This window comes from Halovulum sp. GXIMD14794 (genome assembly GCF_054457455.1).
Map to the genome: position 1 here is coordinate 449,379 of NZ_JBTLNF010000003.1, position 55,891 is coordinate 505,269.

Annotated in this window: 50 protein-coding genes (2 of these 50 only partly in view); 17 read left to right on the forward strand and 33 right to left on the reverse strand. The window is 68.0% G+C overall.

All coding sequences use genetic code 11. From position 1 onward, the window contains the following. Positions 1-1,202: the 3' portion of a hypothetical protein gene (locus ACW9UR_RS04495; protein ID WP_458915715.1), read on the forward strand. 268 nt of this gene lie to the left of the window's left edge; only the last 1,202 of its 1,470 coding nucleotides appear in the window; its start codon lies beyond the left edge, outside the window; the stop codon is at positions 1,200-1,202. Between the two features lie 4 nt (positions 1,203-1,206). Here the strand turns inward: ACW9UR_RS04495 and metH are convergent, their stop codons facing one another. The 5 genes from metH to ACW9UR_RS04520 all read right to left on the reverse strand — a co-directional run bounded on the left by metH (position 1,207) and on the right by ACW9UR_RS04520 (position 10,610). Beyond that, positions 1,207-3,867, reverse strand: a complete 2,661-nt coding sequence (metH, locus tag ACW9UR_RS04500) for a methionine synthase (RefSeq protein ID WP_458915716.1) — start codon at positions 3,865-3,867, stop codon at positions 1,207-1,209. Beyond that, the gene (locus tag ACW9UR_RS04505; protein ID WP_458915718.1) at positions 3,864-4,910 is read right to left on the reverse strand and encodes a homocysteine S-methyltransferase family protein; all 1,047 of its coding nucleotides are present in this window, start codon (positions 4,908-4,910) and stop codon (positions 3,864-3,866) included. The genes metH and ACW9UR_RS04505 overlap by 4 nt, the downstream gene beginning before the upstream one ends. 119 nt (positions 4,911-5,029) lie before the next feature. Further along, a complete protein-coding gene (locus tag ACW9UR_RS04510; RefSeq protein ID WP_458915719.1) occupies positions 5,030-7,612 on the reverse strand; it encodes an AAA family ATPase in 2,583 nt (860 codons plus the stop codon). After that, positions 7,609-8,742: a metallophosphoesterase family protein gene (locus ACW9UR_RS04515; RefSeq protein ID WP_458915720.1), complete on the reverse strand. Its 1,134-nt coding sequence runs from the start codon at positions 8,740-8,742 to the stop codon at positions 7,609-7,611. Before ACW9UR_RS04515 ends, ACW9UR_RS04510 begins: the two co-directional genes overlap by 4 nt. 92 nt (positions 8,743-8,834) lie before the next feature. Next, complete coding sequence (locus tag ACW9UR_RS04520; protein ID WP_458915721.1) at positions 8,835-10,610, reverse strand: SLC13 family permease; 1,776 nt, start codon at positions 10,608-10,610, stop codon at positions 8,835-8,837. A 148-nt stretch (positions 10,611-10,758) separates the two neighbouring features. Here ACW9UR_RS04520 and ACW9UR_RS04525 point away from each other — a divergent pair, with 148 nt between their 5' ends. Continuing rightward, positions 10,759-11,379 (forward strand): imm11 family protein, encoded by a 621-nt coding sequence (locus ACW9UR_RS04525; RefSeq protein WP_458915722.1) that lies wholly within the window; start codon positions 10,759-10,761, stop codon positions 11,377-11,379. Between the two features lie 68 nt (positions 11,380-11,447). Continuing rightward, positions 11,448-12,071 (forward strand): imm11 family protein, encoded by a 624-nt coding sequence (locus tag ACW9UR_RS04530; RefSeq protein ID WP_458915723.1) that lies wholly within the window; start codon positions 11,448-11,450, stop codon positions 12,069-12,071. 8 nt (positions 12,072-12,079) lie between these two features. Here the strand turns inward: ACW9UR_RS04530 and ACW9UR_RS04535 are convergent, their stop codons facing one another. Genes ACW9UR_RS04535 through ACW9UR_RS04600 form a run of 14 tightly spaced genes read right to left on the reverse strand, consistent with a single transcriptional unit; the run spans position 12,080 to position 28,152 of the window. Then, complete coding sequence (locus ACW9UR_RS04535) at positions 12,080-14,266, reverse strand: putative bifunctional diguanylate cyclase/phosphodiesterase (protein WP_458915724.1); 2,187 nt, start codon at positions 14,264-14,266, stop codon at positions 12,080-12,082. A 35-nt stretch (positions 14,267-14,301) separates the two neighbouring features. After that, positions 14,302-15,729 carry a hypothetical protein gene (locus tag ACW9UR_RS04540; RefSeq protein ID WP_458915725.1) on the reverse strand — a complete coding sequence of 476 codons (1,428 nt, stop codon included), beginning with the start codon at positions 15,727-15,729 and terminating at the stop codon, positions 14,302-14,304. Between the two features lie 22 nt (positions 15,730-15,751). Then, the gene (larB, locus tag ACW9UR_RS04545) at positions 15,752-16,396 is read right to left on the reverse strand and encodes a nickel pincer cofactor biosynthesis protein LarB (protein ID WP_458915726.1); all 645 of its coding nucleotides are present in this window, start codon (positions 16,394-16,396) and stop codon (positions 15,752-15,754) included. Continuing rightward, complete coding sequence (gene larE / locus ACW9UR_RS04550) at positions 16,393-17,184, reverse strand: ATP-dependent sacrificial sulfur transferase LarE (RefSeq protein WP_458915727.1); 792 nt, start codon at positions 17,182-17,184, stop codon at positions 16,393-16,395. The genes larB and larE overlap by 4 nt, the downstream gene beginning before the upstream one ends. Further along, entirely contained in the window at positions 17,181-18,329 is a 1,149-nt protein-coding gene (gene larC / locus ACW9UR_RS04555) for a nickel pincer cofactor biosynthesis protein LarC (protein ID WP_458915728.1), read from the reverse strand. The genes larE and larC overlap by 4 nt, the downstream gene beginning before the upstream one ends. Next, positions 18,326-19,492: a UxaA family hydrolase gene (locus ACW9UR_RS04560; RefSeq protein WP_458915729.1), complete on the reverse strand. Its 1,167-nt coding sequence runs from the start codon at positions 19,490-19,492 to the stop codon at positions 18,326-18,328. Before ACW9UR_RS04560 ends, larC begins: the two co-directional genes overlap by 4 nt. After that, complete coding sequence (locus tag ACW9UR_RS04565; protein WP_458915730.1) at positions 19,489-19,755, reverse strand: UxaA family hydrolase; 267 nt, start codon at positions 19,753-19,755, stop codon at positions 19,489-19,491. Before ACW9UR_RS04565 ends, ACW9UR_RS04560 begins: the two co-directional genes overlap by 4 nt. Continuing rightward, positions 19,746-20,885, reverse strand: a complete 1,140-nt coding sequence (locus tag ACW9UR_RS04570) for a mandelate racemase/muconate lactonizing enzyme family protein (RefSeq protein WP_458915731.1) — start codon at positions 20,883-20,885, stop codon at positions 19,746-19,748. The genes ACW9UR_RS04565 and ACW9UR_RS04570 overlap by 10 nt, the downstream gene beginning before the upstream one ends. Continuing rightward, positions 20,885-22,348, reverse strand: a complete 1,464-nt coding sequence (locus ACW9UR_RS04575) for a sulfatase-like hydrolase/transferase (protein WP_458915732.1) — start codon at positions 22,346-22,348, stop codon at positions 20,885-20,887. The genes ACW9UR_RS04570 and ACW9UR_RS04575 overlap by 1 nt, the downstream gene beginning before the upstream one ends. Then, positions 22,345-23,649 carry a nickel pincer cofactor-dependent isomerase, group 22 gene (locus tag ACW9UR_RS04580; protein ID WP_458915733.1) on the reverse strand — a complete coding sequence of 435 codons (1,305 nt, stop codon included), beginning with the start codon at positions 23,647-23,649 and terminating at the stop codon, positions 22,345-22,347. Before ACW9UR_RS04580 ends, ACW9UR_RS04575 begins: the two co-directional genes overlap by 4 nt. Then, positions 23,649-25,148, reverse strand: coding sequence for a sulfatase (locus ACW9UR_RS04585; protein ID WP_458915734.1), 1,500 nt, complete (start codon positions 25,146-25,148; stop codon positions 23,649-23,651). Before ACW9UR_RS04585 ends, ACW9UR_RS04580 begins: the two co-directional genes overlap by 1 nt. Next, a complete protein-coding gene (locus ACW9UR_RS04590; RefSeq protein ID WP_458915735.1) occupies positions 25,145-26,635 on the reverse strand; it encodes a tripartite tricarboxylate transporter permease in 1,491 nt (496 codons plus the stop codon). Before ACW9UR_RS04590 ends, ACW9UR_RS04585 begins: the two co-directional genes overlap by 4 nt. An 11-nt stretch (positions 26,636-26,646) precedes the next feature. After that, on the reverse strand, positions 26,647-27,126 hold the full coding sequence (locus ACW9UR_RS04595) for a tripartite tricarboxylate transporter TctB family protein (protein ID WP_458915736.1): 480 nt from the start codon (positions 27,124-27,126) through the stop codon (positions 26,647-26,649). A gap of 54 nt (positions 27,127-27,180) precedes the next feature. Then, positions 27,181-28,152, reverse strand: a complete 972-nt coding sequence (locus ACW9UR_RS04600; protein ID WP_458915737.1) for a tripartite tricarboxylate transporter substrate binding protein — start codon at positions 28,150-28,152, stop codon at positions 27,181-27,183. Between the two features lie 117 nt (positions 28,153-28,269). Between ACW9UR_RS04600 and ACW9UR_RS04605 the strand changes: the two genes are divergently transcribed. After that, complete coding sequence (locus tag ACW9UR_RS04605; RefSeq protein WP_458915738.1) at positions 28,270-29,730, forward strand: sulfatase-like hydrolase/transferase; 1,461 nt, start codon at positions 28,270-28,272, stop codon at positions 29,728-29,730. Positions 29,731-29,733: 3 nt separating this feature from the next. On the opposite strand, the gene ACW9UR_RS04610 is transcribed toward ACW9UR_RS04605, so the two are convergent. From ACW9UR_RS04610 to ACW9UR_RS04620, 3 genes are all read right to left on the reverse strand, one after another. Further along, a complete protein-coding gene (locus ACW9UR_RS04610) occupies positions 29,734-30,636 on the reverse strand; it encodes a LysR family transcriptional regulator (RefSeq protein WP_458915739.1) in 903 nt (300 codons plus the stop codon). Between the two features lie 160 nt (positions 30,637-30,796). Next, on the reverse strand, positions 30,797-32,554 hold the full coding sequence (locus ACW9UR_RS04615) for a hydantoinase B/oxoprolinase family protein (RefSeq protein WP_458915740.1): 1,758 nt from the start codon (positions 32,552-32,554) through the stop codon (positions 30,797-30,799). Next, positions 32,551-34,596, reverse strand: a complete 2,046-nt coding sequence (locus ACW9UR_RS04620; protein ID WP_458915741.1) for a hydantoinase/oxoprolinase family protein — start codon at positions 34,594-34,596, stop codon at positions 32,551-32,553. The genes ACW9UR_RS04615 and ACW9UR_RS04620 overlap by 4 nt, the downstream gene beginning before the upstream one ends. Before the next feature lie 121 nt (positions 34,597-34,717). Here ACW9UR_RS04620 and ACW9UR_RS04625 point away from each other — a divergent pair, with 121 nt between their 5' ends. From ACW9UR_RS04625 to ACW9UR_RS04655, 7 genes are all read left to right on the forward strand, one after another. Next, positions 34,718-36,100: a hypothetical protein gene (locus ACW9UR_RS04625; RefSeq protein WP_458915742.1), complete on the forward strand. Its 1,383-nt coding sequence runs from the start codon at positions 34,718-34,720 to the stop codon at positions 36,098-36,100. A 95-nt stretch (positions 36,101-36,195) separates the two neighbouring features. After that, positions 36,196-37,479, forward strand: coding sequence for an ABC transporter substrate-binding protein (locus ACW9UR_RS04630; protein ID WP_458915743.1), 1,284 nt, complete (start codon positions 36,196-36,198; stop codon positions 37,477-37,479). 4 nt (positions 37,480-37,483) lie between these two features. Further along, positions 37,484-38,284 (forward strand): class I SAM-dependent methyltransferase, encoded by an 801-nt coding sequence (locus tag ACW9UR_RS04635; protein WP_458915744.1) that lies wholly within the window; start codon positions 37,484-37,486, stop codon positions 38,282-38,284. A gap of 17 nt (positions 38,285-38,301) precedes the next feature. Next, positions 38,302-39,228, forward strand: coding sequence for a branched-chain amino acid ABC transporter permease (locus tag ACW9UR_RS04640; RefSeq protein ID WP_458915746.1), 927 nt, complete (start codon positions 38,302-38,304; stop codon positions 39,226-39,228). Next, positions 39,225-40,172 carry a branched-chain amino acid ABC transporter permease gene (locus ACW9UR_RS04645; RefSeq protein WP_458915747.1) on the forward strand — a complete coding sequence of 316 codons (948 nt, stop codon included), beginning with the start codon at positions 39,225-39,227 and terminating at the stop codon, positions 40,170-40,172. The genes ACW9UR_RS04640 and ACW9UR_RS04645 overlap by 4 nt, the downstream gene beginning before the upstream one ends. Beyond that, entirely contained in the window at positions 40,169-40,876 is a 708-nt protein-coding gene (locus ACW9UR_RS04650) for an ABC transporter ATP-binding protein (protein ID WP_458915748.1), read from the forward strand. The genes ACW9UR_RS04645 and ACW9UR_RS04650 overlap by 4 nt, the downstream gene beginning before the upstream one ends. Continuing rightward, positions 40,876-41,571 carry an ABC transporter ATP-binding protein gene (locus tag ACW9UR_RS04655; protein ID WP_458915749.1) on the forward strand — a complete coding sequence of 232 codons (696 nt, stop codon included), beginning with the start codon at positions 40,876-40,878 and terminating at the stop codon, positions 41,569-41,571. The genes ACW9UR_RS04650 and ACW9UR_RS04655 overlap by 1 nt, the downstream gene beginning before the upstream one ends. On the opposite strand, the gene ACW9UR_RS04660 is transcribed toward ACW9UR_RS04655, so the two are convergent. Further along, positions 41,568-41,996 (reverse strand): MarR family winged helix-turn-helix transcriptional regulator, encoded by a 429-nt coding sequence (locus ACW9UR_RS04660; protein WP_458915750.1) that lies wholly within the window; start codon positions 41,994-41,996, stop codon positions 41,568-41,570. The genes ACW9UR_RS04655 and ACW9UR_RS04660 overlap by 4 nt on opposite strands. A gap of 100 nt (positions 41,997-42,096) precedes the next feature. Between ACW9UR_RS04660 and ACW9UR_RS04665 the strand changes: the two genes are divergently transcribed. The 6 genes from ACW9UR_RS04665 to ACW9UR_RS04690 all read left to right on the forward strand — a co-directional run bounded on the left by ACW9UR_RS04665 (position 42,097) and on the right by ACW9UR_RS04690 (position 48,919). Then, the gene (locus ACW9UR_RS04665) at positions 42,097-42,945 is read left to right on the forward strand and encodes an FAD binding domain-containing protein (RefSeq protein ID WP_458915752.1); all 849 of its coding nucleotides are present in this window, start codon (positions 42,097-42,099) and stop codon (positions 42,943-42,945) included. Next, on the forward strand, positions 42,942-45,638 hold the full coding sequence (locus tag ACW9UR_RS04670; RefSeq protein WP_458915753.1) for a molybdopterin-dependent oxidoreductase: 2,697 nt from the start codon (positions 42,942-42,944) through the stop codon (positions 45,636-45,638). The genes ACW9UR_RS04665 and ACW9UR_RS04670 overlap by 4 nt, the downstream gene beginning before the upstream one ends. Further along, entirely contained in the window at positions 45,635-47,089 is a 1,455-nt protein-coding gene (locus ACW9UR_RS04675) for a 6-hydroxynicotinate reductase (RefSeq protein WP_458915754.1), read from the forward strand. Before ACW9UR_RS04670 ends, ACW9UR_RS04675 begins: the two co-directional genes overlap by 4 nt. Before the next feature lie 2 nt (positions 47,090-47,091). Beyond that, complete coding sequence (locus ACW9UR_RS04680; RefSeq protein WP_458915755.1) at positions 47,092-47,925, forward strand: UPF0280 family protein; 834 nt, start codon at positions 47,092-47,094, stop codon at positions 47,923-47,925. Positions 47,926-48,048: 123 nt separating this feature from the next. After that, positions 48,049-48,480 (forward strand): YeeE/YedE family protein, encoded by a 432-nt coding sequence (locus ACW9UR_RS04685; RefSeq protein ID WP_458915756.1) that lies wholly within the window; start codon positions 48,049-48,051, stop codon positions 48,478-48,480. Position 48,481: 1 nt separating this feature from the next. Then, a complete protein-coding gene (locus ACW9UR_RS04690) occupies positions 48,482-48,919 on the forward strand; it encodes a DUF6691 family protein (protein WP_458915757.1) in 438 nt (145 codons plus the stop codon). A 36-nt stretch (positions 48,920-48,955) separates the two neighbouring features. Here the strand turns inward: ACW9UR_RS04690 and ACW9UR_RS04695 are convergent, their stop codons facing one another. The 10 genes in view from ACW9UR_RS04695 to ACW9UR_RS04740 are tightly spaced (at most 9 nt apart) and all read right to left on the reverse strand, a layout consistent with a single transcriptional unit that may run on beyond the window. Continuing rightward, the gene (locus tag ACW9UR_RS04695; RefSeq protein ID WP_458915758.1) at positions 48,956-50,149 is read right to left on the reverse strand and encodes a cation:proton antiporter; all 1,194 of its coding nucleotides are present in this window, start codon (positions 50,147-50,149) and stop codon (positions 48,956-48,958) included. A 4-nt stretch (positions 50,150-50,153) separates the two neighbouring features. Beyond that, positions 50,154-50,579, reverse strand: coding sequence for a CBS domain-containing protein (locus ACW9UR_RS04700; protein ID WP_458915759.1), 426 nt, complete (start codon positions 50,577-50,579; stop codon positions 50,154-50,156). Next, positions 50,576-50,734: a hypothetical protein gene (locus tag ACW9UR_RS04705; protein WP_458915760.1), complete on the reverse strand. Its 159-nt coding sequence runs from the start codon at positions 50,732-50,734 to the stop codon at positions 50,576-50,578. The genes ACW9UR_RS04700 and ACW9UR_RS04705 overlap by 4 nt, the downstream gene beginning before the upstream one ends. Positions 50,735-50,743: 9 nt before the next feature. Continuing rightward, complete coding sequence (locus tag ACW9UR_RS04710; RefSeq protein ID WP_458915761.1) at positions 50,744-51,688, reverse strand: FAD:protein FMN transferase; 945 nt, start codon at positions 51,686-51,688, stop codon at positions 50,744-50,746. Position 51,689: 1 nt separating this feature from the next. Then, positions 51,690-52,913: an NADH:ubiquinone reductase (Na(+)-transporting) subunit F gene (gene nqrF / locus ACW9UR_RS04715; RefSeq protein WP_458915762.1), complete on the reverse strand. Its 1,224-nt coding sequence runs from the start codon at positions 52,911-52,913 to the stop codon at positions 51,690-51,692. Then, complete coding sequence (gene nqrE, locus ACW9UR_RS04720; RefSeq protein ID WP_458915763.1) at positions 52,910-53,512, reverse strand: NADH:ubiquinone reductase (Na(+)-transporting) subunit E; 603 nt, start codon at positions 53,510-53,512, stop codon at positions 52,910-52,912. The genes nqrF and nqrE overlap by 4 nt, the downstream gene beginning before the upstream one ends. Next, entirely contained in the window at positions 53,509-54,141 is a 633-nt protein-coding gene (locus tag ACW9UR_RS04725) for an NADH:ubiquinone reductase (Na(+)-transporting) subunit D (protein ID WP_458915764.1), read from the reverse strand. The genes nqrE and ACW9UR_RS04725 overlap by 4 nt, the downstream gene beginning before the upstream one ends. Then, a complete protein-coding gene (gene nqrC / locus ACW9UR_RS04730) occupies positions 54,141-54,938 on the reverse strand; it encodes an NADH:ubiquinone reductase (Na(+)-transporting) subunit C (protein ID WP_458915765.1) in 798 nt (265 codons plus the stop codon). Before nqrC ends, ACW9UR_RS04725 begins: the two co-directional genes overlap by 1 nt. Beyond that, entirely contained in the window at positions 54,931-55,704 is a 774-nt protein-coding gene (locus tag ACW9UR_RS04735) for an RnfABCDGE type electron transport complex subunit D (protein ID WP_458915766.1), read from the reverse strand. Before ACW9UR_RS04735 ends, nqrC begins: the two co-directional genes overlap by 8 nt. Beyond that, on the reverse strand, positions 55,701-55,891 hold the end of the coding sequence (locus tag ACW9UR_RS04740) for a Na(+)-translocating NADH-quinone reductase subunit A (RefSeq protein ID WP_458915767.1). The gene runs 1,060 nt beyond the window's last position; only the last 191 of its 1,251 coding nucleotides appear in the window; its start codon lies beyond the right edge, outside the window — the gene reads right to left on this strand; the stop codon is at positions 55,701-55,703. Before ACW9UR_RS04740 ends, ACW9UR_RS04735 begins: the two co-directional genes overlap by 4 nt.

The following is a 55,891-nucleotide window of genomic DNA, read 5'->3' on the forward strand; positions in this document are numbered from 1 at the left end:
TCACACGGATCCTGGCGGCGCCGTTCGTGGACCTGCGCGAGGTCTCGCTTGCCGGAGTGTCGGTGCTCCTGTTCGCGGCCATCGGCTCGGCGGCGGTGCAGGTAACCGCGGTGAACATCCTGACCCGGTTCGGTCCCGAGGCGCAGGAAATGCGGCGCCCGCTGCTGCTGCTTGCCGGTCTCGCAGCCTGGTTTGCAAGTCCGGGGCCGACGCTTGCCAGCAACGATTCGCTTTACCACGAACCAATTGCGGCGGCTTACGCGGCAGGAGCGCTATGGATGGCCTTCGCGGCGCGGGTGGTCGTCTTCGGTGACCGGCCGGGAAAGTGGCTCTTGCCGATGGCGCTGGCCGCAGGGATCATGGTCCACGCGCGCGAGCATGTCGCGGTGGGGCTTTACGCCGGAACCGTGTTGTTCGCGCTATGGGACCTGAAGGCCGGCGGATGGTCCCGATTGCCACACGTCGCCTTGGTGATGGCGGTACTGTTCGCCTTTGGCGCGGCGCTCCTTGGGATGAACCACGCGCGGTTCGGCAGCCTTATGCGCTCCTCCGGCGTGGAGTGGGGGTTCAGCTATTGGAACCTCTACACCGAGGAGCATGCGCGGATTGCGTATAACGACAACGCCGCAGGGGCGTTCAATCCCGCCCGCATTCCGGGCAATGCGCTGCTCTATTTCCTGGATCTGCCGAAGGAACTTGGGATCTACGATCTCGGCCCGCTGAACCGGAGGCTGACCATGGCCTGGGGCTGGGTCGGGATCGAGTCTCCGCGCTTCGGGGTCGTGTTCGCATGGGCACCGTGGTTCCTTGTGATCCTGCGGGGATTGTTTTCCCGGCCCGCTACGGCGCGGGCCGGCTGGCTAATGATTGGGGCAGGCAGTGTCGGCGCTTTGGTGGTGATGTCCTTTGCGACCCTGACCCTGCGCTATCGCGTCGACCTCTGGCCGCTGGTGATGGCCGGGGCGGTTCTGATGCTGCCACGCATTGCCGCCGCGATCCACGACGGGCGGATCGCGCTGCGGTCTGCCGTGCGGGCGGGAGGTCTGGCGCTGCTCCTCGCCTGCGGTGTCCAGTTCCCCGTGTTGCCCTACGGCATTCTGGAGTGGGACGAGCGCGGCGTCTGGAGCGAGGCGCAGTGCGCAGAGTATGCCCGGGCCAAGGGGTTCGACGCCGACGCCATCGCGCGAATCTGCGCGCTCTGACCAGTCAGGCCGGGATTTGCTCCCGCTTGCGCTCCGGCGTGTAGCCGAGGTTCGGGGCGAGCCAGCGTTCGGCCTCTTCCAGCGACCAGCCCTTGCGGGCGGCGTAGTCCTCGACCTGGTCGCGGCCCAGGCGGCCGATGCCGAAATATTGCGAATCCGGATGCGCGAAGTAGAGGCCCGAAACCGCCGATGCGGGCCACATCGCGCAGCTTTCGGTCAGCGTCAGGCCAGTGTGCCGCTCGGCGTCCAACAGCTGGAACAGCGTGCGCTTTTCGGTGTGGTCGGGGCAGGCGGGATAGCCGGGGGCCGGGCGGATGCCGCGATAGGTCTCGGCGATCAGCGCTTCGTTGTCCAGATCCTCGCCGGCGGCATAGCCCCAAAGGCTGCGGCGGACGCGGGCGTGCAGCGCCTCGGCGGCCGCTTCGGCCAGGCGGTCGGCGAGAGACTGGACAAGGATGGCGTCGTAGTCGTTGCCCTCGGCCTTCCAGCGGTCGGCCAGCGCGTGTACCTCGGGACCCGACGTCACCGCGAAGCCGCCGACCCAATCGGGTGTGCCGGTGGGGGCGACGAAATCCGACAGGCACAGGTTCGCCCGGTCGCGGGATTTCGAGCCCTGCTGGCGCAGCATGTGGATCCGGGTGGCCTCGGCCATTCGGGTTTCGTCCTGCCAGACGATGATGTCGTCGCCGTCGCGGTTGGCGGGCCACAGACCGACGACACCGCGGATCGAGAACCATTTCTCTGCCTCGATCCTGTCGAGCATGGCAAGCGCGTTCGTATAAAGCTCGCGTGCGGTGGGACCCTTGTCGGCATCGTCCAGGATCTCGGGGAACTTGCCGCGCATTTCCCAGGTCCAGAAGAAGGGCGACCAGTCGATATATTCGCGCAGATCGGCGGCGGTCATGTCGTCGACAACGGTGATGCCCGGCGTCTGCGGGGCGGGGGGCGTGTAGCCCTGGAAGCCCGCGTCGAAGGCGTTGGCGCGGGCCTCGGCAAGCGGGGTGGTCTTGCGGTCGGCCCCGGCAATGGTGGCGTCGCGCAGCTTGGCCTGATCGGCGGCAACCTCGGCCAGGAAATCCGTCTTCTGCCGCGCCGACAGAAGTCGCGAGACCACGCCCACGGCCTTGGAAGCATCGTCAACATGCACCACGCCGTGCTCGTACTCGGGCGCGATCTTCAGGGCGGTGTGTTTCTTCGACGTGGTCGCGCCACCTATCAGCAGCGGCAGGTCCATGCCGCGGCGGGTCATCTCTGTCGCGACATCGACCATGCGGTCGAGCGACGGGGTGATGAGGCCCGAGAGGCCGATCACGTCGGCCCTTTCCTCGATTGCGCGGTCGAGGATGTCCTCGGCCGGGACCATCACGCCCATGTCGACGACGTCATAGTTGTTGCACTGCAGGACGACGCCGACGATGTTCTTTCCGATATCGTGCACGTCGCCCTTCACGGTCGCCATGACGATCTTGCCCTTGGCCGAGGTGTCACCGGAGCGGCGTTTTTCCTCTTCCATGAAGGGGATCAGATGGCCGACGGCGGCCTTCATCACGCGCGCGGACTTCACCACCTGCGGCAGGAACATCTTGCCCGCGCCGAAGAGGTCGCCGACCTCGTTCATGCCGTCCATCAGCGGGCCCTCGATCACGTCGAGCGGCTTGTCCATGGACTGACGGCATTCCTCTGTATCGTCGATGACGAAGTCCGTGATGCCGTGAACCAGCGCATGGCGCAGGCGTTCGGCCACCGGGGCCTCGCGCCATTTCGGGTCTTCCTTCTTCGCCGCCTCGCCTGAATCGCGGTACTTGTCGGCAATTGCCAGCAGCCGGTCCGTGGCGTCCGGACGGCGGTTCAGCAGCACGTCCTCGACATGCTCGCGCAGCTCGTCGGGGATGTCGTCATAGACGGTGATCTGGCCCGCGTTCACGATCGCCATGTCGAGGCCCATCGGGATCGCGTGATAGAGGAAGGCCGAGTGCATCGCCTCGCGCACCGCGTTGTTGCCACGGAAGCTGAACGAGACGTTGGAAAGCCCGCCCGAGACGTGGACCAGCGGCATCGCTTCCTTGATCATGCGGGTCGCCTCGAAAAAGGCGACGGCGTAGTCGTTGTGTTCCTCGATGCCGGTGGCGACGGCAAAGATGTTGGGATCGAAGATGATGTCCCAAGGATCGAAACCGGCCTTCTGCGTCAGCAGGTCGTAGCTGCGCTTGCAGATGTCGAACTTGTGCTGCGCGGTCTCGGCCTGGCCGCCTTCGTCGAAGGCCATGACGACGACTGCCGCGCCATAGCGGCGGATGATGCGGGCCTGCTCGAGGAACGGCTCTTCGCCTTCCTTCAGCGAGATCGAGTTGACCACGCAGCGGCCCTGCACGCACTTCAGCCCGGCCTCGATCACCTCGAATTTCGAGCTGTCGATCATCACCGGCACGCGGCTGATGTCCGGCTCGGCGGCAATCAGGTTCAGGAAGGTGCGCATCGCGTGCACGGAATCGAGCAGGCCTTCGTCCATGTTCACGTCGATGATCTGCGCGCCGTTCTCGACCTGGTCGCGGGCGACATCCAGCGCGGCGGCGTAGTCGCCGTTCATGATCAGCTTCTTGAACTTCGCCGAGCCGGTGACGTTGGTCCGCTCGCCGATGTTGATGAAATTGGCGATGCTGGTCATGCGGCGCTCCCGGCTTCGAACATTTCAAGTCCCGAGAGGCGCATCCGCTGGACCGTGGCCGGTACAGTACGCGGGGCCTTGCCGCGGACGGCGTCGGCGATGGCGGCGATATGGTCTGGCGTGGTGCCGCAGCAGCCACCGACGAGGTTTACAAGGCCTGCGTCCGCCCACTCGCCCAAATGGCGGGCGGTCTGTTCGGGCGTTTCGTCATAGCCGCCCATCTCGTTCGGCAGGCCGGCGTTCGGATAGGCGCTGATCCGGGTGTCGGCGACCTGGTTGAGCGTGCGGATGTGGGCCCGCATCTCGGCCGCGCCAAGCGCGCAGTTGAGGCCCACGAACATCGGTTTGGCATGCGCCACCGACGTCCAGAACGCCTCGGGGGTCTGGCCGGTGAGCGTGCGGCCCGAACGGTCGGTGATCGTTCCCGAGATCATCAGTGGCGGCACCGGCAGGCCCTCATCGCGCAGGGTCTCGACCGCGTAGATCGCGGCCTTGGCGTTGAGCGTGTCGAAGATCGTCTCGATCAGGATCAGGTCGACGCCGCCTTCGATCAGACCGCGTGCGGCGATGCCGTAGGCCTCGGCCAGGTAGTCGAAGGTCACGCGGCGCATGCCCGGATCGTTGACATCGGGGCTGATGCTGGCGGTCTGGTTGGTCGGGCCTATGGCGCCCGCGACCCAGACCGGGCGGTCGACGGTTTCGGCAGCCTCGTGCGCCAGCCGGGCCGAGGCGAGGTTCATCTCGTGGGCCAGATGCTCCATGCCATAATCGGCCTGGGCGATGGCGGTCGCGCCGAAGGTGTTGGTGCACAGGATGTCCGCGCCGGCGTCGATGAACGCCTTGTGGATGTCGCGGATCATGTCGGGCTGGGTCAGGCTGAGCAGCTCGTTGTTGCCGCCGACGTCGCGGGGATGGTCGGCGAAACGGGCACCGCGATAGGTCGCCTCGTCGGGCTTGTGTGCCTGGATCATGGTTCCCATGGCACCGTCGAGGATCAGTATGCGGTCTGCTGCGGCTCTCGCGATGTCAAAAGTCTGGGTCATGCCTGTCCGTTCCTTGTGCCGCTGGCACGGCGCTGCTGCCGGGTGCCCGGCGTGGCGCAGATATAAAGGTTTGGCGGGCGGATACCAGTTCCGAGGGGCGTGCGACACCCCGGACGGGGTCAATCCGGTGCGCTTAGCAACTCCAGCGCGGTTCCGCCAAGGTCGCGGAACGCCCTTTGGCGGCAACTGAGCACGATGATCTGGATGTCCGCTGCCTGCCGATGCAGCGCGTCGAACATCGCCTCGATCCGGTCGTCGTCCGTATAGACCAGCGCGTCGTCGAGGATCACCGGCGCATGGCGACCGCGCGCGGCCAGCATCCGTGCGAAGGCAAGGCGCACCATCAGCGCGATCTGTTCGCGGGTGCCGCCAGAGAGCGTTTCGTATTCCTCTTCGGTCCCGGCGCGCACCAGCGCCGAGGGCAAGACCGCGTCGTCCATGCGCAGTTCGGCTTCGGGCCAGAGCAGGCGCAGCAGCGGAACGAGTTCCTGCATCACGGGGGCGAAATGCTGGTCGCGCGCCTCCTTGCGGGCGGCTTCGAGCGCGGTTTGCAGGCGGCGCAGAAGTGCCACTTCGAAACGGCAGCGGGCGGCGTCCTCCTCGGCGGCCTGAAGCCGCGCGCGCAGGTCGGCGAGTTCCTCTTCGACCGCCTCACCTGCCAGGAGGTCGATGCGGGTGTCGAGCTTCTCGCGTTCTGTCCGCAGGTCGGCCTGCCGGGACTTCGCCTGTTCGACCACCGCGCGGGCGCGGTCGAGCGCGGCCCTGGCGGCGGCGAGGTCCGGGGCCTGCTCGGCCAGGCGCTGATGTTCGGCCTTGGCCTTTTCCAGCGCCTCGGCACAAGCGGCACGGGTGCGGTCCAGATCCGCCTCGGCGGTTTCTGGATCAGTGCCTTCAAGGTCCTGCGCCGCGCGCTGCTGGCGCTGCTGGGCGCTTTCCAGCGCGGCGGCGGCGCGGGTGGCGGCGGTGCGCTCACGCTCGGCGGTCCGGCGGGCGTCGTCGAGCGCGGTTTCGGTTGCCTCGGCGGCTGCTTGTGCTTCCTCAGCGGCTTTCTGGGCGTCCTGCGTATCGGGCAGGTCCGGGGCCGGAGCGACGGGCTCGGGCAGGGCGGCAAGCTGGGTGCGGAGTACATCCAGACCGTCGGGCGCCAGCGCCGCAAGCTGCGCCTGCGCCTCGCGGCGGCGGGTCTCGGCCTCGGTGCGCGCGCGGGCCGCGGCGCGGGCCTCGTCGATGGTCTCGGCGCCCAGCACGCGCAGGGCTTCGGCCAGCGCGGCCTCGGCTTTCGGCAGGTCGTCGGCGGCAGCGATCTGGCCGGGGTGGATCGTCAGCTGGCCTAGCCCCGGCAGATCGAGCGTGCCACCCTGGGGCAGGGCCATGCGTTCCGCTTCGGACAGCGGTTGGCCGTCGTGCAGGATCTGCGCCGCGCCGGGGGCGTAGCGCATGGTGACGCCGAGCGTTTGCGAGGCCTGCGCGGCGCGGTGCAGCGCGACCTGGCGCGCGAGGTCGTCCAACCGGTCGATGGCCTTGGTATCCGGTCCGACTTTCGCGGCGGCGGCATGCGCGTCGCGCTGGTTCTGTATGTCCACCGCGCGGGTCAGAACTTCCTGCAATTGTGCACGGCGCTCGGCTTGGCCCTGCGCGCGTTCGGCCTGTTCGGCGCGGCGGAGCAGGGCGGCGGCGTTGCGCGCGATGACGCGGGCGCTGTCGGCAGCCTTTTGCGCGGTGGCAAGCGCGGCATCGGCCTTCTGGGCGGATCCGGCCAGATCCTTGTGCTGAGCTTCGGCATGCGCAAGGGCCGTGGCAGCGGCGGTCAGCTCGGCACGGGTCTTGCGCAGGGCTTCGAGCCGCTGCACGGCGGCGTCATGTTTCAGCCGGGCCGTATCCTCGGCGGTGCGCGCGGTTGCGACCGCGTCGGCATGGGCGGCGGCGGCGCTGTGCGCGGCCTCGGCATCCGAAAGCCGCTTGGCGCGGGCGGCGGTTTCCTCGGGGGCGGAAAGCTCCGAGATCTCGCGCAGCACCGCGCGGCGGCGGTCGAGATCGTCGCGCAGGTTTCGGGCGCGGGTCTCGAGTTCGGCGACCCGGGGCGTCAGCGCAGCGATCCGGTCTTCGGCGTCCTTCAGCGGCCCGCGCGCGGCACGGCCCGAGGCGGACTGGTACTGCTCCAGCTCCTCGCGGCAACGCTTGAGGGCCTCGTCCATGCGGGCGCCGCCGGTCATCGCCTCGACCTCGTGCCCGACAGAGGAGAGAAGCCCCCGCCGCGCGGCCTCGGTGTCCTTGCCATCGCCCAGCGTGGTCAGGCCCTGACGCACCCAGAGCAGCCCCGCCGGGCTGGCCGGATCGTCGGTGCCGGCAATGCGCGTGATCCAGGCCTCGGCCTCGTCGGCCTGGGCGATCAGGCGGCCGCCCTGCCGGACCTCGGCCATCGGACGCGAAAACCAGCGCTTGGTAACTGTGAACCGGCCCTCGGGCAGGTCCAGCTCCACCTCGACTTCGGGCGCGCCGCCCGCATGGGGGCGGAGGGATTTCACGTCGGCGGCCTTGGAGCGGTGCTGGATGGTGAACAGCGCCTGCACCGCGTCGAAGACCGTGGACTTGCCGTGCTCGTTCGGCGCGGCCAGCACGTTGAGACCGGGGCCGATGCCGTCGATCCGCACCGGGTCGGTGAAGCGGCGGACATCGTTCAGGCGGATCGCGCGGAGCTTCATGACCGGTCCTCGCGGACATAGCCGTAGAGCCTATTGAGAGCGGCGGCAGCCACGGCGCGGTCCTCGGCGGAGCGGTTCTCTTCGCGCGCCTCGGCCAGCAGTTCGTCGGCGGCCATACGCAGCGCGCCCGCGCGGTCGATGCTGTCGAGATCGTCGGCCTGATACTCGGTCGCGAGCGCCGACGTATCCAGCAGGAACTGTGCGAACTCGGGCGCGGCGGCCTCGGCCGCATCGCTCAGTGCGGCCTGGTCAGCCAGCGTCGCGCGCCCGGTGGCGCGGATCCGCAGCAGCGTGTCGCGGCGGGCGGCGGCGTCGCTGGGCAGCAGTGCGCGCAGGGCCTGAGCCGCGTTCTGGCCGGGGGTGAGAGGCAGCGGCAGATCCTGCCAGTCGAAGCTGCCGATCTCGACCGGGGCGACGGTCGGCGGCTCTCCGGGCCGGGTCAGGGTGACGGCGAGCGCGAGCCCGCGACCCTGGTGCTTGTAGCCGTCGCGCTCGGGCGCGCCGGGATAGAAGGTGCGCGGGCCGACCTCGACCATGCCGTGCCAGTCGCCCAGCGCCAGGTAATCCAGCCGCGCGGTGCGTGCGCGGTCCGGCGGGATCGTGTCGCGAGTGTCCTCCTCGCCGAACTCTTGTACCGCGCCGTGGGCAAGGCCGATCCGCAGTGCCTCAGGCTGGCTGTCGTCGGTGGCGAACCATTCGGTCAGATCGCGCCCCGGATAGCGGCGCGTGGCAGGGGCAGGCAGCAGCCGGACACCGGGGGCAAGCTCCACCGGCTCGGGATCGCGCAGCAGGCCGACATTGGCAGGGGCCTGGTCCGCGACGCGGGACCAGAGCGCCTCGGCGGCGAGGCTGTCGTGGTTCCCGGGCAAAAGCCACCAGGTCAGCGTCGGGTCCGCGCCCATGGCCGAAAGTGCCTGCCGCCAGACCGGGTCCGAAGGGGTTTCGGTATCGAAGATGTCGCCGGCGACCAGGATATGTGCCGCTCCGTGATCCCGCGCGGCTTGCGCCAGACGGGCAAGGGCGCCGTGCCGCGCCTCGGCCAGTCGGCCGCGCAGGGCCTCGTCCGGCAGGGTCGAGAAGCGCTTGCCGAGATGCAGGTCGGCGGTGTGCAGGAAACGGAACTCGGTCAATGCTCGGGCCTTCGGGTCAATAGGCCTCAGGGATGGCCGAGGCCGCGGCGCGGATCAAGGGGAAGTTGTCTCCACCCTTTGTCGGCGCAGCCTTACAACGGCCGGAAGGTCAGGATCGCCGGGATGCCGACGGCGAGGACCAGAATTTCCAGCGGCAGGCCAACGCGCCAGTAATCCCCGAACCGGTAGCCGCCGGGGCCCATGATGATCGTGTTGTTCTTGTGCCCGATGGGCGTGAGGAACGCGCAGGAGGCCGCGACCGCCACGCCCATCAGGTAGGGGTCGGGATTGGTCTGGGTCGCGTTCGCGATCTGGACGGCGACAGGGGCCGCGATCAGCGCGGTCGCGACATTGTTCAGAAAGTCGGACAAGGTCATGGTGACGACCATCAGCGCCAGCAGCGTCACCCAGGCCGGGGCGCTGCCGGTCAGTTCGAGGATCGCCCCCGCGACCAGCTGCGCGCCGCCGGTCTCCTCGAAAGCGACGCCCAGCGGGATCAGGCTGGCGAGCAGCACGATCACCTTCCATTCGACGGCGTCGTAGACCTCGTTCCCGCCGATAAGACCAATGGCGCCGTAGAAGGCCGCGCAGGCGGCCAGCGCCACGGGCAGATAGACTAGTCCCAGCGCCGAGAGCGCGATGGCGAGGGCGAACGCGCCAATGGCGAGCGGAGCCTTGCGGCGCTGCACGAACCCGGTCTGGCGGCCTTCCAGCGGCAGAACGCCCAGCCAGTTCATCGCCGCCGACAGCCGCTCGGGTGTGCCCAGCAGCAGCAGCACGTCGCCGGGGCGGATCGTCAGAAGGCGCACACGTTCGCGGAAGCGCTGGCCGTTGCGGCCGACGCCGAGCAGGGTGACCGAGTGGCGCATCAGCAGGCTCAGACCCCGCGCGGTGCGGCCCGAGATCCGCGCGCCCTCTGGCACGATCGCCTCGGAGAGCGTGAGGTTGCCACCCGTCACGCCGCCCTCGTGCTTCTCGGAGCCGGCAAAGTCGAGATCCGCCTTGGCCATGAACGCCTCGATGGCCTCTGGCGCGCCCTCGACCACCAGGAAATCGCCGGCCTGGATCCGCTGCAACCTTGAGAAGCCGGGCAGGCGGCGGCCCTTTCGGGCAAGGCCGATCAGGTTGATGTCGTGCTCGTCGGCGATGGGATAGAAATCGCCCAGCCGCTTGCCCTCGTTCTCGGAGCCCTCCCCGATGCGCAGCTCGGCCACGTAGATGTTGCTGGCGAACTCCTCGGCGTCGATCTGCATGCCGACCCGGGCGGGCAGCAATCGCCAGCCCAGAAGCGCGACATAGACGATGCCCGCCAGTGCCACGGCAAGGCCCACGGGCGAGAAGTCGAACATGGTGAACGGATCGCCCAGCGCGTCCTCGCGGTATTGGGCGATGACGATATTGGGCGGCGTTCCGATCAGCGTGACCATGCCGCCGAGGATCGTGCCGAAGGACAGCGGCATCAGCGTGCGGCCCACGGTGCGCCCGGCCTTCTTCGCCGCCTCGATATCCAGCGGCATCAGCAGCGCCAGAGCGGCCACGTTGTTGATGATCGCCGACAGTCCCGCGCCCGCCGAGGCCATGATGCCGATATGTGCGGGCATCGGCCGGTCCGCCGAGATCAGGCGGGTGGCGGCCATCTCGATCACGCCGGAGTTCTGCAGGCCCCGGCTGACGATCAGCACCAGCGCGATGATGACGACCGCCGGGTGCCCGAAGCCAGAGAACACCTGCTCCTGCGGGATCAGCCCGGCGACTGCGGCGACGATCAGCCCCGCGAAAGCGACGAGGTCATAGCGCACCCGGCCCCAGATCAGGAGCGCGAAGATCACGCCGAAAAGCGCGAAGAGAAAGCCTTGCTCTTGGGTCATGGGGACGGTCCGGGGCCTCCCGCGAAATGCGCATGTCTTTCGGACATATATCTTTTTCGGGTCGCGCCCAATGGGTAGGGTAGGGCGGAATAGTTTGAGGCGGCAGAGTTTGGCCGCGGGATGGATTGGTTCAGGGGATTTCAGGCCGATGAACGACGACGACGTCTGGATGAGCTACCGCTTCATGCGGGGCAATGCGCTCTCGTTCACCAACGAGATGAGCGAGGCGGACGCGCAGTCCTATGCCGAAATGTACAGGCGAAACATGCGCGGGCACGCCGGAGGTCCCGAGGAGTTTCCCAAGGCGGTCTGGGCAAAGTATCCGGACGCACCGGTGAAGGGCGCAATGCCGGACTTCTTCAACGCCAGCGCGCGGATCGTGTCGCATCGTGTGGCCGACGTGCTCGCAACGGTCGATATCGGCGCGACCGAACTCTATCCGGTGACGGTCCTTCAGCCCGATCGGGAGACGCGTGTCCCAGGCACCTACTTCTGCATCGCGTTCCGGGAGCGGAAGGACACCTTCGTACCGGAAGCGTCGGACAGAATTCACCGTGACGGCTCGAAGCGGCAATGGCGTCCTCCCATTGCCGCGAAAGACGGCGAAATGGCGTTGCGCGCTACGGCTCGATCCGGCGTGGATCTGTGGATGGAGGAAACGCTTAGGGACTGCTTCTTCGTCAGCGGCCGCCTGGCGCGGAAGCTGGATGAGGCGGGACTGTGGCACCCGTTCGATCTGCGCAGGTGCAGGATCGTCGAGTTGCACTAGAAGTTGGTCCAGCCAGCACTCGGATTTGAAAAGGAATTTAGTGATGATGAACGACGATGAATTTAGTGATGATGAACGACGATGACGTCTGGATGAGTGACCGCTTCATGCGGGGCGATGCGCTTTCGTTCACCAACGAGATGAGCGAGGCGGACGAGCAGTCCTATGCCGAGATGTGTGGGCGGAACGAGCGCGGGGAGGCCGGAGGTCCCGAGGAGTTTCCGAAGGTGGTCTGGGCCGAGTATCCCGACGATCCCGTGAAAGGCACAATGCCGGACTTCTTCGATGCCAGCGCCCGGATTGTGTCGCATCGAGTGGTCGATGTGCTCGCGACGGTCGATATCGGATCGAGCGAACTCTATCCGGTGACGGTCCTTCAGCCCGATCGCGAGACGCGTGTGCCGGGCACCTATTTCTGCATCGCGTTTAGGGAGCGGAAGGACACCTTCGTACCGGAAGCGTCGGATAGAATTCACCGTGATGGCTCGAAACGGCAATGGCGTCCTCCCATGGCCGCGAAAGACGGCGAAATGGCGCTGCGCGCTACGGCTCGATCCGGCGTGGATCTGTGGATGGAGGAAACGCTTAGGGACTGCTTCTTCGTCAGCGGCCGCCTGGCGCGGAAGCTGGATGAGGCGGGACTTTGGCACCCGTTCGATCTGCGCAGGTGCAGGATCGTCGAGTTGCACTAAGGCTACGCCTACCGGGACGGTAGCCCGGCAGGGGCGCTTCGATGGCCGACATGGGCCAGCAGTGCCTCGGCGTCCATCGGGCGGCCAAAGGCGTAACCCTGCAGGATGTCGCAGCCGAGTTCCGCGGCGCGGCGGGCGTGGTCCAGGGTCTCGACCCCCTCGGCGATCACCTCGATGTCGAGGCACTGGCCGATCTGCACGATGGCGTGGGCCAGCGTCGCCTTGGTCATCTCGTCCAGGATCGGCGAAATGAAGCTGCGGTCGATCTTGAGGATATCGGGCGAGAGGCTCAGCAGCCCCTGGATCGAGGCGTGGCCGGTGCCGAAATCGTCGATCGCGATGCGGGTGCCCATCTCGCTCAGCTGGTCGCAGGTCCAGCGGACGATGTCGTTGGTGTCGTCAAGGTAGATCGACTCGAGGATCTCGATGCAGAAGCGCGACGGGTCCACCCCCGAGGCGCGGATGTCGTGCACCAGCGCCGGGTCTTGCAGCCGGTTGGCCGAGACGTTGACCGCGACCTTGGGCATCGCCAGCCCCTGCGCCTGCCAGGCGCGCATGTCGCGGGCGACGTGCCTGAAGACGATGCGGTCGATTTCCTTCACCAGGCCCAGCCCCTCGGCCACGTCGAGGAACTGGTCTGGGTACATCAGTCCGCGCTCGGGGTGGTCCCAGCGCACCAGCGCTTCGACCCCGGTCAGCGTGTGACTGCGGGCGTCGACCTGGGGTTGGTAGTGGACGACGAACTGGTCCTCTTCGCAGGCGTGGAGCAGTTCGGTCGCGGTGTGCTGGGTGCGCAGCGCTGTGCGATGCATGTCCTCGGTGAAGAAGGACCAGCGCGCGCGGCCCGCCGCCTTGGCGCGGTAGAGCGCCATGTCGGCGTTTGCGAGGATGCGCTCGGGCTCTTCCATGCCGGTGGTGGCGAGGGCGACGCCGATGCTGGCGCCGAAGCTGATCGAATGGCCGCGGTGGCGGAAGGGCGCGGTCGCCGCCTCGAGGATACCGTCGGCCATACGGCTGACATCGACCGCGCTGCGGGTGAGGTTGGTCAGGATCGCGAATTCGTCCCCGCCCATACGGGCGACGAAATCCTCTTCCCTTGTGTGGGATTGCAGGATCGAGGCGACATGGACCAGCAACTCGTCCCCCGCCTCGTGGCCGAGTGTGTCGTTGACCAGCTTGAACCGGTCGAGGTCGATCAGCAGCGCTGCGAAGGGCCGCTCGCGCAGGCGCAGATCGCGCAGGCGCTGCGACAGGACCTGGTTCAGGTGCCGCCGGTTCGCGAGCCCGGTCAGCGGGTCGGTCAGGGCGGCCTTCTCGACCTGTTCCTTGGCTTCGCGCAGGGCGAGGTTCTGTTCCTCGAGCGCGCGGGCTGAACGTTGCGCGGTTTCGGCGCTGCGGAAGAGGGTTTTCTGCCGCTCGCGCTCTTCCGTTGCGTCGATGGCAAGGAGGCTGAGCATGCCGTCTCCCCCGGCGCCGTGGTGGACCTGGATCACGCGGCCGTCGCGCATGGCGATGTCATAGGGCTTGCCCAGCCGTTGCAGCCGGGCGATCCGGTCGGCGACCCAGGCGTCGCCTGCCTGCTCCGCCTCGGCCAGATCGCCCGTCGCAACCGAGGCTTTCAGCAGGTCGCTGAAGGTCGCCCCCGGCGGCGCTTGCTCGGGCTTCAGGCCAAAGGTCAGGCGGAAGGCGGCATTCGCGGCGCTGAGCTTCAGGTCGGCGTCGAACAGGGCATAGCCGTGGTGCATGTGGTCGATCGCCGCCTGTTGCGGGTGCGTGGGCAGATCCGCGCGGGGCGAGGCCGTGCGCACCTGCTCGGCCGTCTTCTCGCGCGTGATGTCGGCGATGTAGCAGATCCACCAGCTGCCCTCGTCGCCCAAGCGGATCGGGGCCCAGGTCATCCGCTGCCAGTGCGGCCGCCCGTCCTTGGAGTTGTTGCGCAGCTCGACCGAGAAATACTCCCAGCCCATCAGCTTCTCGATGATCTTCAGGTGCTCGCCCTGATCGACGTCCGGTCCGGCCAGCACGCTGGCGCGGCAACCTTCCAGCTCCGACTGAGCAAAGCCGGTCAGCCGGGTGAAGGCCGGGTTGCACCAGATGAAATGCATCACCGCACCATCCGAGGGGTCGGCCCTGGCGATGGCTATGGCCTCCCGGCTGCGGTCGGCGACATGGGTGAAGAGCGCGTCGAGCGTCATGCGACCCGTTTGCCAGCAACTGGTGAATCGGTGGTTTATGCCGGCGCGGGTTGCACCTGTTTCTCGGCCGAGAGCGTGCCGATGGCGGCGAGCTTCTCGTCCGAGAGGTAGCAGTAGCGGTTGACGTGCACCGCGCCGTCTGTCCCCTCGGCCACGGCGCGGAATCGGCGCAGGACATCGTCCAGCGGGCCGTAGCCGTGGGTGATCCCACAAAGCCCGGTGCCCGGAGGCAGCTCGGCGCGGGCGGCGCGCATCTTGGCGGTAAGGTCCGCGCTGGTGCAGGGATGCTGCTCGTTCGGCTCAGGATAGCGGATGTCGTCGGGCGTGCGCGCGGTCTCCGGGGCGAGAGCGAGAATGCGCGAGAGGGCCCGGACAACCGCCTGTGGCGCAAGGCCCGCGCGGTCGGTCAGCGCCGCGAGCATGTCCGCCTCGATCATCGGCCAGTGCATCGTGTAGAGCTTCACGCCCACCTTGTCGGCCTGCGCCCCGGCACGGGAGAGGTCGAAGCCGGTCGCGATGTTCAGCGGCGGAGGGAAGCATTGCAGGAACAGCTTCTTGGTACCGCCGCTGGCCTCGTCGACGGCTTCGCGCAGGAAGCCGGCATAGTCCTCGACGATGGCGGCGCGGAAGGCCAGAAGGTCGCCCGCCACGGGGAACGCGGCGCACAGGGTCTCGCGGAAGCCTTGCAGGCAGGAGGCGTCGATCCGTGTCTCGCGGATGCTGCCCGAGGCGATGGTGTCGATCAGTTCCTGGGTACCGCGCCGTAGCGCCTCGAAGTCGAGGCCGAGGGGCGCGGCGAAGCGGGCGGCGTGCGGGTTGAAGTCGAAGAACAGCGCGTCGAAGTGGTAGGCGGGATACTCCGGCCAGTCGAACTTGAAGCCTCCGGCCTGAGGGTAGGCGCGGCAGAGGTCGGCGGTGAAGGCGCGGACATAGGCGCGCAGGTCGGGCGCGGCCAGCGATGCGTTCTTGTCGACGCGGGCGGCGAAGGGCTGGCCATTCGGCATCAGGCATTCATCGCCGGGCGCGGGGCCGCCGAATTGCACACGGTGACACGGCGGGATCGCGGCTTGTATCTGGATCCAGGTCTCGAGGCCGCGCGCTTCGGCCGCGTCGAGAAAGGCGCCGACGCGGCCACCCTCGGCCTCGGTCAGGGCGTCGGGGGCGGGGGGCTGATAAGGCAGGCCCTCGTAGAGCGACGGGTCGGGGGTGAAGCTGGGCGAGGTGGTCATCCAGACCTCGCGGCTGCCCCAGAGTGGGCGGTCCAGCAGCCGTCCCTTCCCCTTGCCGCCGTCGATCGGCGGCTCGCGGTGGCCGGTGCCCTCGGCGGATTGCGCGACCACATAGGGCGAGGTGGTGACGCTGGTGGCGCGGGCGAGATCCGCGATATTGGAGAGGACTGGTTCGACCCCGTCGGACTGGATGTATTCAGGCATCACCGTGATGCCGAGTTCCTTCAGGGTCATAAGTCCTCCGTTTCCGGGCGCTTCAGCCGCCCGCCAGTTTCATCATTCGGATGGCGGCGCAGGCCGCGCCGAAGCCGTTGCCGATGTTCACCACCGTCAGCCCCTGCGCGCAGGAGCCGAGCGCCGAGTCGAGCGCCAGCCGGCCCTCGGCGCTGACGCCGTAGCCGTGCGGTGCGGGCACCGCGATCACCGGCGCCGAAACAAGGCCGGTCAGAACGCTGAACAGCGCGCCCTCCATCCCTGCGACGGCGATCAGGATGCGGTGCTGGCGCAAGGTCTCGACCTGTTCCAGTAGGCGCCAGAGGCCCGCGACACCGACATCCGCGAGGATCGGTGCGTCATAGCCGTGGAAGGCCAGCGTCCGCGCGGCTTCAGTCGCGATGCCGAGATCCGAGGTCCCGGCGGCGACGATGCCGATGCCTTCGGTGGCCGGGGTCAGGCCGCCCAGCACGGCGGTCTGGCCGAGCGGATCATAGTCCAGCCCCTCGGCCTGCGGCAGGGCGGCCAGCCGCTCGGGGGCGAGGCGGGTCAGCAGCAGGCGGCGGTTCCCGGCGCGGGCTGTCTCCAGGATCGCGGCGATCTGGGCGTCGGTCTTGGTGGCGCAGAGCACGGCTTCGGCGGTGCCGGTGCGCGCCTCGCGCTGCCAGTCCATGCGGTGATCGGTCATTGCGCCGCCCCCCGCAGGAAGGCCGCGCCGCGGCGGTAGGCGCGTGCGCCAAGGAAGGGCCGGGCTGCGGTGCGAGCGAGGCTCTGCGCCTCTGCCACGGCATCCCGACCTGGCGCGCTATCGAGCGCGCTTTCGTCCAGTTCCACGATGACCCCGGCATGCGTGATCCGGCAGCGCAGGACGGCCCCGGTGCCGAGACGGGCGTGCATGGCGCCTTCGACCCGGTCGACGAAGTCGAGGTCCTCGGCGGCGATGCGGATCCCGGTTTCGACGCGGCTGGCGAGGCAGGGCTGCGCGGGCAGCTCGGCGAGGTCCGTAAGGTCGAGCTCGCGCGCCAATGCGTAGATGTCGGCCTTGCCCAGTCCGGCGTCGACGTAGGGGTGGATGACCCGATATTCCTCAGCAGCCTGAAGGCCGGGGCGGAAGTCGCCCAGATCGTCGGCATTGGTGCCCGAGGCGACGGGGCCGTCCGCCAGTGCGGCAACGGTGGAATAGAGATTCAGCTTGCAGAAATAGCAGCGGTTCGCCGGGTTCTCGCGATAGCGCGGATCGCCGAACTCTCCGGCGTCGACGAGATCCAGCCGCCAGCCCTCGCGCGCCGCGTGGGCGCGGACGCGCTCGGTCGCGGCGGGTGGAACGGCGGGCGAGACGGCGTGGGCCATTCGCGCGCCGGGTAGTACTACGTGGGCGACATGGGCAAGCACCATGCTGTCGATGCCACCGCTGACGGCAATGGTCATGCCCTCGTGGGGGGCGAGGGCGGCCCGCAGGCTTTCGAGGGCGCTCATTGCTCGACCCCGCGTGCTTGCGCGCGCCGCTCGGCCAGCGTCGTGCCGGTCAGGTCGTCAGCCTCGGCCTTGCGGGTCTGCGTGCCGCCAGGGCGCGTGACCTGCTTGACGCGCGGTGCTTCGCCCTGCGCCGCGCGGGGCAGAACCATGCGGCGCTCGGACCGCAGGCGCAGACCGATGGTCGAGGTCTGGGCGAAGCAGTGCTCGGCCACCTCGGTCTCGTGGCCCGGCCGGGCAAGCAGGCGGAAGCCGGTTGCGGGGCGGCCCTTCTTGCCGGTGAGCGCGGCGGTGGTCAGGTCGACCACGCCGGAAAAGGCGCGCAGGCGGTCGACGGCGGTGGCGATCTCTTCACCTGTCATGTCGTCAACGTCGAACTCGATGACCGATACGGTGTCGTCGGACTGCTGCGGCTCGGCTGTGACTATGCGCACGGCCAGAACGTTGGCCATGCCGGGCAGATCCTTTGTGCCCGCGCCGTAGCCGGTGGCGGTGAGCGTCCCGGCGCAGGGCGACACGGTGCCGAGCGCGTGAAGATGCGCGGCGATGCAGGCGCCGGTGGGGGTGACGCGTTCGCCGCCCACGCCGTCGTCATGGACCGGCAGGCCGGTCAGCAGGCGGGCGGTGGCCGGCGCGGGGATTGGCAGGGGGCCGTGCTGGGTCTTCACCTGTCCGCCGCCCAGTGGCAGCGGGGCGAGGGACCAGCCGGCCCCCTCGAGGGCGGCGATGATCCGGCCCGCTGCGGTCAGGTCGGCAAGCGTGTCCCAGTCGGCGATCTCGTGGAAATGCACCTTCTCGAGCGGCACGCCGTGGACCGTCGCCTCGGCTTCGGCCAGGCGGCGGAGCATCGTGCTGGCGTGCTCCTTCGTGGCAGCGTCCAGGTCCGCACGGTCGATCAGCTCGGTCATCTGCGGGTAGTGGCGCGGAGCCTTGTCGGCGGGCAGGCGCACAGCGAAACGGCTGCCGGTCAGCCCGTGCGAGACCGCCGGTTCCAGCGCCGCGCCGCCATCCTCGGGCAGCACGGCGGCGACGGCCTCCAGTACCGGTGCGCGCAGTTCCGGCAGGGCATCGAGCATCGCGGCGGCAAACATGTCGCCAGCGATCCCGCCCACCGGGGTCAGGTGGATGTGACGCCGCGGCGTCGTCAAATCGACGGACCCAGCCGGCTGATCACTTCGTCGCATTCCTCGGTCGTCTCGGCCCATGTCGGCGCGCCCTCGCAGATCTGGAGAAGCCGCGCGGCGAGGTCCGGCAGCAGCTCGGTGCGCGGGCGCGCGCCGGTGAAGGCGGGCGAGGCGTCGAAGTCGATCTGCCGCGGCAGACGCCGCACGGTCTCGGGGTTTGCCGACATCTTTAGCGTCGGGGCGAGGGCGCTGCCATAGGGGTTGCCATGACCGGTGGTGAAACAGACGAGTTGCGCTCCGCCCGCGACCATCGAGGTGATCGATTCCGGCGACAGTGCGGGGGTGTCCATCAGGTAGAGCCCGGGTCCGGGGATCGGCGCGCCTTGGTCGAGCGCGCCCATGATCGGGCTCGTGCCGCCCTTGCGGATCGCGCCGAGGGATTTCTCTTCCAGCGTCGTGATGCCGCCGTCGTGGTTCTGCGGGCCGGGATTGCCGAGGCGCAGGTCCTTTCCCTGCGCGCGCGCGTGGGCTTGCCGCGCGGCAAGGAAGGCGCGTAGCCGAGCCTCGGTTTCGGGTGCGGCGCAGCGGGGCGCGAGGACGTGCTCGGCGCCGAGCCATTCGATAGTCTCCGAGAAGAGCGCCGCGCCACCCGCCGCGATCAGTGCATCGCACAGATCGCCTGCGAGCGGGTTGGCCACCATCCCCGAGGAGGCGTCGGAATGGCCGCATTCTACCGCCAGTACGAGGTCGGAGACCGGGCAGGGTTGGCGCGTCTGTTCGGAGAGGTCGCGCAGTAGCGCGCGGCCCGCGTCGACGGCGTCCGAGAGCATCGCCTCGGCGTCCTCTCCGGCCTCTTGCAGCGAGAAACCGGCGACGGGGCGGCCAGCGGCTTCGGCGGCGGCCTGGAAGGTCTCGCGCAGGCCTTTGTCAGGGGCAAGCACAAGCACCGCGCCGGTGTTCGGGTGACCTGCCATCTGACGCAGCACCGAGTCGTGGAAATCCCGGTCTGCGCCCACCTGCCCACGCCCGCAGGCGCTGGCCAGAAGCACCGCCTCGGGCAGCGACGCCGCCAGTTTCCGCGCATGCGGCCGGTTCAGGCTGCAGGCCGAGAGGATCAGCAGGTGGTTGCGCACGCCCGCGCGGCCCGTGGCGCGGGGGTATCCGTGAAAGAGCTCTGGCAGGCTCATGGCCCATCCCCGGCGAGGTTGTGCAGGTGGACATGCTCTCCGGCGGCGATGGGCCGGGTCGCGTGGCCGATGAGGGCGCCGTACTTGATGACCGGTGCGCCTTCGGCGATCGGTATCGCCGCGACCTTGTGGCCAAGTGGGGCAGGACCGATGAGGGCGATCGCGGACCCGTCCTCCAGCACGGCGCGCTCGCCGCCTTCGTGGGCGCGCAGCAGGCAGACGACGTTGTCGCCTGGATCGAGGCGCAGGGCCGTCACGTCCACGGCAGCACCTCCTGGCGCGAGACCAGCAGGTCAGATACCGCGCCGGTGTCCGGGATGTAGCCGAGGCCCGGCCCCTCGGGCAGGGTGAACAGCCCGTCGTCGAGACCGAGGCCCCGGCCCGAGAGCACCTCGAGCAGCGGGTTCTCGGATCCGTCGATTTCCAGAAGGCCGTCGCCGCCGACCGCCGCCAGCAGGTGGGCCGAGGCGATCAGGCCGACGCCGCCGCCCAGGAAATGCGGACAGTAGGTCAGGCCCGCGGCCTCGGCTGCGCGGGCGACAGGCAGGGTGCCCGAAAGGCCGCCCCATTTGCAGATGTCGGGCTGGATCACGCCAAGCGCGCCGCCCTCGACGGCCGCGTCGAACTGGGCGCGGGTGCCCATGTTCTCGCCCCCCGCAAGGCGCATCGGCGCGGCCTGCGCCAGCCGCGCCCAGTCGCTGGCCGGGGCATCGACGGGCATCGGCTCCTCGAGCCAGAGCGGATCCAGATCACCGAGCCGGTCAAGCCGCTTGCGGGCGGTCTCGTAGTCCCAGGCCTGGTTGGCATCGACCATCATGCGCTTGCCTTTGGGCAGCGCGGCGTGCAGCGCCTCGGCCTGGTCGAGTCCGTCGCCGGGACCGAAGCCGATGCGCAGCTTGAAACGCACATGGCCGAGCGCGGTCATGCGGGCGAATTGTTCTTCCCACAGCACGGGCGAGAGGCCGCTGGCATAGCCCGGCACGGCGCGGGGCGTCCCGCCCAGCAGCGTCGCCAGCGGCATGCCCTGCCGCCTGGCGCGCAGGTCCAGAAGCGCGATATCGACCCCGGCGGCGATCTGGCTGACCGGGCCGGGCTCGCCCGCCTGCAGGGCCACGCGGTGCAGGCGCTTGCGGATCAACGCGGCGGGTTCCTTCGTTTCCGAGGTCAGCTCGGGCAATACCGCGGGCAGCAGGTTCGCGGCCAGCCGGGCGCGGTGCAGGTCGCCATCGGGCGGGAAATTGCACCAGACCTCGCCCCAGCCCTCGGCGCCCTCGCTGTCCTCAAGACGGATCAGAAGGGCGGGGCGGTTGGTCACTGGGCCCATGGTGGTCGGGATCGGAGGGTCGACGCGATGCCTGAAATGCAGGATCTCGGCGCGGGCAATGGTCGTCATCAAGTCTCGTCCAGTCGGTTCATGTCGGGGCGCAGGGGCCAGATGTATGTGCTTTCAGGGCGGACAGAGCCAGCCCAGGCCGCAAGCACGTCCTTGTCGGCGCGGCGCTCTCGCATGCGCCGAGCGATCAGTACCGGGTCCCAGCCGTCGAGCGCCAGCGCCATCAGGCGTTTGAGCACGTCCGCGTGGTCGGCGTCTCGCGACAGGTCGGTGCGCTCCTGCGGGTCGGTGTCGAGGTCGAACAGCAGCGGTGGATCCCCGGCGTAGACGTGCAGCTTCCAGCGGCCCTGGCGGACCATGCGATGCTGCACGGCGCGGCCTCCGGTCCAGGGCGGTACGGCGTCGGTGCAGTACTCGCAGAAAATCGTGTTGTCCCAGCGTTGCGCGCTTCCGGTCAGCACGGGCCAGAAGCTGCTGCCATCGGCATTGGGCAGGGTCTTGCCGCCAAGCGCGTCGATCATCGTCTGGCTGAGGTCGACCAGGCTGACAACCTCGGGGCGGGCGGTGTTCTCGGGCAGGACGCCCGGAAGCGACAGGATCATCGGCACCTTGGCGCTTTCGTCGAAGAGCGTGTGCTTCCACCAGAGCCCGCGCTCGCCCACATGATCGCCGTGGTCCGAGGCGTAGACCACCAGCGTGTCGCGATCGAGCCCGTGGAGGCGCAGCCGGTCGAGAATCCGGCCGATCATCTCGTCCATTGCCGAGACCAGCCCCCAGTACGCGGCGCGGGCGAGCCGGGATTTTCGCTCGGGCAGGGCCTCGATGCCCCGGTTGGCGCGCCACCAGGCGATCCAGGGGTGATCGGAGGCGCCCGCCGGGATCTCGGGCGGGGGCAGGCGGGTCAGGTAGTGATCGATCCAGCGCTGCGCGGCGACATAGGGCGCATGGGGCAACATCAGGCCGACGGTCAGGCAGAACGGCGCGCCCTCGGAGGCGATGCGGTCGAGCGTGGCCAGCGCCGCCTCGGTCACGTCGCGGTCCTTCAGTTCATAGGCGGACTGTCCCGCGCCGCAGGCGGCGACGCTTTCGGGGGTCGGCTCGTTGGCTTGGTCGAGCGGCCCCATGTCATGGCGCGGGATACCGGCCCAGTTCGGGCTGTGCTCGCCCACCTGCCGCGCGACATAGCCGTGCATCTGGTCGGGGCCCATACTGTGCAGCCGCCCCACCAGTTCCGGCCGGAAGCCGGCGGCACCGAGGGCATGGAGCCATGTCGGGATGTCGCTGGCAAGATGGTCGTCATTGGTCCAGCACTGCTGACGGTGCGGGTGTCGCGCTGTGAGCATGGACATGCGGCTGGGCACACAGATCGGCGAGGGACAATAGGCGTTGTCCATCCGCACGCCGGATGCCGCCAGCCGGTCGAGCGCGGGGGTGCGGACATGCGGATCGCCGTAGCAGCCCGCAACGCGCTGGGCATGCTGGTCCGAGAAGATGAACAGCAGGTTCTTCGCGCGTGCGGTCATGCCGCGCCGATCCGCGCGAGGCGTCCAGCGTCGAAGGCAAGCGGTGCGAGCGGGGTCTCGGAAAGCAGCAGGTCGCGACTGCGCAACTCTTCCAGCAGCGGTGCGGTCACGCGGATGGTGCCGAGTTGGGCGGACGACCGGATCTGTGCAAGGCGCGGCGGCCCGTCGGCCCAGCAGGTGGCGGCGAGCGCGCGGACGCAGGTGATCTCGTCGGGCAGGACGATGGGGATGAACGCCTTTTCCAGGATCGTTGCCGAAACGGCATTCATGTACATCGCCTTGAGATCGAGGCTCTCGGCCAGCGCGCGGGGGATGTAGTCGCCCATGCCGACGCCCAGCCCGTTGCCGCCGGTGCGGGCGCTCAGGCCCAGCACGACGATCTTGTGGATGAATGGCTCGGCCGGGTTTTCGACGCCGCGAATGTCTGTCCGGCCAGAGATCGCCGGGTCGATCCCGGCACCCGAGACATCCTTGCCGACCTCTTCGACGATCAGCCCGTCCAGCTGCGCGAAGGGCAGGCGGGCCATCGCGGCCTTGGCCATCGTCAGCAGGCGGGCGTCGGTCTCGGCGAAGTCCCGCGGGGCGACGGCCTCGATGTGGTGCAGGTGCTTGTCGGCGGTTTCGACCAGCGCCAGACCCGCGCAAAGGGGCGCGCGCTCGACGATGCGGGCGGCTAGTCGTGGCAGGGTCTCGGCCAGGCCACGCGGGCCTACCATGTGGACCTGACGCGCGCCTTCCGCCTTGCCGAGGCCGACGGCCAGCATCTTGCTGAGACCGCTTTCGACGGGGCGGTCGAAGCTGGTATGCGCCTTGACGCGGTTGATGACCAGAACGCCGTCGGCACCGGCGGCGTTGGCGTCGAAATGGCAGGTGAAGCCACCCTCGATCTTCCCGTATTGAGCCGTCTCCATCGTCGCGCGGACCGGGCATCCCATGCTCTCGTCGGTGATGCCGAGGTTGGCGAGGACCTCGGCCTGACCCTCGGCGGTACCGCCCCCGTGCGAGCCCATGCCGGGCACGATGAACGGGGCCAACCCGCGCGCCTTCAGCCAGTCGACCGCGGTACGGGCGACGATGTCGATCCCGGCGATGCCGCGACTGCCGACCGCCACCGCGACCGAGGCGCCGGGGGGCAGGTCGAACTGTTCAGATTGCGTGTCGAGCGCGGCGCGGACGGCGGCGGGCACGTCGGCGAGTGGCGCAGGATCCGGCTGCCGGATGCGAACCTCGGCGAAGTCGGGCAGCGGTACCTTCGCAAGGTGTGGTAGCTCGATGGCGGGAAATCGCGGGGATGTGTCCATCAAATGCTCTCCAGCTGAAATCTCTCGTATAATTCGGGGGGCGCTTCATGGCGGCGCATCTCGGTGATAATCGCATCGGCGAAATCGGCCTCGATCTGCGGGTCCCGGAAGGGCCGCAACTGGCCGGGATCGCTGCGCAGATCATGGAGCGCCGTGCCGGTGTTCTCGATCCCGCCGCCCTGCATCGGCGGGCGCTTGGCGGTCGGCAGGGCGGGGATCTTCAGGACCGGCATGACAGTGAAGCCGAAGCCATCGTGCAGGGCCGCGCCGCCCAGTTCCTCGGGCGTGAAGGGCGTGACCGCGTGCTGCGGCATCAGCGTGTACTCATTCAGCGGCGCGTCCTCCATCCCCGGCGGGTGGAGGAAGCAGCTGTGCCGCCCGTCGGTCGCGTTCAGCGCGCCGCCGAAGATGCCGTAGAGCGCCAGGTCGCGGACCGTCCCGCCCTCAAGCGCAGGCAATATGCTCCGCCCGAGCACCGTCTCGGGGGCCTCGATCCCGTGCAGTTCCAGCAGCGTCGGCATTAGGTCCATCGTCTGCGTCAGTGCGGCGCAGCGCGCAGGGCGTGCGTGGCCGGGGGCGTGGAAGAACAGCGGGATGCGGGCGATCTCGTCCCAGAACGGCATCCGGTTCTTGCCCCACCAGTCATGCTCGCCCAGCAGGAAGCCGTGGTCGGTGGTCACGATCAGTGCGGTATCGTCCCAGAGGTCCTGCGCGTCCATCCGGTCCAGCAGCCGCCCCAGTTGAGCATCGCAATGGGCGACGAGGGCGGTGTAGTTCGCGCGCAGTTCGTCCTCCTCGGCCGGGTTGAGCGCGCCGGAGCGCTGGTACCGGGGCCAGTCGAGGGTCGGGCCGTCATAGCTGGCCTGGAAGTGCTCGCGGATCTCGGGCGGGGCGAGAAAGGGCTCGTGGGGATCGAATGTCTCGATCTGCAGGAACCAGTCATCGGCCTCGCGGTTCGCGTCGAGGAAGTCCAGCGCGCCGTCGAAGGTCCGCGTGCAGGGATAGGCTTGTTCCGACAGGATCCACTCGCGGTTCAATGCGCCTTGCAGGCGATAGCCGTTGCGGTGGGCTTCGAATTGGTGCGGGTGAGTTTCCTGTTCCAGCCGGGGCAGGTCTGGGGGTTGGAAGGCCCAGGGGTCTGCCTCTTGCCCGCGGACGAAATCCCAGGTCGTGAAGGCGGTGTGGTAGGTCGCGCCGCCCGCCTCGAAATAGTGGTAGTGGTCGGTGACGAGGTGGCTGTGGATGCCGGTCTGCTGCATCAGTCCGGTGAGGGTGACGTCGAACGGCTCCAGTGGCCCCCAGCTTCTATGCAGGAAGTTCAACCGCCCGGTCTGAAGGTCGCGCCTTGCGGGCATGCAGGGCATCGAGCCGACGTAGTGCGTGTCGAACACTGTAGTCCGGGCCGCCAGACGGTCGAAATTCGGTGTCGGCACCGCCCCGCCGTAGCAGGACAGCGCCCGCGCGTTGAGCGAGTCGAAGAGGACGAGGATCGACCTCATGCGGCACGCTTCTTGCGGCGATAGTCGCTGACGATCGGCCAGACCAGCAGCAGGATCGCGATGATCGTGAAGGCCAGCGGGAAGGGCCGCGTCCAGATCGGCGAGATGTCCCCGGCGGTCATCATCAGACCCGAGCGCAGTTTCTGCTCGGCCAGCGGCGCCAGCACGAAGCCGATCACGAACGGGCCCAGCGGGATCTTCGCTCGCTCGAGCAGGAAGCCGATCACGCCGAACATCAGCATCACCCAGACGTCGAACATCGTGTTGTTCAACGCGTAGGAGCCGATGACGCAGAACATCATCACCACCGGCAGCACGAAGCTGCGGGGCAGGTAGATCAGGTTCGCGATATAGCGCACCGACGAGGTCATCAGCATCCACATCAGGATGTTGGCGATCAGCGCCGCGGCGATCATTCCCCAGACGATGTCGCCGTTGGTCAGGAACAGCGTCGGCCCCGGCTGGATCGAGTGGATCGTGAGCGCCCCGATCAGGATCGCGTCGATCACGCTGCCCGGAATGCCCATCGCGATCAGCGGGATCAGTGCGCCGCTGACGGTCGCGTTGTTGGCGGCCTCGGAGGCGATGATGCCTTCCTCGGAGCCGCGGCCGAATTCCTCGGGATGGTCCGAAACGTTCTTGGCCATCGTGTAGGCGACGACCGAACCGATGGACGCGCCGATACCGGGCAAGATGCCGATCCAGGTGCCGATGAAGGACGAGCGGATCATGTTGACTGCGTGGCGCTTGAAGTCCCGAAGGCCCATCAGCACACCGCGGTTGTTGACCTCGGCCCTGTCCGGGATGTTGCCCATCTCCAGACAGTCCTTGATGATCTGGCTGACCGCGAAGGTGCCGATCAGCACCGGAAGCAGCTGCAGTCCGCCGTTCAGCATGTACCAGTCGAAGGTCAGGCGCGGCATGCCCGTCGCCGGGTCCACGCCGGGCATCGAGACCAGCATCCCCAGCAGGCCCGAGATCAGCCCCTTGACCAGCGATCCCTCGCTGACCGAGGCGATCAGCACCATCGCCATCATGATCAGGGTGAAATACTCGAACGGGCCGAACTTGGTGGCCAGGATCGACAGCGGCTTGGTGACGGTGAAGAGCACCCCCCAGGCGATCAGGCCGCCTACGAAGGACGCGGTGATGCCGAGGCCCAGCGCCCGGCCGGGCCGGCCTGAGCGGGCCATCGGGTAGCCGTCGAAGGTCGTCATCACCGAAGCGGGCGTGCCCGGCATCCGCATCAGCGTTGCGGTGATCAGCCCGCCGCTGATCGCGCCGACATACATCGAGACCAGCAGCACAACCGCGTTGAACGGCTCCATGTAGAAGGTAAGTGGCAGCGTCAGGGCGATGAGCATCGCGCCGGTCAGACCGGGGATCGCGCCGACGATGATGCCCAGCGACGTGCCGATGAACAGCATGAAGAAGGGCCAGGGCGTGAAGATCTGCCCGATCGCACCGAAGAGAGAGGCGAAGTCCATGCGTCAGGCCCTTATTCCGGCAAGTCGACGGTGAAGACCTCGGTGAAGAGGTATTCGGCGCCGAACGAGGCGATAGCGGCGGTGATCGCCGCCGCGAGGATGACATTGCTCCGGAAGCCTTCCAGCGCCGAGATCAGCAATGTGAGGTAGACGAAGGTGACGATGCCGAAGCTCGCCACCTTGAGGTGCAGGAGCGCGACATAGGCCAGCGAGCCTGCCAGCATCAGGATTGCGCCGCCGGGGCGTCCGCCGGTGAACTCGGCCCGGGCGCTGGCTGCGACTCCGCCGGCCGCGCGCAGCCGCAGAAAGCCACGGGCCATGACAACCAGGCAGCACATGATGACGATGGCGGCGGTCCATTTCGGTACCGGGCCCGAGCCGAGGGGCTCGAAACTGCCGGGGGGCAAGCGGGAGGCCTGTACGAAAAACACGGCGCAGATCCCGGCCACGAGGGCAGAGACCCCGATCTCGGTCAGGGGGCGGTGGTCCATGTCGGTATATTCCGGAAAACGGGCACCCGGCCCGAAGGCCGGGCGCGGGTCACGTCACTTCTGCGCGGCGAGCTTGGCGATGGGCTCGATCGCGGTCCAGGTGTCCTCGAGGTCCTTCTGAAGCGCCTCGCCGCTCAGGAAGATGTCGGCGAACCCCTTGCTTTCCAGGAATTCCTGGTAGCGTTCGGTCTTGGTCGCAGCCTCCATCGCAGCGGCGAACCCGTCGATCGCTTCTTGCGGAGTGTCCTTGGGGGCGAAGACCCAGGATTTTACGCAGAACTGCATGTCATAGCCCAGTTCCTGCATCGTGGGCAGGTCGGGCAGAGCACTGAACCGCTCGGCGCCGGTGTAGGCCAGCGGCTTGATCTGTGCTTCGGGGTTCTCGGAGCCGTCAGGAAGCAGCGTGAAGTTCACCACCTCGGCTCCCGACAGCACCGTTGCGTTGGTCTGGGCGCCGGTGAGCGCAGTGAAGTTCGCCGTGCCGCCGCCGATCTGGACGAAGCGGAACTTGGCGCCCGGGTTCTGCTCTTGCAGCATGAGACCGGCCATATGGTTGATCGCGCCGAGGTTGGCGCCGAAGATCAGCGTGTCCGGCTCGTCCTTGGCCTTTGCCAGAAGCTGCTCGATCGAGTCGATCCCGCTGTCCTTGCGCACCATCGGCGCCAGGCAGAACTCGCCCGCGCCAGCGACCGGGGCGAAGTCGCGCCAGCCGAAATCGAGCGCGCCGGTGCCTTCGCCGCCCATCAGCGCGATGTGGATGATCAGGAAGTTGTAGCCGTCAGGCTCGGCCTCCATCACTCTACGCGAGCCGATGGAGTAATGGCCGCCAACATTGACGATGGTGATCGGCTGCGACAGCGCGCCGCTTTCCTCGGCCCCTGCTTGCAGTGTCCTGGCAACCTGGTCCGAGGTGCCCCCGGCATTGAACGGCACGATAAGCTTGATCGGTTTTTCGGGCCATTCGGCCGACGCCGTTCCTGCGGTCGTCATCAGTGCTGCGGCGGCGAATCCCAGTAGTTTCTTCACGGTCCAGTCCTCCCGAGGTCTATCATAATTTATGACTTATGATGTGTTTTGTATTTGCGGGCTCTATCTTATGGGTTAAGCCTTAATCGCGCAAGACTGTTTAGCGAGGTACTTCAAATGCGCCGACCCAACGTTCTGCTGGTGACCGCCGACCAGTGGCCCGGCGCGCTTCTGGGCTGCGCGGGACGCGAGGATATCGACACGCCGACGCTGGACCGGATCGCGGCGAACGGCACCCGGTTTCCGAACGCACATTCCGAATGCCCGATCTGCATCCCCGCGCGGCGTAGCCTGATGACCGGAACCTCTCCGCGCGTGCATGGCGACCGCGTGTTTCAGCCCGCGCTGGAGAAGCCCGATCTGCCGCACCTTGCGCAAGTGTTCCGCGACGCGGGCTATCAGACCGGCGCGGTCGGCAAGCTGCATGTCTATCCGCCGCGCGACCGGATCGGTTTCGAGGAGGTCGTCAGCTTCGAGGAAGGCCGCCCGCAGTTGGGCGGGCCGGACGACTGGGAGATCTGGCTCTCGGACCGGGGGCAGGCCGGGCTGGGTTATGCGCATGGCATGTCGAACAACGGCTACGAGGTCCGGCCCTGGCACCTGGCCGAGGACATGCATCCTACCGTCTGGCAGTCGCGGCAGATGTGCCGGATGATTCAGCGGCGCGACACGACGCGGCCTCAGTTCCTGTACCTGTCCTTCAACTTCCCGCATCCGCCCATCGTGCCGCCGCAGTCTTATCTGTCGATGTACGCAGGCCGCGAGATGCGCCCGGCGGTGCAGGGCGACTGGACGGGGGATCTGCCCCCGGCGCTGGACCGCGTGCGGCGCTCTTGGCCCGAGTTGTCCGCCGAACGGCTGGCTGAGGTGCGCCGGGCCTTCCATGCGCAGTGCACGCTGATCGATCACCAGTTGCGGATGGTGATCGGCACGCTGCGCGAACAAGAAATGCTGGATGACACGGTGGTCCTGTTCACCAGTGACCACGGCGACATGCTGGGCGATCACGGGCTCTTTGCCAAACGCGTGATGCTGGCGGGCTCGGTCGGCGTGCCGATGTTGCTGATGGGGCGCGAGGGATGCGAGAGGGTGGCGCAGGGCGTCGATGATCGGCTGGCCTGCATGGCCGACGTGATGCCGACGCTGCTTGACCTCGCGGGGCTGCCGGTGCCGGAAAGCTGCACCGGGCGCTCGCTTCTGTCTGCGTCGCGCGAGACGCTCTATTGCGAGGCGTTGGAAGGGCAGACCGCGATGCGGATGCTGACCGACGGGCGTTGGAAGCTGATCTGGTACCCGGCGGGCAATCGTTTCCAACTTTTCGACCGGCAGAACGATCCGGACGAGGTTCGGGACCTGTCAGCCCTGGCCGAGCATGCCGGGACGCTGGCGCGCCTCAAGGCGGCTCTGGCCGCCGAGCTCTACGGCGAGGATCTGGATTGGGTCCGCGATGGCGAACTTGTGGGGCTGGAGGCCGAGCCGGTCTCGGGCGGGCCGGGGCGCGATCTGAACGGTCAGCGCGGGTTGCACTATCCGCAGCCGCCGAAAGGCGATCCGGGCAAGGTGGTCGGTGCGCCCTGACGCCTAGCTGACTGCGCCTTGCCCGGCGATGATCTCTTCGACCAGCGCGACCATCCGTTCGCCTGCGGGCATCAACGGGCTGTCACGGCGCCAGGTGACGCCGCCCTCGCGCATCGGCATGTCGTCCGTGGTCGCCACCGGCGCTATCTCGGGATAGGCGAGGGTGTGGGTCCGCGACAGGAACCCGAGCATCCGGCTGTGGCGCAGGATGTTCGACATCGCCCGGACCGAGTTCGTCTCGACCGCCGGGATCGGCATCTGAACGCCGGCCTTGCCAAAAAGCCGCCGCAGAAGCTGCCGCCCGAACGTCGAATCCTGGGTCATGACCCAGGGTTCCTCGGCCAGCTGTTCCAGCGTCTTGGGTGGCCCCTGATGAATCGGATGGTCGGTGCGGGCGATAACCAGCATCGCCTCCTGGAGCAGGATCCGGGTTTCATAGGCTGCGCCGAAGTGCGGGTCGGCGACCGAGGCGAAAAACATGTCCAGTTCGCCCGCATCGAGCCGCGCGCGCAGATCGTCGTTGAGCCCGACGACAAGCTGGATACGCAAACCCGGCTGTTCCTCGTGCATCCGCGCAACGGCAATCGGCAGCAACTCGTGAATCCAGTCGGGGCCGGTGCCGACCCTCAGCACCCCGCCCGAGCCGGTGCGCAGCGCGTCGATCCCCGCGGTCAGTTCCTCGGTGTTCTTTTCCAGTGTGCGCGCGTAGTCCAGCAGCAACTCGCCATAGGGCGTGATGTTGAGCGGCCGTGTCGAACGGTCGAAAAGCTGCACGCCCAGCTGTTTCTCGAGCTTGCCGATCGCCTGCGTCAGCGCTGGCTGCGAGACGCCCAGAAGCTGCGCCGCCGCCGTGAGATTGCGGGTCGAGCAGACCGCCTGGAATTGCGGAAGGCCGGTCAGTTTCACGCGCCGCCCCCTTTCGCGGGTGCGCTGGTATCGATCTGTCTGTCGCCCACGGGGCCTCGCCGATTTGTGCGTGCGGGACGCTGTTTACACCAGTTTCGCGCGAAGTCCCAACCGCAAACCGCTGTTTCGACTGCAACTGTGGTCGGACGGATCTCTTCGCTCATGGTTTCGCTGCCCGCAGGCTGGCCCGCAGCGCCTCGGTCGCGGCGGTGTCCGGCACCGGCGGCGTGCCGGTCAGCACGACGCCGAACAGGGTCTCGACTTGCGCGGCGCTGTAGCGTTCCAATGCCACGTCCTCGGCCACGCGCATCGGGTCTCGCGTCAGGGGATCGCCGTATCCGCCGCCTCCGGGCGTCTCAACGTGAACCCGGTCGCCCGGGGAAAGTGGGATGTCCTGTTCCTTCGACAGATGTGGCGGGACATGGGCCTCGCCACCGCGCCAGACCGTCACCCGGTTCGTCGCGCCATCCTGCCCGCCGAGCGCGCCTTGCGGGCCGAAACGCCCGTGGTCCATGACGAAGCTCGCCTGAGCATTGCCGCGCCGCAGTTCGACCTCGTAGTCCAGCCCGAACCCGCCTCGGTGCCTGCCAGCCCCGCCGGAGCCCTCGCGCAGGGCATAGCGGCGGTAGAGTACCGGGAAGGCCTGTTCCATGATCTCTACCGGCGGAGCCTTTGAGATACCGATGGTCGAACAGCCGTTGCTGAGCCCGTCGTGGTCCGCATTGCCGCCGTAGCCGCCGCCCGACAGCTGGTACATCACGAAGTCGCGGCCCCGTGCCGGGTCGTAGCCGCCGAGCGCGAAGTTGCCGCTGGTCCCGGCGGGGGCGGCGGTAACGCGGTCGGGCAGGGCCTGGACCAGCGCGGCGAAGACCGCCTCGGCGATGCGCTGGCTGACCTCCGCCGCGCAGCCCGAGACCGGGCGAGGGTAACGGGCGTCAAGGAATGTGCCCTCGATGCCGGTGACATGCAGCGGCTCGAACGCCCCGGCGCTGATCGGCACCTGCGGGAAGATGTGCCGCATCGCGAGGTAGACCGAGCTGAGCGTCGTTGCCCGGACCGAGTTCATCGGTCCCGCGCAGGGCACGGCGGAGCCGGTGAAGTCGAAGGTCAGCCCGTCGGCGTCTCGGGTGACCGCCAGCCGGATTGCCAAAGGCGCGTCCACCACGCCATCGCTGTCGATCCAGGCGGTGGATTCGAAGCGGCCCTCGGGGATCTGCGCGATGCAGGCGCGCATTTGTTGGGCGGCGCGTGTCCGAAGCTCGGCTATCGCCTCGGTCACGGTGGCGTCGCCGTAGCGGTCCATCAGCGCGGCCAGCCGCTCGGCCCCGACCTCCAGCGCGGCGGCCTGCGCCTGCACATCGCCGATGCGCTGGTCGGCGACGCGGATGTTGGAGCAGATGACGGCGTAGAGTTCCCTGTCCAACTGCCCCTGTTTGAACAAGCGAACCGGGGGCAGGCGCAGTCCCTCCTGCTCGACCGCCGTGGCAGAGGCCGAGAACCCGCCTGGCACCGCGCCGCCCGTGTCGGGCCAGTGGCCGGTGTTGGAGAGCCAGCAGTAGAGTTTGCTTCCGCGATAGAACGGCCGGGCGAAGCGCACGTCCATCAGGTGCGTGCCGCCCAGGTAGGGGTCGTTGACGATGTAGACGTCGCCGGGCTGAGGCGCGGCAGCGCTGCCATCGTCGATCATGCGGATCAGGGTACGGGTGGACTCCTGCATCGTGCCGACAAAGACCGGAAGCCCGCCCGCGCCTTGTGCAATAAGCGCGCCGTCCACGGCGTCATAGATCCCGTCCGAGCGGTCGTTGGCCTCGGCGATGACCGGCGAGAAGGCCGCGCGCGAAAAGGCCAGGTCCATCTCGTCGCAGACCTGTTGCAGCCCGGCCTGGATGACGGAAAGGGTGATCGGGTCGAGGCTCATTGCGCGCCTCCGATGGTGATGAGCAGGTTGCCCTGTGCGTCGGTCTCGGCCCGGTCGCCGGGCGGGATCAGTAGGGTGGTGTCCATCTGCTCGACCACGGCGGGGCCGGTCAGCACGGCATCGGCAGGCATGTGGTCGCGCCAGTAGACGGGCGTGTCGTGCCATTGCCCGACAAAGCGCACGGGGCGTATCGCGGTACGAGCGTCGTCGAGCGTCGCACGCCGCCCGGCGGGATCGATCAGCGCCGATAGGTCCGGCTCGGCCCGCGTGCCGATCACCGAGCAGTTGGCATTCACGACCGTGGCGCGGATCTCGGGCAGGCGGACGCGGAAGCGCTGCCAGTAGGCCTGCTCGAACAGGGTCTGCAATTCGTCCGGCGTCACGTCGGAGCGGTCGAGGTCTACGCGCAGCAGGTGGGTCTGGCCGATGAACTGCATGTCGACGCTGTAGATTTCACGCCGGGCGCGGATCTCGACGGTTTCCGCGTCGACCAGGCGGTGGCCCTCGGCAGCCTGCGCGGCGAAGACCTGCGCCAGCCGGTCCGGTTCGAGCGCGGAGACGGGGGTGTTGACGGTGCGTACGAAGTCGTGGCGCAAGTCGGCGACGACGCAGCCGATGGCGTTGGTGATGCCGGGCCTGCCGGGGATCAACACGCGCGGAATGCTCATTTCGCAAGCGAGGTCGCAGGCGTGCAATGGCCCCGCGCCACCGAAGGCGAAGAGCGCGAAGTCGCGCGGATCCGCGCCAAGCGACAGGGAGACCATGCGGATCGCGCCGGCCATTGTGGTGTTGGCCATGCGCAGCACTGCCTCGGCCGCGCCCGCGGCGTCGAGGCCGAGCGAGGTGCCCAGCTTCGCGAACGCAGGTTCGACCGCCGCGCCATTGCCGCCCGCGAACCGGCCGGCGTCGAGCCGCCCGAGCAGCAGGTTCGCGTCCGAGATCGTCGGTTCCGTCCCGCCGCGCCCGTAGCAGATGGGCCCCGGCGCCGCGCCCGCGCTCTCGGGGCCGACCTGCAGCAGCCCCGCCTCGGTTACGCGGGCAATCGAGCCGCCGCCCGCGCCGACCGTACGCACGTCGACCATCGGGACGTGGATCGGCATGGCGTATTCGAGCTCGATCTCGTTCGAGACCGAGGGCTGGGCGCCGCGGATCAGCGCCACGTCGGTCGAGGTGCCGCCCATGTCGTAGGTGATCAGGTTCGGGCATCCCGCGCGTTTGCCGATGTGTGCCGCAGCCATCACGCCCGAAGCGGGGCCGGACATGACCGTCTTGGCGGCCTCGTCCGCGACGCGCGCCGCCGAGACCATGCCGCCGTTGCCGTTCATTACCAGCACGTCGCCGCGATAGCCGCCACCCGCCAGTTCCTCGCGCAGACGGCGGACATAACGGGCCAGAAGCGGCTGCACGCTGGCGTTCACAGCGGCGGTTACGCCACGCTCGAATTCCCGGCTTTCCGAGAGCAGCGCGTGGCCGAGCGTGATGTGGTCGTTTGGCCAGATCGTGCGCAATAATTCCCCGGCGCGGCGCTCGTGCGCGGGGTTGGCGTAGGCGTGCAGGAAGTGCACCACGACCGAGATGCAGCCCGCGTGCAGCAGGCGCTGCCCGGCCGCCAGCACAGCGTCCTCGTCCAGTGGGATTACGATCTGCCCGGCGGCGTCCGTCCGCTCCGGCACCTCCAGCCGAAGGTTGCGTGGGATGACCGGCGTGAAGCTGCCGGTCATGCCATAGGCCTGCGGGCGGGTGCGGCGGCCAAGCTCCAGCACGTCGCGGAACCCCTGCGTGGTGATCAGGCCCGTGGGGCTGAGCTTGCGTTCAAGCACCGCGTTGGTCGTCGTCGTGGTGCCGTGCACGATCAGGTCGAGCCCGGCCAGTGAGACCCCGGCGGCTTCGAGCGCGCCCATTACCCCGAAGGCTTGGTTTTCGGGGGTGCTGGGCACCTTGGCGATGCGCACCTGGCCCGTCGCCTGGTCGAGCTCGACCAGGTCGGTGAAGGTGCCGCCCACGTCGACGCCGACCACCAGTCCGGAAGGCGTCTGAGTCATCGGCGGGCTCCGGTGAAAACTTGTTGGTGTGCAAATGATTTTCCGTTGATGGTGCGCTTGTCAACGATCCCGCGACCTGGTGACGGCTTTCCTCGGTGGCCAGAATTGTTAGATTGCGCGCATGAATTCGCTTCGCGCCTTGCCCCCGTTGCTGCTGTTGCCTGCCGGGCCGGCGTGGGGTCACGCGTCGGATCAGAGCTTCGTCCTGTTGCTGCCGACGGAGGTCTATATCTCGGCCGGAGTGGCGGCAGTGGTGGCGACGGTGCTGCTGCTTTCGGTGCTGCCCGCGCGGTTGGCCGAGGGTCTGTTCCGGCCCCTGCCGCTGGTTCGTGCGCGGCCGAGGGGCAGGGTGTCCGCCAGTTGTTTCTCGTTCCTGCTGCTGGTTCTGCTGATCGGAGCGGGGGTGCTGGGCACCCGCGATCCGCTGGAGAACCCGCTTCCGCTCGCGGTCTGGACCTTCTGGTGGATCGGCATGGTGGCGGCGCAAGGGCTGCTCGGGAACCATTGGTCGTGGACGAACCCGTGGACCGGGCCGCTGGCAATCAGCCGCGCGCTTGCAGGGCGACGCCCGATGCTGCGCTATCCGCGTAGGCTGGGTTATGCGCCCGCGATTGCCGCCTTCCTGGCCTTTGTCGCCGTGCTTCTGGCGCATCCCGCGCCCTCGGACCCGGCGATCCTGGCGCGGATGGTCGCTGTCTACTGGATGTGGGGGTACCTCGGCGGTCTGATCTTCGGCCCGATCTGGTTGCTTCGCGGCGAGGGGCTGACGGTGATGATGCGCGCCTATGCCCGGATGGGTCTGCTGGGGTTGCACCGGGGGCGGCTGGCCTTGGGCCTGAACGGCTGGCAGGCATTGCGGGGCAGGGTGGTTCCCATGGGAATGGCCTTGTTCGCTCTGCTGATGCTGGGCGGCGGCAGTTTCGACGGGCTGAACGAGACCTTCTGGTGGTTCGGCCTGATCGGGGTGAACCCCCTGGAGTATCCCGGGCGCTCCGAGGTGGTTGTACCGACCCTTCTGGGCCTATTGCTGGCCAATCTCGCGCTGATCGTGGGCTTCGCTGTCTGCGTTCGCGCCGGACTAGTGCTGGCGCGCTCGGGAATGGCGCTCGGGTACGCGTTTCGGCTGTTTGCACCCTCGATCCTGCCCATCGCGCTGGGCTATCACATCGCGCACTACCTGACAGCCTTTCTGGTGGACGGTCAGTACCTGCTGGCCTGGGCGACCGATCCGCTGCATCGCGGTTGGGACCTGCTGGGCCTGGGACCGCATCCGGTCTCGACCGGGTTCCTGAACCGGCAGGATACGGTGCGGGTGATCTTTCTGGCGCAGGCGGGGGCGGTCGTCGCAGGCCACGTGCTGGCGATCCTGATGGCTCACGCGCTAGCGGTCCGGGCCTTCGGCGACAGCCGCCGCGCCGCGCTGAGTCAGGCACCACTGGCCGCGTTCATGGTGCTATACACGTTGTTCGGGCTTTGGCTGCTGGCCTCTCCGCGTGCGGGGTGAACGTCTAGAAAGCCGTGGACAAGCCCACACGGCGTTCTGCAAACTGGAAACGCGGATGCGGGGTTTCCCCGCTACGACCTACGGGAGAGACCGAGATGACCACGAAACCGAACCTGCCGACCCGGCGTGGCGCGCTGAAAACCCTTGCCGCCGGCGCAGGCGCCGCCAGCCTTCCGCTCTGGTCGCGCTATGCGCAGGCGCAGACCTCCGAGCCGATCCGCATCGGCTTCCAGGTCCACCGCACCGGCATCGGCGCGGCATACGGCCGCTGGTACGACCGCACCACGCAGGCCGCCGTCAAGCTGATCAACGAGGCCGGCGGTATCAACGGTCGTCAGGTCGAGATCGTCGCCGAGGATGACGGTACCGACGCCAAGCGCGGTGCCGAGGTGGTCGAGAAACTCGCGACCCAGCACAATTGTGACGTCGGGTTCGGGACGCTCTTCAGTCATGTCGTGATCGGCTCGGCCCCCCGCGCCGGAGAACTGAAACTGCCCTATTTCGTTGTATCCGAGGGACATCACGTCGCCAGCGGCATGCTGAACCGCTGGACGCTCCAGCCCGGCATCACCGATGTAAAAAGCCAGGTACAGGCGATGGCGCCCTTCGTGGGCGACAACCTCGGCAAGAAGGTCACTATGATCTTCCCCGATTTCGCCTTCGGCCACGACCACCGCGATTACTTCACCGCCGCGATCGAGGCGCAGGGCGGCCAGGTGCTGGAGCACATCGCCATCCCGCCGACCGAGACCAGCTTTACAAAATACTTCCCGCGCATCCCGCGCGAGACCGAGGTCGTCTATCACGTCATGGTCGGCCCCGCGGTGCTGACCTTCGTCAAGGAGCTCGGCGAGTTCTTCGGCCCGTCCCGGCCGGAGATCTTCGGCTTCATCGACAGCCTCGAGGCTGTGAGCCTTGCCAGCCCGGGCCTCGAATTCCTCGAAGGCACCTACTTTTGGGAGGGGAACCCGCGCTACGCGCAGGCCGACCAGAGCAGCCACGACAAGTTCTTCCGCGAGCAGGTCGGGGTGGACGAGAACGGCGCCTCGGTCAGCGATCCGGACGACGTATCGACCTATGCCCACATGTTCGGCTGCTGGGAGACGCTTTACGTCATCAAGAAGGGCATGGAGACCTGCGGCTACCAGGGGCCGGCGGAACGCGCCGCGCTAGTCGAGGCCGTTGAGGGCATCGGCGACATGGAGCTTTCGGACCAGCACCCGCAGGGCGCCAAGCGGTTCAACGGCAAGACGCACCAGGTCTTCGGACACCAGTACATCAGCCAGGTGCAGGAGGGGAAACTGATCAAGGTGCACACCACCTCGATCGAGGACACACTCTACCCGGACGAGGTGGACTACACCACGCAGTCGCTCTAGCCGCATGGGGCAGGGCGCATCGCACGACAGCTGGTCCGAGGGCGAAAGCTATGACGCGTACATGGGGCGCTGGAGCCGCCGCGTCGCTGCGCGGTTCCTCGACTGGCTGGACCAGCCGCCGGGGCTCGACTGGCTCGACCTCGGCTGCGGCACCGGCGCGCTGAGCGCGGCTGTGCTGGAGCGCGCCGCCCCTGCCTCGGTGCTGGGCGTCGATCCCTCGGCAGGGTTCGTCGCCCATGCGTCGGCCAGCATCGACGATCCTCGCGCGCGCTTCGCGGTGGGAGATGCAAACTCGCTGCCGCTGGGCGAGGACACGGTGGATGTTGCCGTGTCAGGGCTGGCGCTGAACTTCATACCCGACCGACCCGCGGCGCTCGCAACTCTGGGCGGCGCGGTGCGGCCCGGCGGCACCGTGGCCTGCTATGTCTGGGATTACCCGGGGCAGGGTATGGGCATGATCTCGGCTTTCTGGCGTGAGGCGGCCAGGCTGGACGCGCGCGCTGGCGAACTGGACGAGGCGCAGCGCTTTCCCCATGCCACCCGCCGGGACTTGATGCAGGATTTCACGAACGCCGGGCTTGAAGGCGCCGACAGCACGGCCATCGAGATCGAGACTGTGTTCGATGATTTCGACGCCTACTGGCGCCCTTTCACCCTGGGCGCCGGTCCCGCGCCGGGCTACCTGGCCTCCTTGCCCGCCGACGAGGCTGACACGTTGCGCGAAGCGGTCAGGGCGACGCTTGGCGGGGGTCCGATTACCATGACAGCACGCGCATGGGCGATCCGCGCGCAGGTCGCCGGCTGAGGGGGAAGACGCGCCGCATGGAATTTGGACCCTATCTTCTTCTCGCCTCGCTGGAAGGCGCGGTGACAGCCGCTGTGCTGGCGCTGACCGCTGTGGGCCTGAGCCTGGTCTTTGGCGTCATGCGCGTCGTTAACGTCGCGCATGGCGAGTTCTTCATGCTGGGCGCCGTTCTGGCCTGGTGGATCGCCACCACCGTCGGCGGGCACCCGGCGCTGGGCTTCGCCGTGGCGCTTGTGGTGGCGCCGCTGCTCGTCGGCGCGTTGGCCGCGCTTGCGGACATGACAGTGCTGAAGCGCGTGGACTATGACCCCGAGCGAACCATCGTCGCCACCATCGGTCTGCTCTACATCATCCAGCAGGCGACGCTGATGACCTATGGCCCCGAGGCGCGGCCGGTCGAGCCGCCCTTCAATCACCGCCTCGCGATCCCCTGGATCGAGAAGGTCGAGGGCAGCTGGCAGTTCTATTATCCGTGGGGCCTCAGCACGACCAGCTACAAGCTGGCGGTGATCGGGGCTGCTGTCGTGGTGCTGCTGGGTGTTTGGGCCCTGTTGGCGCGTACCAGGATCGGGCTGGTGATGCGGGCGACGCAGCTTGATCGCGACATGGCGACAGCCTTCGGCATCCCGGTGGAGCGTGTTTATGCACTGGTGTTCGGCCTTGGCGCGGCGCTGGCGGCGCTGGGCGCGGTACTGGTCGTGCCGATCCAGCAGGCGCATTACCTGATGGGGGGCGATCCGCTTCTGCTGTCCTTCATCGTCGTCATCATCGGCGGGCTCGGCAGTCTGCCGGGCACGGTGGCGGCGGCGGTGCTGATCGGGCTGAGCGACGGGATCATCTCGGTCTTCTTCTCGCCGACGCTGGCCAAGATCATCGCGACGCTGCTGGTGGCGTTGGTGCTCGTGTTCCGGCCGCAGGGCCTGTTCGGGACCCGCGCCGCATGAACGAGGGGGTCGCAAAGTCCGCCGCGCTGCATGTCGGCCTTATCGTCGTGCTGGCGGCGATCCAGTTCGTCCTGCCCGAGTATCACCAGGGGAACCTCGCGCGGATCATGGTGCTGGCGGGTTATGCCGCCGGGTACAACATCCTGTTCGGATATACCGGGCTGCTGAGCCTCGGCCACGCGTTGTTCTTCGCGGCCGGCATGTATGGCATGGGCCTGTCGATCCGGTTGCTCGACTGGGCACCGGCGCCGGCGTTGCTGGCAGGGCTGGGTGCCGGGGTCGTGGTGTCGTTGGTGATCGGCGTGCTGGCGCTGCGCACGGCGGGTGTCGCCTTCATGATCGTCACGCTGATGTTCGCGCAGGCCGGCTATCTGACGATCCTGCTGATGGGCGAGTACACCCGCGGCGACGAGGGCTTCGTCATCGGGCAGGCTCAGCGGGTGATGTGGGGGATCGACCTAAGCGACCCGGTCAACCGCTACTACGCCGCGCTGATCCTGTTCTCCGCCTGCCTGCTGATCACCCTGCGCCTGATGCGCACCCGCTTCGGCCGCGCCCTGATCGCGATCCGCGAGAACGAGGAACGGGCGCGGATGCTGGGCTATGACGTGGTGCGGCTCAAACTGGGTGCGGTGGTGATCTCGGGCACGATGTCGGCGGCCTCGGGTGCGGCCTATGGGCTGCTCTTCGGTTATGCCGGGGCCAGTTTCGCCAGCGTTCAGTATTCGATCTTCCCGCTGCTCTGGGTACTTCTGGGCGGCGCAGGCACGGCGCTCGGCCCGTTCATCGGTACGCTCTTCATGTTCTACCTGATCGACCTCTCCAGCGGGCTGACCACCGCCTACATGCTGGTCGCGGGCGTGGTTCTGGTGCTGGTGACGCTGTTCGCGCCACAGGGCCTTGCCGGGGAACTGCGCCGCCGCGCCTGGGGGTGGCTGCCATGAGCCTTCTGCGCACGCGGGGCCTCACCAAGCAGTTCAACGGGCTGCACGCGGTCGAGGACGTGGATTTCGATCTGCCGGAAGGCGAGGTGCGGGCGCTGATCGGGCCGAACGGGGCGGGCAAGACCACCTTCGTCTCGATGCTCTGCGGGCGGATCTGGCCGACGCGCGGCACGGTGGAATTCGCGGGCCGCGATGTCTCGGCCTTGCCCGCGCACAAGCGGATCGCGCTGGGGATGGCCTACACGTTCCAGATCACTTCGGTCTTCCCGCGCCTGATGGTGGCCGAGAATGTGGGCCTGGCCGCGCGCCGTGTCCGGCTGGAGGGCGAAGCGATGCGGGTCGCACAGGCGCTGGATCGCGTCGGGCTGGGCGCGCATCCGAAGGTGTTGGCGGGGGATCTGAGCTACGGCCACCAGCGTCTGCTGGAGATCGCAATGGGGCTGGCGCAGGAGCCGCGCCTGCTGATCCTCGATGAACCCACTCAGGGCCTGACCGACGCCGAGATCGATGCCTTCAAGACGTTGGTGCGCGAACTGAAGGCCGAGACCACCATCCTGCTGATCGAGCACAACATGAGTGTCGTCATGGACGTCGCTGACAGCGTTACCGTTCTGGATTTCGGAAAGGTGCTCGCCGAAGGCCCGCCCGAGGCGATCCGCGCCGATAAGGCCGTGCAGGCTGCCTATCTGGGAGCGCCCGCCTGATGCTGGAACTTCAGGGCGTGGGGGCCGGATACGGGCAGGCGCAGGTGCTGCGGGATCTGTCGCTGACCGTTCGCGGCGGGGAGATCCTCTGTCTTCTGGGCCGCAACGGTGCTGGCAAGACGACGACGATGAAGGCGGTCATGGGGCTGCTGCCGCTTATGTCCGGCAAGGTACTGCTGGATGGGGTCGAGGTCAGCGCTCTGCCGCCGCACCAAGTACCGCAACAGGGGCTGGGCTATATCCCTCAGGGCCGCCGCCTGTTCGGCGAGTTGACCGTCGCGCAGAATCTTGAGGTCGGACTGATGGCGCGTGGCGCTGGGGCCGAGGTGCGCGAGCAGGTGCTAGACCTGTTTCCGCGCCTGCGCGAACGGCTGAAGCAGCGGGCGCAGACGCTGTCGGGGGGCGAGCAGCAGATGCTGGCGACGGCCCGCGCTTTGTGCCTGTCGCCCAAGGCATTGCTGCTGGACGAGCCGACCGAGGGGCTGCAACCCTCGATGATCGACGCGATCCGGCAGGTGATCGTACAGATGCGCGATCGCGGCGTCGCGGTGCTGTTGGTGGAGCAGCGGGTCGACGCGGTGCTCTCGGTCGCGGACCGTGTGGCATTTCTTGAGAATGGACGCCTTGCGCAAGTGATGCCCGCCTTGGACCTGCGCGCCGACCATGCGGTGATCGACCGCTACCTGGGCGTCTAGACCAGCTTCCTGAGCAATTGAAGAAACCGCCGTTGCTCGGACCTGGTCAGCGGGGCCAGGGTGCGCGCGGTGATCTCGGTGGCCTGGATCGAAAGCTCATCGAAGAGCTGGCGGCCCTCTTCCGTTGGGGCAAGGTGGACCCGCCGCATGTCCTCGGGGTCGGGGCAGGCCGAGACCAGGCCCCGGCCGCGCAGCCGGTCCACGACGCCCTTGATCGTCGCTGCATCCATCGCGGTGGCCCGCCCCAGCGCGTTCTGAGAGGTTTGCCCCAACTCGCACAGCTTCGCCAGCGCGGCAAACTGGGTCGGTGTCAGCTCCGGTATGCCCTCAGCGAAGATGCCCACGTGCCGCTGTTGAACGCGTCGCAGAATGAAGCCGACCTGGTCGTCCAGCCGGTAGCCCGTGGCGGTCTCGTCTTCGGACATCGCTCTTGCCTCTTTGGGATCGTTGACAGGTCAAGAAACCTGTCGCACCATCGTTTGTATACGAACAAATTCCGTGGTCCAACTGCGGGGAGGTAGGTCCATGGTCGCCTATGACAGACCGGGTGAGCTGCACGAGGCGCTGGCGCTGCTGGCGCGCGGTCCGATGACGATCGCCGCGGGCTGCACGGACCTTTTCCCGGCGACCGGCGCACGAGCGCTGGAAGGACCGGTTCTGGACATCACCGGTATTGCGGCGCTGCGGGGAATATCGCTCACGGATCCAGGGTTGCGCATCGGAGGGTGCACGACGTGGACAGATATTCTCAGGGCTGATCTGCCACCGGCGCTCGACATGCTGAAACAGGCGGCGGCCGAGGTCGGCTCGGTGCAGATTCAGAACGCGGGAACCGTGGCGGGCAACCTCTGCAACGCCTCGCCCGCCGCCGACGGCGTGCCCTGCCTGCTGGCGCTGGATGCCGAGGTCGAACTGGCCTCGACCGCTGGCACTCGGACGATGTCCCTGGCCGAGTTCCTGACCGGCCCGCGCCGCACGGCCCGCGCGCCTTCAGAGTTGCTGACGGCAGTGACGATCCCGGCCGAGGCGCTTGCTGGCGCCAGCCGGTTCCTCAAGCTTGGGGCGCGGCGCTATCTGGTGATCTCGATCGCCATGGTGGCGGTGCGGTTGGCGTGCGAGGCGGGGTGTGTTGGGGATGCGGCTGTCGCCGTCGGGGCGTGTAGCGGCGTGGCGCAGCGATTGCCCCGATTGGAGGCTGCGCTGATCGGCCAGCCCGTCGAGGGGCTCGCCGGACTTGTCCGAAACCAACTGATCGCCCCGGCGCTGAAACCTATCTCGGACGTGCGGGCAGATGCCGCCTATCGCGAGCGTGCCGCCGTCGAACTGGTCCGTCGTGCATTGAGCGACCTCGCAGAGGCGGAGGTGCCCGCGTGAACCGCCCGGTCGGCCTGCTGCGCCTTACGGTGAACGGCCAGACCCATGCGCTGCCGCTGGCCCCTGGCCGACGGCTCTCGGAGGTGTTGCGCGAGGATCTGCGCCTGCGCGGGACCAAGGTCGGCTGCGATGCCGGGGATTGCGGTGCCTGCACGGTGCTGCTTGACGGCGCGCCGGTCTGCGCCTGCCTGACGCCCGTGGCGCAGGCGGCGGGGCGCGAAGTGACGACCGTCGAGGGGCTTTCGAGCGAAGGTCTCTCGGCCCTGCAACAGGCGTTTCACCGGCATGGCGCTGCTCAATGCGGGATCTGTACCCCGGGAATGCTGATGGCCGCGACCGCACTGCTGCGGGACACTCCCGCACCTAGTCGGGCCGAGGCCGAGGCGGCGCTGGGTGGGGTGCTCTGCCGCTGCACGGGATATGCGAAGATCATCGATGCGGTGGTTGGGGCACCCGTTGCCAATGGGCCTGAGGGAGCCGTCGGTGCAGCGCTGCCGAGGCTCGACGGTGTTCCCAAGGTGACGGGAGAGGAGGTCTTCGGGGCGGACGTCGTTCCCGAGGACGCGCTGCTGGTCCGCGCGGTCCGCTCGCCGCATCCGGCCGCCGGGTTCGCCTTCGGGGATATCGCGGCATGGGTGTCGGCGCAGGGCGGCGGGCTGCATGTCTTCACGGCCGCAGACATTCCCGGAGAGAACCGGTTCGGCGTGATCCCGGATTGCGTGGATCAGCCGGTGCTGGCTGAGACGACGACCCGCTTCCGGGGCGAGGCCGTGGCCTTGGTCGCGGGCCCGGCGGCGCTGGTCGAGGCGGTCGACCTCACAAGTTTCCCCGTGACATGGACACCACTTCCGGCGCTGCTCGACATGGCGCAGGCGCAAGGCTTCGCGCCGCTGCATCCGCATCGCCCGGACAACCTTCTGATCGCGGGGCGTGTGCGGCAGGGAGACGCAGCAGCGGCGCTGTCCGCTTCGGTCCATGTCAGTGACGCCGAGATCGAGACCGGTTTCGTCGAGCATGCCTATATCGAGCCCGAGGCCGGGGCCTCGTGGATGGAGGGAGACACGCTCGTGATCCGCGCCTGCACCCAGGCGCCGGTGATGGACCGGGATTCAACGGCGTCGGTGCTGGGATTGACGAAGGAAAGGGTGCGGATGATCCCGACCGCTGCGGGCGGGGGCTTTGGTGCCAAGCTGGATCTCTCGGTACAGCCGCTGATCGGGCTCGTGACGCTGAAGACCGGGCGGCCTGCACGGATGATCTTCTCGCGCCCCGAGTCGATGGCGACCAGCACGAAGCGGCATCCGGGGCGGATGCGGGCGCGGATCGGCGCGGATGCCGATGGGCGCATCACGGGCATGGTTTTCGACGGGGATTTCGACACCGGGGCCTATGCAAGCTGGGGGCCGACGGTGGCGGTGCGGGTGCCGGTGCATGCCTCGGGGCCGTACCGTACGCCAGCCTACCACGCCGAGGCGCGGGCCTGGCACACGAACAACCCGGTGGCCGGGGCGTTTCGCGGTTTTGGCGTGCCGCAGGCGGCAGTGTTGCAGGAGGTGCTTTACGACGATCTGGCATTGGCCTTGGGCATGGACCGGCTGGAGTTCCGGTTGAGGAATGCGCTTGGCGATGGCGACCGTAGCACCTGCGGGCAGGTCCTTCATGGTGTGGGCATACGCGAGTGTCTTGAGGCGCTGCGCCCGAACTGGCGGCGGGCTCTGGCTGCGGCGGGGCCGGGGCGCGGCGTCGGTATCGCCTCGTGCTGGTACGGCTGCGGAAACACGGCGCTGCCCAATCCCTCGACGGTGCGCGTGGGGATCACTGCCGACGGACGACTGCGCCTGCACCAGGGGGCGAGCGACATCGGGCAGGGCGCGAACACGGTTGTCACCCAGCTTTGCGCCGAGGCGTTGGGTCTGCCGGTCGAGCGGTTCGAACTGGTCGGCCCCGATACGGCGCTGACGCCGGACTGCGGCAAGACCTCGGCCTCGCGGCAGACCTACATCACCGGCAAGGCGGCGATGCTGGCGGGCGCGGCGCTTAGGGCGCAGATCCTGGCATTGGCGAACACCGGGCCCGAGGCGCGGATGTCCCTAGAGGGCGGCAAGCTTCGGGTCGAGGATGCGCGCGGCGGGCGCGAGCTGGCACTCTCCGATCTTCCCGTAGATGCGAACGGCTACGTGCTGGCCGCCGAGGAGAGCTATGACCCGCCGACGGGCGCGCTCGATGCGGACGGGCAGGGCGTGCCCTATGCGGTCTACGGCTATGGCGCGCAGATTGCCGAGGTCGAAGTGGACCGGGCGCTCGGCACGGTGAAGGTGCTGCGCGTCACCGCCGCCCATGACCTCGGCCGGGTGGTGAACCCGCTACTGGCCGAGGGACAGGTGCATGGCGGTATCGCGCAGGGGCTCGGGATGGCGCTGATGGAGGAATATGTGCCCGGCGTAACCGAGAACCTGCACGACTACCTGATCCCGACCACCGGCGACATGCCCGAGATCGAGACGATCTTCATCGAGAAGCCCGACCCCGAGGGGCCGATGGGCGCCAAGGGGTTGGGCGAGCATGTGCTGATCCCGACCGCGCCGGCGATCCTGAACGCCATCCGCCATGCTTGCGGCGCGCGGATCACGCGCCTGCCCGCGCTGCCGCACCGGGTTCTGGCCGCGATCCGGGCGGCGGAGGAAGAACAATGAGCCTGCCGGAACGAGACAGCCGCCCCGAGAAGATCCGCTGCGATGCCTGCCCGGTCATGTGCTATATCGCCGAGGGACAGCTCGGCGCGTGCGACCGTTACGGCAACCAGGGCGGCAGGATTGTGCGCTGTGATCCCCTGACCCTTCTCGACCGCCGGATCGCCGCGGGTGACGAGGTCCGCCCGTTCCTGGCCTGCGAGTGGGACGGCGATGTATTCGGCGCCGAGAACCTCGACGTGACCGCCATCGGCGCGGGCACCACCTATCCCGATTACAAACCCGCCCCGTTCATCGTCAGCCGCGCGATCGAAGGCGTGGATTTCGTGACCGTCGTGACCGAGGCAATCTTTTCCTACTGCGGGGTGAAGGTGAAGATCGACACCGACCGGCATCTCGGCCCCGAGGCCGCCTGGGTCCGCGCCGAGGGCGAGATCGTCGGCCATGTCACCACCGCCGAATATGGCTCGCAGATGCTGTCGCTTGGCGGGGTGGAGCATCTTACCGGCGGCTCCAAGGCCGAGGGGCGGGTGACCTGCGACGTGCTGATGCGGCTGTGCAATCGCGAGGCGGTCACGCTGAGCATAGACGGTGGGGCCAAGGTTGTCGTCCAATCCGGTGAGCCACCCATCGTTGATGGAAAGCGCGAGGAACGTATGCGCGTCGGCTGCGGCTCGGCCACGATCGGCATGTTCGCCTCGCAATGGCACGGGCTTGTGGACGAGGTTGTCGTTGTCGACGACCACATCACGGGTGTCGTCAGCGAGCACCAGGCGGGCAAGGTGCTGGGCTGGCCGGACACCGGCATCCGCATCAAGGGCCGCCGCTCGACCCCTGGGCGATATTTTCAGGTGGCGAAACCGGGGCTGGGCTGGGGCGGCACGGATATCGAGGATCCGCTGACCATCCTGGGCGATTGGAACCCGAAGAAGGGCGCGCGGCCGGGCTTGAGCCTTCTGATGGTTTCGACAACGGGCGAACAGCACGGGTTCTATGTGCTGGACGAGGATCTGGTGCCGCGCCCCGCGCCGCTGCCAGAGGCCTTGCGCGGAACCGTCGATCTGATCGCCGAGAACTGCGAGCCGGCGCTGTGCACAGTGATGTTCATGGGCGGCGCTGGCGGATCGTTGCGTTCGGGCGTGACCAGGAACCCGGTGCGGCTGACCCGCTCGGTCCAGGCGTTGAGGACCAGCGTCAGCTGCGGCGGCGCGCCTGCCTGGGTCTGGCCCGGTGGCGGAATCACGATCATGGTCGATGTCGCGCGGATGCCCGAAGGTTCTTTCGGCTACGTGCCCACGCCGGCCATCGTCGCGCCGCTGGAGTTTCGCCTGCCGCGCGAGGACTTCCGGGCGCTCGGCGGCCACGACGAGGCGGTGCGCAGCATCGAGGACGTGCTGGAACGCGGTGGCGAGTACGGCGCTGACATGCGCACCCTGCGCTCTGCGGACAGGTGATCATGCAGCGGGCTAGCGCCGCCGTATTGCCGGATGGCCGGTTGCACCTGCACCACGGGCCCATCGACCTGATCCTCGGCGTCGATGGGCCGGGGCGGGATGCCGCCTTGCTCAGGGCATGCACCCGGTTCGAAACGGTTCTCGACGAACTCGCGGTGGAGCTTGCTGAACTGCGACGTCCAGTCACCGAAGATCCGAAGCTGACCGGTCCGGTCGCTCGCCGGATGCTGGCGGCGGTCCAGCCTTTCGCGCCAGACTTCATCACTCCGATGGCCGCCGTCGCGGGGGCGGTCGCGGACGAGATACTGGCTGCGTGCAAGGGTGAAGGCGTGACGCGCATCCATGCCAACAACGGCGGCGACGTGGCGCTTTGGCTGGCCGAGGGGCAGGCGCTTCGGGCGGCGGTGTTTGCCCCGGTGCCCGCAACCATGGAGATCCAGCCCGGGGACCGGATCGGGGGCGTTGCGACTTCGGGGCGCGGCGGGCGGAGCCAGTCGCTCGGAATCGCGGACAGCGTCACGGTGCTTGCAAAGACCGCCGCGCTTGCCGACGCCGCGGCGACGATGATCGCGAACGCCGTCGACTTGCCCGGCCACCCGGCTGTACGCCGCCGTCCGGCCTGCGAGCTTTCGCCCGACAGCGACCTTGGCACGCGGCCTGTGACTGTTCACGTCGGCCCGCTTTCCTCGGAAGAGGCCGCGCGGGCGTTGGACGCTGGGCTAACGCATGCCGAGAGGCTTCGCCGCGGCGGGCTGATCCAGGGTGCGGTGCTGGTGCTGGGCCGGGATCACCGCGTATCCGGCATCCTCCCGGTGGCAGCCGAGGCCGTTGTGTGACCTAGTCACCGTTCCCAACTCCTCCGCCGTGCTACCTAACCCTCAAACAAGATTCGAGGATTCGGATATGCGACTGTCTGCAATCACCGGTGGCGAACCGCACCGGTTAAAGGAGGTGTTCTGATGGAAACCGCCTTCACCCCTCTCGCCTCGCTCTTCGGCGGGACTCTGATCGGTCTTTCGGCCGTGCTCCTGATGTGGCTGCATGGCCGCATTCTGGGCGCTACCGGGATCACCGGAAGCCTTCTACGCTTCGACGACATGACCGACTGGGTCCAGAAGGCCCTGCTGGTCGCGGGGATGGTCACCGCGCCGTCGATCATCCTGGCGCTCACCGGGTCGTTCCCGACTGTCGAGGTGCCGGTCTCGACCGCGATGCTGGTCATCGGAGGCCTGATTGTCGGCGTCGGCGCCAGTTACGGCAGCGGCTGTACCTCGGGCCACGGTGTTTGCGGCAACGCGCGTTTCTCGGCTCGCTCGATGGTCGCGACCGCTACCTTCATGGCGACCGCGATCGTCACCGTTTTCGTCATCCGTCACGTGATCGGAGGCTGATATGAAACACCTATCCACCTATCTGATCGGCCTCGTATTCGGTCTTGGGATCTCTATCTCGGGCATGGCGAACCCGGCCAAGGTGCTGAACTTCTTCGACCTGGCAGGGACCTGGGATCCGAGCCTGATGTTCGTCATGGGCGGTGCGCTGGCCGTCGCGATCCCGGGCTATCGGCTGGTCTTCCGGCGAGCGTCCCCGCTTATGGCGCCGAAGTTCTCGCTTCCTACGAAGAAGGACATCGACCGTGAGCTGGTCGGCGGCGCTGCGCTGTTCGGCGTCGGCTGGGGGATCGCCGGTTTCTGCCCGGGCGGCGCGCTGCCGGTGCTTGGCACGGGCCGGACCGAGGTGTTCATCTTCATCGCTGCGCTCTGCGCCGGTCTGCTGCTGGCGCGGGTGCTGAAGGGGATGACCCCGACCCCGAAGCCTCAATCCAACTGAACCAGCGCACTCGGGCGGCGCTGGCCGCCCGGGTGCTCAATCTGGAGTTTGCGAGGTTTCCTCTGCGGGAACCTCGCCGCTGTGCCTCAGCGCCGCCATGGTGGCGAGCGGGCCGAGGATCTCGAAGACTATTGTCGTGGCGACGGTGATCGAAAGGATCGCGTCCCGGTATTGCGGCAATTGCTCGCCTGCCACCAGGGCCATGCCGATGGCGATGCCCGCCTGCGGCAGCAGGGCGGCGCCAATCCAGCGCCGGTGCACCGGGGGCAGTTCAGCCATCCCACCACCCATCCAGCCGCCGATCATGCGCGCGGCGCTCCGTAGCAGCACGAAGGCGATGACGAAGACCAGCACGTTTCCAAATTCTGCATAGTGGAAGGTCGCCCCCGCCAGGATGAAGAAGAGCAGCATGAACGGCCACTCGATGCGCTCGATCTCGTGGAAGGCGCGTTCATGGTGCCTGGCGAGGTTGGCCACGGTCGCTCCGGCGATCATACCCGCGAGCAGGAACGACAACTCGAACGCCAGCGCCAGACCGGCGCAGAGAAAGACCACGCCAAGCGCTTCGGCCTGCATCGGCTCTCCGGGACGCAGGCGGCCGGTCAGGTAGGCGGCCGGTACGCCAAGCCCGAACCCCAGCAGGATGGTGCCGGCAAGCTCGCGGAAGCCGTCCTGCAGGACGTGCCCTGCAGCGCCGCTGCCGTCGATCACGTTCACCGCCATCAGCAGAAGGCTGAAGGCGATCAGGCCCCAGGCGTCGTCGACGGCCACAATCCCAAGCAGCAGATCGGTAAACGGACCCTTGGCGCCAGATTGCACCACGACGTCGTAAGTGGCGGCAGGCGCGGTCGCGGTTGCGATCCCCGCCAGTACCAGCGCCAGCGCTAGAGGTGCGCCCGCCAGCCAGAGCCCCGCCGCCATGCCGGTGATCGAAACCATCACAACGCAGACCGAAACCAGCATGATCTCGCGTCCGTGCGCCTTGAGGCGTTCCGGCGTCAGGGCGTTGCCGAGCAGAAACGCCACCATCGTCAGCGCGGTGACCGAGAGAAGATCATACCAGTCCGCGACTTCGGGCGGCAGCAGGTGGAGCCCTGCGGGTCCGATGGCGACCCCTATCAGCAGCAACAGCGTCACCCGGGGCACCTTGGTGCGCCGCCCCAACGTGTCGGCGGCGACGCCCGCCAGGAAGACCCCGCCGAGCGTCAGCAGGACGGTATGCAGTTCCACTGCGCTATCCTCCGCCGCGCGGACCGGGAGCGTAGGACCAGTGCGCGTGCAGTGCCCGCAGCAGGTCGAGCCGGGTGACGATGCCGACCAGTCGGCCGTCGCTGGTGACCGGGAAGCGGCGGAAGTCGCGCTCCATAAAGCGCTGGGCGGCGGTGACGAGGTCGGTCTCGGCGTCGAGCGTCTCGACCTTGTCGGTCATGTAGTCACCGACGGTCCCGCTCCATTCCTGGTGATAGCTGGCATGGAGCGCGGCGCGGAAGCAGTCCTTCGCGGTGATGACGCCCGCCAACGCTCCGGCGGCATCCAGCACCGGCGCGCCGGAGACCTTGTGCGAGAGCATCGAGGACACCGCGTCGCCGATCGCAGTATCGGGCCGGAAGGTCAGCGGGTCGCGGGTCATCGCTTCGGAGACAGTGGCGTGACCGGTCATGGCTCGGTCCTCAGGCGGCGCGGGCAGCTGTCACAGGCCTCGCAGCCGGTACCGCCGCAGCTTCCCTTGAGCGGCGCGCGGCCCCGCATGACGCCCAGTGCGAGGCCGGCGACCGACAGCAGGATGATTGCCAGGGTCAGAAGAAATGTCGCCATGGCTACCTCCTATCCCGCCAGTTGTTCGGCGAAGCGCCCGGTCAGCACCGGGGCCGCACGGCCGTCAAACACCAGCCGAGAATCGAGACCAAGGCTTCCGGCCAGGTCCCGCGCGCTGTCCGCATCGAGCGTGCAGAGCGCGGTCGCCAGCGCGTCGGCTTCCATCGCGGTGTCGGCGATGACCGAGGCGGATTCAACGCCGCCCCGCACCGGCGCGCCGCTGCGCGGATCGATGATGTGGCTATAGCCGCGGCCACGCACCTCGTAGCCGTGCGGCAGGCCGCCGGAGGTGGCGATGGCGCGGCCGTCCAGCCGGATGACCTCGGGCAAGGGGCCTTCGACGGCGATCTGCCAGGGCCGGCCCGAGGGATGGCGGCCGCGGGTGGTGACCTCGCCGCCCATCTCCAGAGCGAAGTCGCGCAGGCCCAGTCCCGAGAGGGCTTGCGCCGCAAGATCAAGGGCGCGGCCCTTCGCAATTCCGCAGAGGTCGAGCGTGGTGCCTGTCTGGCGCTTGCGCAGACCATCGGGCGTCAATTCCAGGTCCGACATGCGTCCGGCGGGTCCGGCGGTGATCGGGCCGAAGCCATACCGCCCGACCACGGGGCCTACTGTCGGATCGAAGGCGCCATGGGTCCGAGCCGAGATGATCCGCGCTGCGTCCAGCACGGCTCGGGTATCGGGCGATATCGTCAGCCAGCGCCAAGCCTGTGCCCGGTTCAGGTAGGAAAGCTCCGAGTCCGGGCGCCACGGCGACATCGCCAGATCGATCCTGGCGACGACCCGCGCCACGGCGTCGGCAATCTCCCCGTCCGCTTCGAGCGAGACGAGGCGCCAGTAGCTGCCGAAGGCCTCACCCCCCGTCACCCGCGTTTGGGCGGCTTGCGCAGGCCAGGCGGCCAATGCGCCAGCGGCGGCGATCGAGCCCAGGAAACGACGTCGGTCCATGCGCATCATCTCAGCCTCCGAAATCATCGTAGAAGATCGTCTCGCTCTCGACCCCAAGGCTGTCGAGCATGGCGTTGACCGCGTCGATCATCAGCGGCGGCCCGCAGAGATAATACTCGCAGTCCTCGGGCGCGGGATGGTCCCGCAGATAGGCCTCGTGCGCGACCTGGTGAATGAAGCCTGTTCGCGCCTCGCCCGTGTCCCCGGGGGCGGGGTCGGACAGGGCCAGCACGAAGCGGAAGTTCGGGTGCGCCTTCTCGAGTGCGCGGAACTCGTCGATGTAGAAGGCGTCACTGGCGCTGCGCGCCCCGTACCAGAAGCTGATCTTCCGGGTCGAGCCTGAGCGCTGCAGTTGGTCGTGGACGATCGCGCGCAGCGGAGCCATCCCGACGCCGCCGCCGATCAGTACCATTTCTCGCCCGGTGTTCCTTGCGCCGAAATCCCCGAAGGGACCGGAGAGCACCACCCGGTCGCCCGGCTGCAGCGAGAATAGCCAGGAGGAGACCAATCCTGGCGGTACCTCCGGCCCTGCGCCCGGGGGTGGGACCGCGAGCCGGATGTTGAGCACGGCGCTTCCGCTATCGGCGGGCGTGTTCGCCAGCGAATAGGCGCGAGTTACCGGTTCGCCATTGGCAACGGTCAGCTTGCGCCAGCCTTGTTTCTCCCAGACCGGAGCGAAAGTATCGGGCACGTCAAGCGCGGTGAAGTCGAGCGCATAGGCCGGAGCTTCGACCTGCACGAACGCGCCCGCTCGGGGCGTGAAGTCCGCGACCTCGGGCAGGTCCAGCACGATCTCCCGGATCAGGGGGGCGAGCATGCTGCTGCGCGCAACGGTGCAGGTGAAGGTCTCGGCCGAAAGCATCTCGTCCGGCAGCACCACCGACAGCGGCTCGCGCACCACGACCTGGCAGGCGAGGCGCTGCCCCTCGCGCAACTCGGCCCGGCTGAGACGGGCCTCCTCGGTCGGCAGCGGCTCGCCCGCGCCGCCCGTGACCTGCACGCGGCAGAGCCCGCAGGTGCCCGCGCCGGCACATCCCGAGGGTATCGGGATGTCGCCGGATTGAAGGATACCAAGAAGTTTCTCTCCCGTGGTCCCGGGCAGTTGCTGTGTGCCGTTGATGGTGATCGTGACAGGACGGCTCGGCTGCATGACCCGGCGCGCGCCGATTACCGCGGCGGTGAGCAGCAGCACGATTGCCGTAAGCAGTACGGTGGAGAGCAGCACCTCGGTCATGGCAATGTCACTGTGGCGAAGGCGGTGAAGCCCATGGAGATCAGGCCAGTCACCACAAAGGTGATACCGAGGCCGCGCAGCCCCTCGGGTACGTCCGCATAGCGCAGGCGCTCGCGGATCGCTGCGAGAAGCGCGATGGCCAGCCCCCAGCCGATGCCGCTGCCAAGACCGAATACCACCGACTCGGCGAAGCTGTAGCGGCGTTCGGCCATGAACAGGCTGCCGCCGAGGATCGCGCAGTTTACGGTGATCAGTGGCAGGTAGATGCCCAGCGCCCGGTAGAGTGCCGGCGCATAGCGGTCGAGCGCCATTTCCAGGATCTGCACCACCGCCGCGATCACGCCGATGAACGCGATGAGCTTCAGGAAGCTCAGGTCTACTTCCGGAAGGCCCAGCCAGGCCCACGCACCCTCGATCAAGAGGCCGTTAAGGATTAGCTGGTTTATCGGGATCGTCACCACTTGCACGGCGATCATTGCTGCGGCCAGCCCCAGCGCGGTCTCGAGCCGTTTCGAGATTGCAAGGTAGGTGCAGATACCGAGGAAATAGGACAGCACCAGGTTGTCGGCAAAGATGGCGCGCAGGAACAGATCCGTCATCGCGCGCGCTCCGCCAGCGGGTATTCGTTCGGCTCGACCTGCGCGGTCCATCGGGCGCGGATCGCCCAGATCAAGAGGCCGAGGATGATGAAGGCTGATGGCGCAAGCAGCATGAAGCCGAGCGGTTGGAACCAGCCTCCGTCCAGCGCCGGGTGCCCGAAGAGCGTACCCTGGCCCAGCAGTTCGCGGACGAAGGCGACGATCATCAGGATCAGCGAATAGCCCAGCCCGTTCCCCAGCCCGTCGGCCATGCTGGACAGAGGCGGGTTGTGCATGGCGAAGGCTTCGGCCCGGCCCAGAACAAGGCAGTTCGTCACCACCAGAGAAACGAAGATCGACAGGCGCTGGCTGATCTCGAACGCGTAGGCCTGAAGGAACAGGTCAGTGACGATCACCAGCGAGGCGATGATGGTAATCTGCAGGATCAGCCGGATCTGTGGCGGGATCAGCCGGCGTAGCGCGCTGATGATACCGCTCGATGCTGTGACCACGACGGTCAGCGCCAGCGACATGGTCAACGCCGTCGTCATCGAGGTCGTCACTGCCAGCGCCGAGCAGATACCCAGCACCTGAAGCGTCACCGGGTTGTTGGCGACCAGCGGTTCTGTCAGCGTACGCCGGAGCGACATCAGAGCCTCCCCTCGGCCAGCGCGTCGAGTACCGGACCGTAGCCGTTCGGCCCCATCCAGAACTGAATCATGCCGCTGACCGCGTTGCTGGTGCGGGTAGCGCCGGTGATGCCGTCCACCTCGAATTCGGTGCTGGCCTTGCCGCGCACCACCGACAGCTTCACCTCGCCATCTTCACCGGCGATCTGCTTGCCGGGCCAGAGTGACTGCCAACCGGGATCCGCAATCTTAGCGCCAAGGCCCGGGGTCTCTCCCTGCGCCGTGATCGCCAGGCCTGCGACGGTGTTCAGATCGCCTTCTAAAGCGAGATAGGCCTCGATGACCGACTGGTAGCCCGCGCCGTAGATCGGCAGGATAACCAGCTCTACGCTGTCGCCCGATTTGAGCACGCTGATCTGGGCGAAATCCGGGCGGCTGCCGATCCCGGCGAAGTCCTGCTCCGGCGTAAGCGCGGTGCTGGTGTCCGCATCCTGCGCCAGCGCTTGCATGTCGGCCTCGGCCCGGTCGGTCCGCGTGGCCGAGGTTATGTCGACTACCAGCGTCTCCATCGTCTCGGCGCCGCTTTCGGCCAGCAGATCGGCGAGCGCGGGCATCGAGGCGATCAATTCGTCCAGCTTGGCCTGCCGCTCAGCCGCGAGGTTGGCGTCGATACGCGGCGACAGCATCACCGAAGCGCCCGAAACGACCACCGCGCAGATCGCTGAGACGATCACCGCCATCGCGATCGTGCGGCCCTGGCTGTCGGCGGGCAGGGCCATCAGCCGACGCCACAAGGTCAGCGGGTTCAGTTCAGCCATGACGCAGGCTCCTTCGATAGCGGGCGACCGAGATCGCGCCCTGGTCGATCAGCGGAGCGGCGATGGATGCGAGGAGGGTGGCGAAGACCGCCGCCTGCGGCGTGCCGCCCGAAACCAGAAGCGCCGCCAGTGCGCCGCCCAGCGTGCCATAGGCCCAGCGACCGCCCGGCGTCGCGGCAGAGGCGACTGGGTCGCCCAGTAGGTAGACAAGCCCGAAGGCGAGGGTTCCCGCTCCGGACGCTGCCCATGGATCGGCCCCAAGCAGCAGGCAGACCGCTGACCAGCCGAGCACTCCCGAGACGACGACTGCCGGCGGCAGTATCCCGGTTGCTAGCAGGATTGCTCCGGCCGCGACGCACCCCGCCAGCAGTTCCATGCCCAATGCCGGGTGCTCGATGCCAGGGAAAGAGAGGTAGAGAAACGCCAGCGCCGCAGTTCCGGCACCGAAGACGTTTCGGCCCCAGCCGCCGAAGATCAACTCGGCGATCACTGTGCCGAAGCTGATCGCGAGGATCACCTGCCAGAGCGCCAGCTCCGGCCCGGCCAGCACCGTCACGGCCACGGCGGTCACCGCGCCAGCGGGGGTAGGCGGCACACCCTGTAGGGCGCGGAACAGGAGTTGCCAGAGCGCGACGACTGCTAGGCCCGCGCCGAGGCGCAGCAGTGGTTCGGGCCCGGTACCGGCAACCATCCCGGCAAGTACCGGCAACGTCGAGGCGGCCAGAACCCAGCCGACCGTCTCTCGATTCCAGACGCCCCGGATCATGCGGCCTCCAGCATATCGAGGACGCGGCGCAGTGCTTGCGGAAGCCCGGCCCGGCCTCCGGCGGCGTAGTCCAGCAATGCGACGTCTTCTTCCAGCAGCGCGCGGCATCCCAGCCGGTCCGCGGTTTCGGCATCCCCCGAGCAGAGCGCGCGGATCAACGGCATTGCCGGGATCGCGGGGCCCAGCG

What these genes read in the sequence shown, in the direction of transcription:
- metH (WP_458915716.1), bottom strand. Translation starts at nt 3,867, where the DNA reads ATGACCAGCATCGCCAATTTCATCAACATCGGCGAGCGGACCAACGTC.
- ACW9UR_RS04505 (WP_458915718.1), bottom strand. Translation starts at nt 4,910, where the DNA reads ATGACCCAGACTTTTGACATCGCGAGAGCCGCAGCAGACCGCATACTG.
- ACW9UR_RS04510 (WP_458915719.1), bottom strand. Translation starts at nt 7,612, where the DNA reads ATGAAGCTCCGCGCGATCCGCCTGAACGATGTCCGCCGCTTCACCGAC.
- ACW9UR_RS04520 (WP_458915721.1), bottom strand. Translation starts at nt 10,610, where the DNA reads ATGACCCAAGAGCAAGGCTTTCTCTTCGCGCTTTTCGGCGTGATCTTC.
- ACW9UR_RS04525 (WP_458915722.1), top strand. Translation starts at nt 10,759, where the DNA reads ATGAACGACGACGACGTCTGGATGAGCTACCGCTTCATGCGGGGCAAT.
- ACW9UR_RS04530 (WP_458915723.1), top strand. Translation starts at nt 11,448, where the DNA reads ATGATGAACGACGATGACGTCTGGATGAGTGACCGCTTCATGCGGGGC.
- ACW9UR_RS04535 (WP_458915724.1), bottom strand. Translation starts at nt 14,266, where the DNA reads ATGACGCTCGACGCGCTCTTCACCCATGTCGCCGACCGCAGCCGGGAG.
- ACW9UR_RS04540 (WP_458915725.1), bottom strand. Translation starts at nt 15,729, where the DNA reads ATGACCCTGAAGGAACTCGGCATCACGGTGATGCCTGAATACATCCAG.
- larB (WP_458915726.1), bottom strand. Translation starts at nt 16,396, where the DNA reads ATGACCGATCACCGCATGGACTGGCAGCGCGAGGCGCGCACCGGCACC.
- larE (WP_458915727.1), bottom strand. Translation starts at nt 17,184, where the DNA reads ATGAGCGCCCTCGAAAGCCTGCGGGCCGCCCTCGCCCCCCACGAGGGC.
- ACW9UR_RS04560 (WP_458915729.1), bottom strand. Translation starts at nt 19,492, where the DNA reads ATGAGCCTGCCAGAGCTCTTTCACGGATACCCCCGCGCCACGGGCCGC.
- ACW9UR_RS04570 (WP_458915731.1), bottom strand. Translation starts at nt 20,885, where the DNA reads ATGACGACCATTGCCCGCGCCGAGATCCTGCATTTCAGGCATCGCGTC.
- ACW9UR_RS04575 (WP_458915732.1), bottom strand. Translation starts at nt 22,348, where the DNA reads ATGACCGCACGCGCGAAGAACCTGCTGTTCATCTTCTCGGACCAGCAT.
- ACW9UR_RS04580 (WP_458915733.1), bottom strand. Translation starts at nt 23,649, where the DNA reads ATGGACACATCCCCGCGATTTCCCGCCATCGAGCTACCACACCTTGCG.
- ACW9UR_RS04585 (WP_458915734.1), bottom strand. Translation starts at nt 25,148, where the DNA reads ATGAGGTCGATCCTCGTCCTCTTCGACTCGCTCAACGCGCGGGCGCTG.
- ACW9UR_RS04590 (WP_458915735.1), bottom strand. Translation starts at nt 26,635, where the DNA reads ATGGACTTCGCCTCTCTCTTCGGTGCGATCGGGCAGATCTTCACGCCC.
- ACW9UR_RS04595 (WP_458915736.1), bottom strand. Translation starts at nt 27,126, where the DNA reads ATGGACCACCGCCCCCTGACCGAGATCGGGGTCTCTGCCCTCGTGGCC.
- ACW9UR_RS04605 (WP_458915738.1), top strand. Translation starts at nt 28,270, where the DNA reads ATGCGCCGACCCAACGTTCTGCTGGTGACCGCCGACCAGTGGCCCGGC.
- ACW9UR_RS04615 (WP_458915740.1), bottom strand. Translation starts at nt 32,554, where the DNA reads ATGAGCCTCGACCCGATCACCCTTTCCGTCATCCAGGCCGGGCTGCAA.
- ACW9UR_RS04620 (WP_458915741.1), bottom strand. Translation starts at nt 34,596, where the DNA reads ATGACTCAGACGCCTTCCGGACTGGTGGTCGGCGTCGACGTGGGCGGC.
- ACW9UR_RS04625 (WP_458915742.1), top strand. Translation starts at nt 34,718, where the DNA reads ATGAATTCGCTTCGCGCCTTGCCCCCGTTGCTGCTGTTGCCTGCCGGG.
- ACW9UR_RS04630 (WP_458915743.1), top strand. Translation starts at nt 36,196, where the DNA reads ATGACCACGAAACCGAACCTGCCGACCCGGCGTGGCGCGCTGAAAACC.
- ACW9UR_RS04635 (WP_458915744.1), top strand. Translation starts at nt 37,484, where the DNA reads ATGGGGCAGGGCGCATCGCACGACAGCTGGTCCGAGGGCGAAAGCTAT.
- ACW9UR_RS04640 (WP_458915746.1), top strand. Translation starts at nt 38,302, where the DNA reads ATGGAATTTGGACCCTATCTTCTTCTCGCCTCGCTGGAAGGCGCGGTG.
- ACW9UR_RS04645 (WP_458915747.1), top strand. Translation starts at nt 39,225, where the DNA reads ATGAACGAGGGGGTCGCAAAGTCCGCCGCGCTGCATGTCGGCCTTATC.
- ACW9UR_RS04650 (WP_458915748.1), top strand. Translation starts at nt 40,169, where the DNA reads ATGAGCCTTCTGCGCACGCGGGGCCTCACCAAGCAGTTCAACGGGCTG.
- ACW9UR_RS04655 (WP_458915749.1), top strand. Translation starts at nt 40,876, where the DNA reads ATGCTGGAACTTCAGGGCGTGGGGGCCGGATACGGGCAGGCGCAGGTG.
- ACW9UR_RS04660 (WP_458915750.1), bottom strand. Translation starts at nt 41,996, where the DNA reads ATGTCCGAAGACGAGACCGCCACGGGCTACCGGCTGGACGACCAGGTC.
- ACW9UR_RS04665 (WP_458915752.1), top strand. Translation starts at nt 42,097, where the DNA reads ATGGTCGCCTATGACAGACCGGGTGAGCTGCACGAGGCGCTGGCGCTG.
- ACW9UR_RS04675 (WP_458915754.1), top strand. Translation starts at nt 45,635, where the DNA reads ATGAGCCTGCCGGAACGAGACAGCCGCCCCGAGAAGATCCGCTGCGAT.
- ACW9UR_RS04680 (WP_458915755.1), top strand. Translation starts at nt 47,092, where the DNA reads ATGCAGCGGGCTAGCGCCGCCGTATTGCCGGATGGCCGGTTGCACCTG.
- ACW9UR_RS04685 (WP_458915756.1), top strand. Translation starts at nt 48,049, where the DNA reads ATGGAAACCGCCTTCACCCCTCTCGCCTCGCTCTTCGGCGGGACTCTG.
- ACW9UR_RS04690 (WP_458915757.1), top strand. Translation starts at nt 48,482, where the DNA reads ATGAAACACCTATCCACCTATCTGATCGGCCTCGTATTCGGTCTTGGG.
- ACW9UR_RS04700 (WP_458915759.1), bottom strand. Translation starts at nt 50,579, where the DNA reads ATGACCGGTCACGCCACTGTCTCCGAAGCGATGACCCGCGACCCGCTG.
- ACW9UR_RS04705 (WP_458915760.1), bottom strand. Translation starts at nt 50,734, where the DNA reads ATGGCGACATTTCTTCTGACCCTGGCAATCATCCTGCTGTCGGTCGCC.
- ACW9UR_RS04710 (WP_458915761.1), bottom strand. Translation starts at nt 51,688, where the DNA reads ATGATGCGCATGGACCGACGTCGTTTCCTGGGCTCGATCGCCGCCGCT.
- nqrF (WP_458915762.1), bottom strand. Translation starts at nt 52,913, where the DNA reads ATGACCGAGGTGCTGCTCTCCACCGTACTGCTTACGGCAATCGTGCTG.
- nqrE (WP_458915763.1), bottom strand. Translation starts at nt 53,512, where the DNA reads ATGACGGATCTGTTCCTGCGCGCCATCTTTGCCGACAACCTGGTGCTG.
- ACW9UR_RS04725 (WP_458915764.1), bottom strand. Translation starts at nt 54,141, where the DNA reads ATGTCGCTCCGGCGTACGCTGACAGAACCGCTGGTCGCCAACAACCCG.
- nqrC (WP_458915765.1), bottom strand. Translation starts at nt 54,938, where the DNA reads ATGGCTGAACTGAACCCGCTGACCTTGTGGCGTCGGCTGATGGCCCTG.
- ACW9UR_RS04735 (WP_458915766.1), bottom strand. Translation starts at nt 55,704, where the DNA reads ATGATCCGGGGCGTCTGGAATCGAGAGACGGTCGGCTGGGTTCTGGCC.